Origin of the sequence: Hyalangium sp., assembly GCF_045802625.1 — a bacterium.
Lineage (GTDB): Bacteria > Myxococcota > Myxococcia > Myxococcales > Myxococcaceae > Hyalangium.
On record NZ_JBJMQP010000004.1, the window covers coordinates 1 to 57,671 of the forward strand.

The 57,671-nt window shown below is 68.1% G+C and carries 45 protein-coding genes and 1 pseudogene (1 of these 46 running past the window's edge); 31 read left to right on the forward strand and 15 right to left on the reverse strand.

Annotated features, from left to right (window positions below):
• Positions 1-2,256, reverse strand: a 2,256-nt coding sequence (locus tag ACJ8AT_RS00410; protein WP_407735509.1) for a glycosyltransferase, incomplete at its 3' end; no start/stop codon positions are given.
• Positions 2,257-2,388: 132 nt separating this feature from the next.
• On the opposite strand from ACJ8AT_RS00410, the gene ACJ8AT_RS00415 reads away from it, so the two are divergent.
• From ACJ8AT_RS00415 to ACJ8AT_RS00430, 4 genes are all read left to right on the forward strand, one after another.
• Positions 2,389-3,687 carry a DUF4912 domain-containing protein gene (locus ACJ8AT_RS00415; RefSeq protein ID WP_407735510.1) on the forward strand — a complete coding sequence of 433 codons (1,299 nt, stop codon included), beginning with the start codon at positions 2,389-2,391 and terminating at the stop codon, positions 3,685-3,687.
• Positions 3,688-3,699: 12 nt separating this feature from the next.
• Positions 3,700-5,289 carry a glycoside hydrolase family 57 protein gene (locus tag ACJ8AT_RS00420; RefSeq protein WP_407735511.1) on the forward strand — a complete coding sequence of 530 codons (1,590 nt, stop codon included), beginning with the start codon at positions 3,700-3,702 and terminating at the stop codon, positions 5,287-5,289.
• A 101-nt stretch (positions 5,290-5,390) separates the two neighbouring features.
• On the forward strand, positions 5,391-6,866 hold the full coding sequence (locus ACJ8AT_RS00425; RefSeq protein WP_407735512.1) for a Do family serine endopeptidase: 1,476 nt from the start codon (positions 5,391-5,393) through the stop codon (positions 6,864-6,866).
• 17 nt (positions 6,867-6,883) lie between these two features.
• Complete coding sequence (locus tag ACJ8AT_RS00430) at positions 6,884-7,486, forward strand: SGNH/GDSL hydrolase family protein (RefSeq protein WP_407735513.1); 603 nt, start codon at positions 6,884-6,886, stop codon at positions 7,484-7,486.
• 8 nt (positions 7,487-7,494) lie between these two features.
• On the opposite strand, the gene ACJ8AT_RS00435 is transcribed toward ACJ8AT_RS00430, so the two are convergent.
• Positions 7,495-9,369, reverse strand: coding sequence for a diguanylate cyclase (locus tag ACJ8AT_RS00435; RefSeq protein WP_407735514.1), 1,875 nt, complete (start codon positions 9,367-9,369; stop codon positions 7,495-7,497).
• Between the two features lie 221 nt (positions 9,370-9,590).
• On the opposite strand from ACJ8AT_RS00435, the gene pgeF reads away from it, so the two are divergent.
• From pgeF to ACJ8AT_RS00475, 8 genes are all read left to right on the forward strand, one after another.
• On the forward strand, positions 9,591-10,352 hold the full coding sequence (gene pgeF / locus ACJ8AT_RS00440; RefSeq protein WP_407735515.1) for a peptidoglycan editing factor PgeF: 762 nt from the start codon (positions 9,591-9,593) through the stop codon (positions 10,350-10,352).
• Between the two features lie 59 nt (positions 10,353-10,411).
• On the forward strand, positions 10,412-11,251 hold the full coding sequence (locus tag ACJ8AT_RS00445) for a tetratricopeptide repeat protein (RefSeq protein WP_407735516.1): 840 nt from the start codon (positions 10,412-10,414) through the stop codon (positions 11,249-11,251).
• Positions 11,252-11,272: 21 nt separating this feature from the next.
• Positions 11,273-12,499, forward strand: a complete 1,227-nt coding sequence (locus ACJ8AT_RS00450) for a LysM peptidoglycan-binding domain-containing protein (RefSeq protein ID WP_407735517.1) — start codon at positions 11,273-11,275, stop codon at positions 12,497-12,499.
• 139 nt (positions 12,500-12,638) lie between these two features.
• Complete coding sequence (locus ACJ8AT_RS00455; RefSeq protein ID WP_407735518.1) at positions 12,639-13,760, forward strand: DNA-processing protein DprA; 1,122 nt, start codon at positions 12,639-12,641, stop codon at positions 13,758-13,760.
• Positions 13,761-13,772: 12 nt separating this feature from the next.
• Positions 13,773-16,346, forward strand: a complete 2,574-nt coding sequence (topA, locus tag ACJ8AT_RS00460) for a type I DNA topoisomerase (RefSeq protein WP_407735519.1) — start codon at positions 13,773-13,775, stop codon at positions 16,344-16,346.
• A gap of 167 nt (positions 16,347-16,513) precedes the next feature.
• The gene (locus ACJ8AT_RS00465) at positions 16,514-17,242 is read left to right on the forward strand and encodes a MotA/TolQ/ExbB proton channel family protein (RefSeq protein WP_407735561.1); all 729 of its coding nucleotides are present in this window, start codon (positions 16,514-16,516) and stop codon (positions 17,240-17,242) included.
• A gap of 29 nt (positions 17,243-17,271) precedes the next feature.
• On the forward strand, positions 17,272-17,790 hold the full coding sequence (locus ACJ8AT_RS00470; RefSeq protein WP_407735520.1) for an ExbD/TolR family protein: 519 nt from the start codon (positions 17,272-17,274) through the stop codon (positions 17,788-17,790).
• A 65-nt stretch (positions 17,791-17,855) separates the two neighbouring features.
• Entirely contained in the window at positions 17,856-18,386 is a 531-nt protein-coding gene (locus ACJ8AT_RS00475) for an ExbD/TolR family protein (RefSeq protein ID WP_407735562.1), read from the forward strand.
• A 58-nt stretch (positions 18,387-18,444) separates the two neighbouring features.
• Here the strand turns inward: ACJ8AT_RS00475 and ACJ8AT_RS00480 are convergent, their stop codons facing one another.
• Complete coding sequence (locus ACJ8AT_RS00480) at positions 18,445-18,831, reverse strand: TraR/DksA family transcriptional regulator (protein ID WP_407735521.1); 387 nt, start codon at positions 18,829-18,831, stop codon at positions 18,445-18,447.
• A 267-nt stretch (positions 18,832-19,098) separates the two neighbouring features.
• Between ACJ8AT_RS00480 and trmFO the strand changes: the two genes are divergently transcribed.
• The 5 genes from trmFO (at position 19,099) to ACJ8AT_RS00505 (ending at position 25,585) form a co-directional block, all read left to right on the forward strand.
• Positions 19,099-20,451: a methylenetetrahydrofolate--tRNA-(uracil(54)-C(5))-methyltransferase (FADH(2)-oxidizing) TrmFO gene (gene trmFO, locus ACJ8AT_RS00485; protein ID WP_407735522.1), complete on the forward strand. Its 1,353-nt coding sequence runs from the start codon at positions 19,099-19,101 to the stop codon at positions 20,449-20,451.
• On the forward strand, positions 20,448-22,058 hold the full coding sequence (locus ACJ8AT_RS00490; protein WP_407735523.1) for a gliding motility protein: 1,611 nt from the start codon (positions 20,448-20,450) through the stop codon (positions 22,056-22,058). The genes trmFO and ACJ8AT_RS00490 overlap by 4 nt, the downstream gene beginning before the upstream one ends.
• 172 nt (positions 22,059-22,230) lie before the next feature.
• Complete coding sequence (locus ACJ8AT_RS00495) at positions 22,231-22,752, forward strand: DcrB-related protein (protein WP_407735524.1); 522 nt, start codon at positions 22,231-22,233, stop codon at positions 22,750-22,752.
• A 56-nt stretch (positions 22,753-22,808) separates the two neighbouring features.
• Positions 22,809-23,711: a tyrosine recombinase XerC gene (locus ACJ8AT_RS00500; protein ID WP_407735525.1), complete on the forward strand. Its 903-nt coding sequence runs from the start codon at positions 22,809-22,811 to the stop codon at positions 23,709-23,711.
• A 485-nt stretch (positions 23,712-24,196) separates the two neighbouring features.
• On the forward strand, positions 24,197-25,585 hold the full coding sequence (locus ACJ8AT_RS00505; RefSeq protein WP_407735526.1) for a styrene monooxygenase/indole monooxygenase family protein: 1,389 nt from the start codon (positions 24,197-24,199) through the stop codon (positions 25,583-25,585).
• Between the two features lie 9 nt (positions 25,586-25,594).
• Here the strand turns inward: ACJ8AT_RS00505 and ACJ8AT_RS00510 are convergent, their stop codons facing one another.
• Entirely contained in the window at positions 25,595-26,791 is a 1,197-nt protein-coding gene (locus ACJ8AT_RS00510; protein ID WP_407735527.1) for a cytochrome P450, read from the reverse strand.
• Between the two features lie 94 nt (positions 26,792-26,885).
• Here ACJ8AT_RS00510 and ACJ8AT_RS00515 point away from each other — a divergent pair, with 94 nt between their 5' ends.
• On the forward strand, positions 26,886-27,479 hold the full coding sequence (locus tag ACJ8AT_RS00515; RefSeq protein ID WP_407735528.1) for a hypothetical protein: 594 nt from the start codon (positions 26,886-26,888) through the stop codon (positions 27,477-27,479).
• A gap of 11 nt (positions 27,480-27,490) precedes the next feature.
• On the opposite strand, the gene ACJ8AT_RS00520 is transcribed toward ACJ8AT_RS00515, so the two are convergent.
• The gene (locus ACJ8AT_RS00520) at positions 27,491-28,705 is read right to left on the reverse strand and encodes a cytochrome P450 (protein ID WP_407735529.1); all 1,215 of its coding nucleotides are present in this window, start codon (positions 28,703-28,705) and stop codon (positions 27,491-27,493) included.
• A gap of 80 nt (positions 28,706-28,785) precedes the next feature.
• Between ACJ8AT_RS00520 and ACJ8AT_RS00525 the strand changes: the two genes are divergently transcribed.
• A complete protein-coding gene (locus ACJ8AT_RS00525; RefSeq protein ID WP_407735530.1) occupies positions 28,786-29,523 on the forward strand; it encodes a hypothetical protein in 738 nt (245 codons plus the stop codon).
• 63 nt (positions 29,524-29,586) lie between these two features.
• Here the strand turns inward: ACJ8AT_RS00525 and ACJ8AT_RS00530 are convergent, their stop codons facing one another.
• The 4 genes and pseudogenes from ACJ8AT_RS00530 to ACJ8AT_RS00545 form a co-directional block, all read right to left on the reverse strand.
• Entirely contained in the window at positions 29,587-31,407 is a 1,821-nt protein-coding gene (locus ACJ8AT_RS00530; protein WP_407735531.1) for a tryptophan dimethylallyltransferase family protein, read from the reverse strand.
• Between the two features lie 301 nt (positions 31,408-31,708).
• Complete coding sequence (locus tag ACJ8AT_RS00535; RefSeq protein ID WP_407735532.1) at positions 31,709-32,059, reverse strand: PilZ domain-containing protein; 351 nt, start codon at positions 32,057-32,059, stop codon at positions 31,709-31,711.
• Positions 32,060-32,165: 106 nt separating this feature from the next.
• A pseudogene (locus ACJ8AT_RS00540) lies at positions 32,166-32,264 on the reverse strand (scp-like family protein); the annotation flags it as partial.
• 22 nt (positions 32,265-32,286) lie between these two features.
• A complete protein-coding gene (locus tag ACJ8AT_RS00545) occupies positions 32,287-32,622 on the reverse strand; it encodes a PilZ domain-containing protein (protein WP_407735533.1) in 336 nt (111 codons plus the stop codon).
• A gap of 136 nt (positions 32,623-32,758) precedes the next feature.
• Between ACJ8AT_RS00545 and ACJ8AT_RS00550 the strand changes: the two genes are divergently transcribed.
• The 5 genes from ACJ8AT_RS00550 to ACJ8AT_RS00570 all read left to right on the forward strand — a co-directional run bounded on the left by ACJ8AT_RS00550 (position 32,759) and on the right by ACJ8AT_RS00570 (position 38,031).
• Positions 32,759-33,751 carry a phosphodiester glycosidase family protein gene (locus ACJ8AT_RS00550; protein ID WP_407735534.1) on the forward strand — a complete coding sequence of 331 codons (993 nt, stop codon included), beginning with the start codon at positions 32,759-32,761 and terminating at the stop codon, positions 33,749-33,751.
• A 65-nt stretch (positions 33,752-33,816) separates the two neighbouring features.
• Positions 33,817-34,344, forward strand: coding sequence for an ATP-dependent protease subunit HslV (gene hslV / locus ACJ8AT_RS00555; protein ID WP_407735535.1), 528 nt, complete (start codon positions 33,817-33,819; stop codon positions 34,342-34,344).
• A 12-nt stretch (positions 34,345-34,356) separates the two neighbouring features.
• The gene (gene hslU / locus ACJ8AT_RS00560; RefSeq protein WP_407735536.1) at positions 34,357-35,748 is read left to right on the forward strand and encodes an ATP-dependent protease ATPase subunit HslU; all 1,392 of its coding nucleotides are present in this window, start codon (positions 34,357-34,359) and stop codon (positions 35,746-35,748) included.
• A 104-nt stretch (positions 35,749-35,852) separates the two neighbouring features.
• Entirely contained in the window at positions 35,853-37,079 is a 1,227-nt protein-coding gene (locus ACJ8AT_RS00565) for an acetylornithine transaminase (RefSeq protein ID WP_407735563.1), read from the forward strand.
• 10 nt (positions 37,080-37,089) lie between these two features.
• Positions 37,090-38,031, forward strand: a complete 942-nt coding sequence (locus tag ACJ8AT_RS00570) for a DnaJ domain-containing protein (RefSeq protein WP_407735537.1) — start codon at positions 37,090-37,092, stop codon at positions 38,029-38,031.
• Between the two features lie 112 nt (positions 38,032-38,143).
• Here ACJ8AT_RS00570 and ACJ8AT_RS00575 read toward each other — a convergent pair whose 3' ends face one another.
• The 5 genes from ACJ8AT_RS00575 to ACJ8AT_RS00595 form a co-directional block, all read right to left on the reverse strand.
• Positions 38,144-44,947 carry a myxosortase-dependent M36 family metallopeptidase gene (locus ACJ8AT_RS00575; RefSeq protein WP_407735538.1) on the reverse strand — a complete coding sequence of 2,268 codons (6,804 nt, stop codon included), beginning with the start codon at positions 44,945-44,947 and terminating at the stop codon, positions 38,144-38,146.
• 428 nt (positions 44,948-45,375) lie between these two features.
• A complete protein-coding gene (locus ACJ8AT_RS00580) occupies positions 45,376-46,311 on the reverse strand; it encodes a calcium-binding EGF-like domain-containing protein (RefSeq protein WP_407735539.1) in 936 nt (311 codons plus the stop codon).
• Positions 46,308-47,489: an SDR family oxidoreductase gene (locus ACJ8AT_RS00585; RefSeq protein WP_407735540.1), complete on the reverse strand. Its 1,182-nt coding sequence runs from the start codon at positions 47,487-47,489 to the stop codon at positions 46,308-46,310. Before ACJ8AT_RS00585 ends, ACJ8AT_RS00580 begins: the two co-directional genes overlap by 4 nt.
• A 23-nt stretch (positions 47,490-47,512) precedes the next feature.
• A complete protein-coding gene (gene coaE / locus ACJ8AT_RS00590; RefSeq protein WP_407735541.1) occupies positions 47,513-48,109 on the reverse strand; it encodes a dephospho-CoA kinase in 597 nt (198 codons plus the stop codon).
• A 7-nt stretch (positions 48,110-48,116) separates the two neighbouring features.
• A complete protein-coding gene (locus ACJ8AT_RS00595) occupies positions 48,117-48,599 on the reverse strand; it encodes a hypothetical protein (protein ID WP_407735542.1) in 483 nt (160 codons plus the stop codon).
• Positions 48,600-48,746: 147 nt separating this feature from the next.
• Between ACJ8AT_RS00595 and ACJ8AT_RS00600 the strand changes: the two genes are divergently transcribed.
• The 7 genes from ACJ8AT_RS00600 to ACJ8AT_RS00630 all read left to right on the forward strand — a co-directional run bounded on the left by ACJ8AT_RS00600 (position 48,747) and on the right by ACJ8AT_RS00630 (position 56,771).
• Entirely contained in the window at positions 48,747-49,238 is a 492-nt protein-coding gene (locus ACJ8AT_RS00600) for a multiheme c-type cytochrome (RefSeq protein ID WP_407735543.1), read from the forward strand.
• Between the two features lie 4 nt (positions 49,239-49,242).
• Complete coding sequence (yihA, locus tag ACJ8AT_RS00605; protein ID WP_407735544.1) at positions 49,243-49,863, forward strand: ribosome biogenesis GTP-binding protein YihA/YsxC; 621 nt, start codon at positions 49,243-49,245, stop codon at positions 49,861-49,863.
• A gap of 84 nt (positions 49,864-49,947) precedes the next feature.
• The gene (locus tag ACJ8AT_RS00610; protein WP_407735545.1) at positions 49,948-51,888 is read left to right on the forward strand and encodes a hypothetical protein; all 1,941 of its coding nucleotides are present in this window, start codon (positions 49,948-49,950) and stop codon (positions 51,886-51,888) included.
• 58 nt (positions 51,889-51,946) lie between these two features.
• Entirely contained in the window at positions 51,947-53,608 is a 1,662-nt protein-coding gene (locus ACJ8AT_RS00615) for a DUF6178 family protein (RefSeq protein WP_407735546.1), read from the forward strand.
• Positions 53,609-53,757: 149 nt separating this feature from the next.
• Positions 53,758-55,047, forward strand: coding sequence for an O-antigen ligase family protein (locus ACJ8AT_RS00620; RefSeq protein ID WP_407735547.1), 1,290 nt, complete (start codon positions 53,758-53,760; stop codon positions 55,045-55,047).
• Positions 55,037-56,188: a glycosyltransferase gene (locus ACJ8AT_RS00625; RefSeq protein WP_407735548.1), complete on the forward strand. Its 1,152-nt coding sequence runs from the start codon at positions 55,037-55,039 to the stop codon at positions 56,186-56,188. Before ACJ8AT_RS00620 ends, ACJ8AT_RS00625 begins: the two co-directional genes overlap by 11 nt.
• A 328-nt stretch (positions 56,189-56,516) precedes the next feature.
• Positions 56,517-56,771, forward strand: a complete 255-nt coding sequence (locus tag ACJ8AT_RS00630) for a hypothetical protein (RefSeq protein WP_407735549.1) — start codon at positions 56,517-56,519, stop codon at positions 56,769-56,771.
• Positions 56,772-56,811: 40 nt separating this feature from the next.
• Here the strand turns inward: ACJ8AT_RS00630 and ACJ8AT_RS00635 are convergent, their stop codons facing one another.
• Positions 56,812-57,671 carry the 3' portion of a quinone-dependent dihydroorotate dehydrogenase gene (locus ACJ8AT_RS00635; RefSeq protein ID WP_407735550.1) on the reverse strand. 262 nt of this gene lie beyond the right edge of the window, so the window shows 860 of its 1,122 coding nt (coding positions 263-1,122); the start codon falls outside the window, past its right edge — the gene reads right to left on this strand; the stop codon is at positions 56,812-56,814.

Sequence of the window (57,671 nt, forward strand, 5' to 3'; positions counted from 1 at the left end):
CACGGGAGGCGGGCTCGCCACGGGCGGTATCGCCCCAGAGGGCCGCGGCGGAGGTGTGGGGCGAGGGAGCGGCGGAGGTGTGGGCTCCACCGGCGGTGACGCGCGAAGGATCGGAGGCGCCGCGGGCTCCACCGGAGACGTCCGAACGATCGGCGGAAGCGAGGGCTCCACCGGCGGTGACGAGCGAGGGCTCGAAGGCGCTGCGGGCGCCACCGGCGGTGACGTCCGAACGATGGGAGGAAGCGAGGGCTCCGCCGGCGGTGACGTGCGAAGGATCGGAGGGGGCGTGGGCGCCAGGCTCGGAGGCGGCACACGGGGCTCCGCGGGAGGGCCGGCGCGAGTCAGCGGAGGAAGGCTCGTCGCCCGAGCCTTCTCGGAGGACTCCGGCTCACGGGCGGGTTCCTGAAGCGCTTTGCGAGTGCCCGTCTTGGCCTTGCCGACGGCCATGGGAGGACGGCTGGAGTCGGGCTCTGAACGAGCGGCCCCGGTGCCTTGGCTGGCTCCGAGCACGCTCTTCACCGGGACGATGGGAGTGGGCGTGGGGGGCTCCTCTCCCCGGACGGGAACTGGCGCGCGGGCGGACGCCGCGGGAGGGGCCTCACCCGGCGGAGCCAGGGGAGAGCGCACGATGGGCGTCGGAGTGTGGTCAGACGCCTCGCGCTCGGTGGGCGCCGCGGTGACGATGGAGGTGGGCGGCTCGTCCGGACTGTCGCGCCGGACGCCAGGGGGCGGACGGACGACGGGCGTGGGTTGCTGGAACTCCTCGGAGGCGGGGGACTCGGACTTCGAGTCTCGCAGGGGCCGCCCCATGACGACAGGAGGCTCGTTGGGGCGCGCATCCGGCTCGGTCTTGATGAGCCGGGTGTCCATCCCGTCATCCGTCAGCTCGTGTCCCAGCACCAGCGGCAGATCGTCCTTCGACTTCGTCCTCTTCGCCGAGCCCTTGCCCTTTTCCGCGCCGCCCTTGCGAGACGAGCGTCGGCCGCCGCCCTCGGGAGGCTTGATCTGGGAGATGCGGTTGGTGGGCGTGCCCGTCATCGTCGGCGCGGGCGGCTCGCTCGCGGCCTCGGTGCCGGTGACGCGCTGCTTTCCGAGCAGCTCGTCATAGATGTCCAGCAGCTTGCCGCGGATGAGGCCCGCCTCCAGCGTCTCCTCGGCGAAGGCTCGGGCCTCGCGCCCCATCTCCAGGCGGCGCGGCACATCCCGCGACAGCTCGATGATGTTTTTGGACAGGGCACTGGCATCCCCCGCGGTGTGGAAGAGCACGGCGGAGGAGGGGAGCAGCTCGCGCGTCACTGGCAGATCCGCGGCGAGCACCGGCCGGCCCGCGGCGAAGTACTCGGACATCTTGGCCAGCGGTCCGCCCTGGAGCCGGTTGCGATCCACGTCATCCAGCGGCATCACGCCCACGTCCGCCAGCGCCAGCACCTTGACGAGATCGTCATGGAGCACGGGCGCCTGGAACTCCACGTGCTCCTGGACGCCCAGCTCCTTGGCCATGTCCTCCAGGTGCGGCTGCCAGTCCGGGTGGCGCGCGCCCACCAGGGTGAGCTTCACCTCGGCGCCGTGCTCCACCGCGAGCGCCAGCGCGCGCAGCAGGATGGGCAGCCCCTGCCACCCCGCCTGGCTGCCCAGGTACATCAACCGCATGGGCCGGCCGTCCGGCACCCCGAGCACGTCCGGCGTATACGGCCCCAGGTCCACCGGCGCGCGGATGACGCGGATCTGCTCCGTGCTGGCGCCCAGCGACTGGATGTAGGACCGGGTGGTCTGCGAGCCTGTAATCACCAGATCGGCGTTCATCAGGCAGAACAGCTCCTGGCGCCGGACCTTGGCGAGGAAGCGCTTGTCGCTCTCGGTGTGCGGGTGGGTGTAGCGCAGCTCCTGCGAGGGGAAGGTCTGCGCCTCGTAGATGAGGCGGTAGCCGTAGTCTCCCTTGGTCTCGCACAGCACGTAGCCGCCGAACGGATCGGTGAAGTGGGCCAGCGCGTACTCCTCGCTGTCGAGCTGGCGGCGCACGGCGCGCTCGAAGGTCTGGATCCGCGAGACGAGATCTCCCGAGCCCACGGGGACTCGGAGCAGGCGCGCGCCCTGGTACTTCTCGATGTGGGAATGGTCCGGCGTCTTCGCTGAGAGCACGACCACCGAGAAACGATCAGGCAACGCCTTGAGGTACTCGGTCAGACGGCGTGACGAGCCCGACGGTCCGGGGATGACGTCGAAGCTGCACAGCAGCAGTCTGGGCAGGTCGCTCAAGCGGGCGCAGGATACTCGGTCCTTTTCCAAGGTGTCATCGCCCGTGTCGAGGGAGCCGGGTCTTGCGACGAACAGAAAGATGCACAGCCTCGTTGACCCCTAGGGGGGCGGCGACCTAAAGGCGACCTGTCTATGGACGATCTCAAGAGCGTCACCCTGGCCTACCTGCGCGATCTGGCGCGCACGCACCTGGGCCCTGGACACAGCAAGCTCACCAAGAAGGAGCTCATTGCTGCGCTCGCGGAGTTCGTCCCCGCGCTGAAGAAGCTGGCCCGCCTTGCGGGCATCGAGTTACCGACCCGCGCCAAGCCGACGGCCAAGGCCGTCCCCTCCGCCGCGAAGTCATCCCGGGAGCCCCGGGGCAAGGAGGCCCGAGTGACCGAGAAGAAGGATCCCGAGCGCAAGAAGGAGCCAGCGAAGCCGGAGAAGAAGGCCGCTGCCAAGGCTGCTGCCAAGGGCGAGGATGTCTCTCAGTCACTCAAGCCCGCACAGGTAGTGAACTTCCCGCCGCGTGAGCGCGCCGCCCGCTCCGCCGAGGAGGAATGGGCGCAGGGGGCGGAGGTGGTGGAATCGGTTGAGCTGGAGATCGTATCCCAGCACGCCGCGGAGCCGTTGATGGAGGGCTTCTTCGTGGCTCGCTTGATGGGCGAGCGCGAGCTGCGGCGCCACCACCTCACCGAGGAGCAGGCCTCGCGCGTCGTGGCGACCCCCACGGGCTTCGAGGAGAACCTCGGCGAGCTGCCGCTGGACTACGAGAACGATCTGGCCCTGGCGCTGGCTCGGGATCCCCACACGCTCTTCATCACCTGGGACTTCAGCGCGGCCATCCTGGCGCGCGCCCGGGATGGGCTCGAATCGCCCCGGCCCATGCTGCGCGTGTTCGATGGGGACAGGCTCGTGCGAGAGGTGGAGTTCGTGCCCGAGTCGCGCAGCTTCTACATTCACGGGCTGCCGCCTGGCCGGCCCTACCGCGTGGAGGCGCACTACGTGGGACGCGAGGGGCGCTCGCGGCGGATTGGCCACTCGACTCACCCGCTGACCCTGCCGCGGACCGGGCCTTCGACGGATACGGCCGTGCGCTTCATGCAGATGCCTCCGCCGCCGAAGGTGGAGCCCCTCACGGGCGCGGCTCCGGCCGTGGAGCCTCCCGCCCCCTCGCGCGAGGAGGTCGTCGAAGAGCGCGAGTACATCTCCTGGCGCCGCGTGCCGCTGCCGGGCAGTGACGAGATGGGGACGCTGGCGGAGAGGCGGCGGGAGCGCACCACCCGTCCGGTGCGTGAGAGCGCCGGGCCTCCCGAGCGTCTGGAGCACCTGGAGATCTCCGCCCGGCCGTTCGGCTCCTCGGAGCAGTCCGCCGCGGGAGGGGCCGCCAGGGGAGGGGCCTCCGAGCAGACCCACTGGACGCCGCCTCAGTCGGGGCGGGGACGCTAGGGCTCGTCACCTATGAGTCAGGGTTCTCTGGCGTTGGTGCTCCACGCGCACCTGCCGTTCGTGCGTCACCCGGAGCATGAGGACTTCCTCGAGGAGGATTGGCTCTACGAGGCCATCTCCGAGACGTACCTGCCGCTGCTGCTGGTGTTCGACCGGCTGGCGGAGGAGGGCGTGCCCTTCCGGGTGACGATGTCGCTCACGCCCACGCTCGTCACCATGCTGCGCGACGAGCTGCTGACGGGGCGCTACACCCGCAAGCTGGAGCGGCTGTGCGAGCTGGGCGCGCGAGAGGTGCACCGCACGCGGGATGATCCCACGTTCGGGCCGCTGGCGCGCCTGTACCGTGATCACTTCGAGTTCCTGCGCGTGGCCTGGGAGGGGCGCTACCAGAGGGATCTGGTGAGCGCGTTCCGTCGGCTGCAGGACGCGGGCTACCTGGAGATCATCACCTGCTGCGCCACCCACGGCTTCCTGCCGTTGATGCAGGAGACGCCGGAGGCGGTCCACGCGCAGATCTCGGTGGGGGCCAACCATTACCGGCAGACGTTCGGCCGGGACGCGCCGGGCATCTGGCTGGCCGAGTGTGGCTACTACCCCGGGGTGGAGCGCTTCCTGGCCGCCGAGCGCATCCGCTACACCCTCCTGGACACCCACGGGCTGACGGACGCCACGCCGCGCCCGCTGTTTGGCCCCTTCGCGCCCCTCTACACGGAGGCGGGAGTGGCCGTGTACGGGCGCGATCCCGAGAGCTCGCAGCAGGTGTGGAGCGCGGAGAGCGGCTACCCCGGCGACCCCACCTACCGCGAGTTCTACCGGGACATCGGGTGGGATCTGCCCCTGGACTACGTGCGGCCCTTCGTCCAGCCCACGGGAGACCGCAAGAACACCGGCTACAAGTACTACCGCATCACCGGCAAGACGCAGGACAAGCTCCCGTACGATCCGGCCGCGGCGCGCCAGCGGGCCGCCCTCCACGCCGGCAACTTCATGTTCAACCGCGAGCGGCAGATCGAGTACCTCGCCTCGCGGATGGGAGAGCGCAAGCCGGTGGTGGTGGCGCCCTACGACGCGGAGCTCTTCGGGCACTGGTGGTTCGAGGGCCCCCAGTTCCTGGACTTCCTCATCCGCAAGGTGGCCACCGAGCAGCAGACGTTCCGGCTGGTGACGCCGTCCGATGATCTGCGCGAGTTCCCACGCAACCAGGTGGCCTCTCCGCCGCTGTGCTCGTGGGGCTCGGGCGGCTACGCGAACATGTGGCTGGACGAGTCCAACGACTGGGTCTACCGGCACCTGCACCACTGCGCCCGGCAGATGGTGGCCCTGGCCCGGGACTACCCTGAGACCTCCCCCTTGCAGCGCCGCGCCCTCAATCAGGCGGCGCGCGAGCTGCTGCTCGCCCAGTCCTCGGACTGGGCCTTCATCATGAAGACGGGGACCATGGTGGACTACGCCGTCCGGCGTACGAAGGAGCATGTCCTGCGCTTCCTTCGCCTGAACGAGCAGGTGCGCGGCGGGAATATCGACGAGGCCTGGCTGTCTCAGGTCGAGGCCCGGAACAACATCTTTCCGGAGATCGACTATCGGGTGTACCGCCCGCTCTGACGCAGGCTCGGGAAGAGGAGAGGCGTCACACTGTTCTGTCCCAGCACCCGGGGTGCACTTTTGCTTGCCGGACCCGGATGGCGCTTTAGCTTGGGGTGGATATGAGACTTCCAATTCTTCGTGTTCGCAGCACCGTGATCGCCGCGGTGATCGCGGTGTTCTCGTCGGTAGCGCTGGCTCAGCCAGCCGCCTCGCAGCCTTCTTCCACCGGGAACATGCAGCCCGAGACGCGCGCGGCCCAGTCGCTGCCGTCGCTCGCCCCCCTGGTGGACTCCGTGAAGGCCGCCGTCGTCAACGTGGACGTGACGGCCAAGGTGTCGGGCCGCGGGGAGCGCGGGGAGCGCGGGGAGGAGATGGAGCAGAGCCCGCTGGATCGCTTCTTCGGCCACCCGGGTGGCCGGGAGGGCCGGGAGAGCATTCGCCAGGGCGCGGGCTCCGGCTTCATCATCGATCCCAAGGGTCTGGTACTCACCAACAACCATGTCGTCGAGGACGCGGTGTCCATCACCGTTCATCTCAATGACGGGCGCTCGTTCCCGGCGGAGATCGTCGGGCGCGATCCGCTCACGGACGTGGCCGTCATCCGGCTCCAGGGCAAGGACGTGAAGGAGCTGCCCGTGGTGGGCCTGGGAGACTCGGAGGCGCTGAAGGTGGGCGACTGGCTGCTGGCCATCGGCAACCCGTTCGGTCTGGCCTCCAGCGTGAGCCTGGGCATCCTCTCGGCCAAGGCGCGCGACATCCAGGCTGGCCCCTATGACGACTTCCTGCAGACGGATGCGGCCATCAACCCCGGCAACTCCGGCGGTCCGCTCTTCAACATGAAGGGCGAGGTGATCGGCATCAACACCGCCATCGTGGGCGGGGGCACGGGCATCGGGTTCGCGGTGCCCAGCAACATGATCAAGGCGCTGCTGCCCCAGCTCGAGAAGGAGGGCTCCGTCACCCGTGGCTACCTGGGCATCGGCATCCAGGATCTGACGGCGGATCTCGGCAAGGCGCTCAACCTGCCTGTCACCGAGGGCGCCATCGTCAACGAGGTGAGCTCGGGCGGGCCGTCGGCCAAGGCGGGCATCAAGCTGGATGACGTCATCGTGGCCCTGGACGGGCAGAAGATCAGCACGGCCAGCGCGCTGACCCGCGCGGTGGCGCTCAAGCGGCCGGGGGCGTCCGCCACGCTCACCCTCTACCGCAATGGCAAGAAGGAGGACGTGAAGGTGACGCTCGGCACGCGGCCGGACATCGAGGGCTACAGCAAGCGGGCCCCGCACGAGAACGAGGAGAGCTCCAAGGCGCGCGTGGGCCTGTCGCTCAGCGACTTGGACGCGCGCACCGCTCAGCAGGCGGGGTTCAGCAAGTCCGAGGGCGCGCTGATCACCGACGTGGTGCCGGGCTCTCCCGCGGAGCGCGCGGATCTGGCGCCGGGCATGCTGGTGGTCGAGGCCAACCGCAAGCCGGTGCACAGCGCCCAGGAGCTGGCGTCGGCCATCAAGTCGACGCCCTCGGGCAGTACGCTGCTGCTGCGCGTGACGGCTCCCGGTAACAACAGCCGGTTCCTGCGAGCCCTGAAGATGCCCTGAGGGCTCTGGCGCGGGAGATGGGATTGAGCATCAGCTACGTGGCGCTCGGGGACAGCTCCGCCGTGGGTGTGGGGGCCAGCCGCGGCGGGGGTTACCCCGAGCGCCTCGCCTCCCGCCTGCGGCAGCAGGGCCTCTCGGTGGGGCTGACCAACCTGGGCATGAGCGGCGCGGTCATCCGCGACGTCTCCAGCTCCCAGATCAAGCGAGCCGTGGCCATTCAGCCCACGCTGGTGACGATCGGCATTGGCACCAACGATCTGTGGCGCGGCACCTCGCTGGAGGACTTCCGGGACGAGCTGGATCGCATCGCCCGGCGGTTGAAGCAGACGGGGGCCTCCCTGGTGATCGTCAACGTGCCGGACATGGCGCTGGCGCCGGTGGCCCGGCTGGTCCCCAGTCACCTCTACGAAGGCCGCATCGAGCCCTTCAACGAGGCCATCTCCACCGTGGCTCGCGCGCACGGGATGCATGTGGTGGATCTCTTCTCGGCCAGCCGCGAGTTCATCCCCCAGCGCCCTGACTTCTTCAGCTTCGATGGGTTCCACCCCTCGGAGGCGGGCTACGAGCAGTGGGCGGACCTGATGCTGCCCACGGTGCGGCCCCTGGTGGACCGGCGCTGAGCGCGCCTTCAGGCCTTGGCCACGCCGGGGGGGATGGGGAACGTGCTGCTGTCGGCTGGGCGGGTGGTGTGCGGCCCGCGCTCGCGGCCGGGGTGGATCTCCATGCCCGGCTCGTACGCCGACACCTTGTTGCGGCCGCCGCGCTTGCTGGCGTAGAGCGCCGCGTCCACGCAGTCCACCAGCGTCTCCTGCTCGGAGGCATCCTCCGGGAAGCTGGCCACGCCGATGGAGATGGTGACGTGCCCGGTGGGCTGGGTGGCCACCGCCAGGGAGGCGGTCTCCAGCACGGCGCGCCGCAGCTTCTCGCCCACCTCCAGCGCGCCCTCCCGGGCCGTCTGGGGCAGCAGCACCATGAACTCCTCGCCGCCGTAGCGCGCCAGCGTGTCCACCTTGCGCACGCGGGTCTTCAGCACGTCGCACACCCTGCGCAGGATCTCGTCTCCGGTGCGGTGGCCCTCGGAGTCGTTGAGCCGCTTGAAGTGGTCCACGTCGATCATGAGCACGGACATGGGCGTGCTGTAGCGCTGGGCGCGAGCCAGCTCGGCCTCCATCCGCATGAAGAGGTGGCGGCGGTTGGCCACCCCGGTGAGCGGATCCGTCATGGTGAGCTGCACCGTCTCCGCGTGGAGCCGGGCGTTCTTCACCGCCGTGGCGGCCTGATCCGCCACCGCCATCAACAGCTCCAGCTCCTCGGGCGAGAAGCCGGCCACCTCCGGCCGCTGGAAGTTCATCACCCCCAGCACCACGTCCATGTGCAACATGGGCATGGCCAGCAGCGAGCCGTGATCCGTGCCGCCCACCAGGTTGCGCTTGGCGAAGCCGCTCGAGCGATCCGACACGTCCGGCAGGTACACCGCGCGCCGCAGCTCGGCGGCCCGGCCACAGGCGCCCTCGCCCATGGCGAAGGTGAGCCCCTCGCTGCCGCGGTGGAGCGGCCAGGCGCTGCGGATCTCCAGCAGCCCGTCCGCGTTGGTCAGCATGATGGAGAAGTTGGGGATCTTCAGCCGCTCCACCACCAGCCGGGTGATGCGCTCGAACATCTCCCCCAGCTCCAGCGTGGCGTTGAGCGAGTGCGCCACGTCGAACAGCAGCGACAGCTCCGTGATGCGCTCCTCGAGCTTCTCCTTGAGGGCCAGCTTCTCCTTGGTGAGCGCGAGATCTCGATGCGTGTCGATCTCCTCCACCTTCATCGAGGTCAGGCGCGCCAGCATCTGGTTGAAGGCCGAGCCGAGCCGGGAGAGCTCATCCGTGCCCCGCGTCTCCGCGCGCACCAGCAGATCTCCCTCTTCCGCGCGCCGCATGATGGCCGTGAGCCGGCGCAGCGGGCGGGTGAGGAACAGGTGCAGCGACAGCCACGTGGCCAGCACCAGCATCAGGCCGAACACCAGCGTGGAGACGATCGCCCCGTGAAAGACCGACGAGAGCTGGCGGCTCAGCATCGGCTCGGACATCCGCACCTGGAGCACTCCCAACCGCTGGGCCTGCTCACCGGTGTGGCAGTCGGCGCACTCGGGGCCGCCCAGCGGGCGCACCACCTCCGTGCCCTCCTTGGCCGAGCGAGCCGTCTCCGGTGTGGGAGCCGTCAGCCGAGCGCTGTCCGGGTGGAGCGTCCCTTCCTCCCCCCGCTGACGCGACCAGCGGATCCGCCCGTCCGGGGTCAGCACGCGCAGTTCGGCGACAGAACGTAACAGGCGTGTATCCGAGACGAGCACCTCGGCCACCGCGCTGTGCGGATGTGCGGGATCGGCCTGGGGCAGGGTGAAGGTGGAGGCGATGAACTCGGCCAGGGCGAGCGCCTCTCGGTGCGCCGCATCCTGCACAGCGCGGCGTGTCTCCCGCCAGAAGTAGCCGGCGCCAAGCAGCGCGACGATGAGGCCAGGCAAGGCAATGCTCCACAGGAGCTTCCTGCCGACGGTGTGGGGACCCAGGGCCATGTTCTCGGTGAGGTTGGCGCTGGCTCCAAGTCCAGCGGACCTACAGGGTTGGAATTGTCTGGTGGACGACTCGGGGCTGTCAAACGTTCCCGGAAGAAATTTCCCGCACCAATGAGGACTCCATGGGGAACAGTGCTGTCCCGGAGAGGGTGGGGTACCCTGCACCTGTCATGAGCTCGTTGTTCATCACCTCTGCGCTACTTCCGGTGCCTCATGGCTTCGCCACCCGCGCGGGCGGAGTTTCCGAGGGGCGTTTTGCCTCACTCAACCTGGGCTTCTCCGTGGGAGACGTGCGCGAGCGCGTCGAGGAGAACTACCGCCGGCTCGCCACGGCCGTGGGGGCTCCGCTCGGGGCGCTGCACACGGTGAAGCAGGTGCACGGCGATCGCATGCTGCAGGCTCAGCCGGGCGAGGACTCGCAGACCCTGCGGCCGCAGCAGGGCGACGCGGATGCCCTCTTCACGGAGAAGGCGGGGGACTGGGTGGGCGTGTCCACCGCGGACTGTGTGCCGGTGCTGCTGGTGGATCCCGAGCACCAGCGCGTGGCGGCGGTGCACTCGGGCTGGCGCGGCACGGACGCGGACATCTCCGCCAAGGCGGTGGAGACGCTGGCGGCGCGAGGCTCCCGGCCGGAGCGGCTGCTGGTGGCGGTGGGCCCAGCCATCCAGCAGTGCTGCTACGTCGTCTCCCCGGAGCTGGCGAAGCACTTCGCCACGCGCTTCGGCTCGGACGTGGTGGTGGCCAAGGGGGACGAGTTCCGGCTGGATCTGTCCCGCGCCGTGGTGCTGACGCTCAGGCGCGTGGGCGTCAAGGTCGGCAACATGGACGTACTACAGGACTGTACCTCGTGCGACTCCTCGCGCTTCTTCTCGCACCGGCGTGACTCGGGTCGCACTGGGCGTCACATCAACTTCGTCGTCCATCGCTTCTGAGGCGGGCCGATTTCTTGACCGTGTCGGAAGCCGCTCTCTATCCTCGCAGGCGGATACCCGTGTTGGAGCGTCTTCCCATCATCCGACGGCTGCTCGCCGTCGTGCCGCTGTGCGCGCTCGCCGCGTGCGCCTCTGACTCCGCCTCCAAGGCGGACATGGACGCGCTGCGGGTGGAGCTGCGCGCCATGCGCGAGCAGCAGGCGCGCACCAACGAGCGGCTCGAGCGGCTGGAGCGCACCACCTCCGTGCTCCGGGCCCGGCCCTCCCAGGCGCCCGCCGCTACGGCTCCCCAGGCGCCCGCCTCGGTGCCGGCCTCCCAGGCCTCGCCGCCGGCCTCGAAGCTCGCCGTCCCCGACCTGACGGTGGTGAAGCTCAAGCCGAAGGCCGAGCCCGCGCCCGCGCTGCCCACCCAGGTGCCCGTGGTGGAGCCGGATCCGGATCAGGTGGAGATGTTCGTCAGCGCCTCGCCCGAGTCCTCGGAGTCCTCCGAGCCCGCCAGCGCGCCCGCGCCCGCGAACACGGCGGCGCTCGACGCGGAGTTTGATCAGGCCTTGTCCATGCTGCGCACCGGTAACGTGGAGGGCGGTGTGGCGCGGCTGCAGGCCTTCGCTGATCAGAACCCCCGGCACTCGCGAGCGGACAACGCGCTCTACTTCGCGGGGCTGGGGATGATTGGCCTGAATGACAACGAGGGCGCCTCGCTCGTCTTCCAGCGCCTCATCGAGACCTATCCCGCCGGAGACGCAGTGCTCGACGGCATGCTCCGGCTGGCCGAGTGCCGGCTCAAGTTGAACCAGCGCGAGGATGCCCGCGCGCTCTACACCCGTGTCATCACCCAGTTCCCAGGGACAGCCGCCGCGACCCAAGCGGAGCAGCGGCTTGCGTCCCTCTCGCCGTAGAAGCCGAAAGGAAGTTGCCCGATGCGTTCCCGGATCCTGACAGCATGCTTCGTGGCCGTCTCCCTCGCGCCCGTCTGGTCGGCGCACGCCCAGCAGGCGCAGGAGCAGCAGGAGGAGACGGAGGGAGGCGAGACCGAGGGCGCGGAGGTCTCCGACGAGGCCCAGCCCTCGGGCAAGCAGATGGGGCCCAAGATCGAGGGCGCGCGCGAGACGGCTCCTGGCGAGGTGCACACCGTCGTCAAGGGCGACACGCTGTGGGACTTGTCGCAGCAGTACCTGGGCAGCCCGTGGTACTGGCCCAAGGTCTGGTCCTACAACCCGGAGATCGCCAACCCGCACTGGATCTACCCGGGCAACCAGGTGCGCTTCTTCCCCGCGGGCGAGGAGGTGCCTTCGCGCGTGGAGACGGGCACCGGGCCCGCGCCCACCGAGGCCATGGGAGAGGAGGGCGAGCTCCAGGCCTCCTCGGAGCTGGGGCCCGTCAGCGGCGAGTCGATGGTGTCTGTGTCCGGCAACATTGGCTACAAGGCCAACGCCGCCACGCTGGTGAACACGCGCGGCTTCGTCACCTCGAAGGAGGTGGAGGAGGCGGGGAAGATCGACAGCTCCTTCTCCGAGCGGGAGATGATGGCCTTCCCGGACACGGTGTACCTGCGCTTCAAGCGCAAGATCGACGCGAAGGTGGGGGACCGGTATCTCATCTTCCGCACCAACTCGGAGGTGAAGCACCCGATCTCCGGCCAGAAGGTGGGCTACCTCACGGACCTGGTGGGCACCGTGCGCGTGCTCAGCGTGGGGGACAAGTACGTCACCGCGCAGATCGCCGAGACCTGGGATGGCGTGGAGCGGGGCGATCTGGTGGGGCCCTATGGTGAGCGGCTGACGGATCGCGTCGCCATCAAGCCCAACTCCAAGGCGATGAAGGGCTACATCATCACGGCGATGCTGCCGTTCCTCACCATCACCGGCGAGCACAACTTCATGGTGGTGGACAAGGGCAGCGGCGACGGCGTGCAGGTGGGCAACACCTTCTCGGTCCTCCGCAAGGGCAACCCCATCGACAAGGTCCTGGAAGAGGGCAAGGACGAGAAGATCAAGAGCCTGCCGGATGAAGTCATCGGCACGTGCCTCGTCAGCGAGGTGAAGGAGCGCACCTCCAACTGCCTCCTCATCAACTCCCTGCGCGAGATCATCCCCGGAGATCGGATCGAAATGCGTGTGGGTTCAGCTCCCACCGCGAGCCGTTGATGTCGGTGTAGGACCCGCCTCCTGCGGTACGACAGAGGGATTGGCCGCTTGACCGCTGCCAGTCCGGTGTTTATGTGTCGCGCCCCCTTCCGTCGGGCTCATCCTCTATATAGGTGGGCACCGAATGGGGGGGATGGGTATGGCGGGTACATTTACACACTCTTTGACACCTGAGCAGCGTGCCACGCTGGCACTGTGGGCGGTTCCTGGCCTGGGGCCAAGAACGCTGGACGCCCTGCGTGCGTTCGCCGAGGGCCAGCTTGCTCGCCTGGTGGGTAGCCCGGTGAGGGAGTGGCTGGCAGACGCGCCGCTGCCCGCGCCGCTGCGCCGGCGGCTGGCGCCCGTGGCGGACCTGGCTCCGCTGGCGGAGCGCGTGCTGGAGCGGTGCGAGGCCACGGGCATGGAGCTGGCCTTCGCGGGCGACAGGGCCTTCCCGGAGCGTCTGGCGGGCACCGAGGATGCGCCGCCGCTCCTCTTCTACAAGGGGCAGGTGGGGCCGCCGCGGCGCCGGGTGGCCATGGTGGGCAGCCGCCATCCGGATCAGGGCTTCCTGCCTTTTGCTCGGAGCTTCGCGCGGCAGGTGGCGGAGGGCGGCGTCGGAATTGTCTCGGGCGCGGCCATGGGAGTGGATCGCGCGTGCCACTTTGGCGCGCTGGATGCGGGCGGAGAAACGTGGGCCTTTCTGGGCTCCGCGCTGGACGAGCTGGATCCACCGCAAGCCCGCATGCTCCCTGAGTTTTTGGAGCGGGGCGGGGTGTACTTCAGCGAGCTGCCGCCCGGCGTCCGAGCGAGTCGCTCCACCTTCCCCCGGCGAAACCGACTCATCGCTGGCGCGTCGGATGCTGTGTTGGTGCTCCGGGCGGGTAAGGAATCCGGGGCGCTGTACACGGCGGAGGACGGGCTGGCGCTGGGGCGCCCGGTGCTCGCGATGCCGGGCGACGTGCGCAACGAGGCCGCGACTGGCTGCAACGTGCTACTCCGGGAGGGGAAGGCGCACGCGTGTCTGGATGTGGCAGACGTCTGGGAGTACGTGGGGGCCCGGCCAGCGCTGGCGGTGCCTCCTGGAGCGGGGGAACCGTGGGAGGCGCTCTCGGCGGAAGCCAGGGGGGCCTACCAACTGTTGGATCGAGTCCCTCGCACATTTGATGAGGTGCTGGTGGGTTGCCGGCTCTCGCCCGCGACGCTCACGAGCGCGCTGGTGGAATTGGAACTGTCGGGGCTGGTGATCCAGCACCCGGGCAAGCTTTACGAGAAGGTTTGAGCAGGAGAGGTCATGGCCACGCGGAAGAAGAACGAAGTCGTCGAGACGGAGGCCGAGACGGCGGTCGCCGAGGAGACGGCCCCCAAGAAGGCGGCGAAGCGTCCGGCGGCCAAGAAGGCCCCGGCGAAGAAGGCGGCCGCCAAGAAGGCCACCGCCAAGAAGAAGGCCGCTGCCAAGAAGGGCAAGGGCAAGGGCGCCCTGGCCGAGGTGGAAGCCTCCGCGGTCGAGGGCGAGGAGGAGGAGTCCACTCCGCGCGGCAAGGGGCCGCACTTCCTGGTGGTGGTGGAGTCTCCCGCCAAGGCGAAGACGATCAAGAAGTACCTGGGCTCGGGCTACACGGTGAAGGCGTCCGTGGGCCACATCAAGGATCTGCCCAAGAGCAAGATGGGCGTGGATGTGGAGCACGACTTCCAGCCCGAGTACCACGTCATCAAGGGCAAGGAGAAAGTGCTCGGCGAGCTGAAGAAGGTCGCCAAGAACGTGGACAAGGTGTTCCTGGCCACCGACCCCGACCGCGAGGGTGAGGCCATCGCCTGGCACATCAAGGAAGAGCTGGGCCACAAGGACGCGCAGCGGGTGCTCTTCAACGAGATCACCAAGAAGGCCATCCAGGAGGCCATCGCCCAGCCGCGCGAGCTCAACCAGGACAACTACGACTCGCAGCAGACGCGGCGCATCCTGGATCGGCTCGTGGGCTACCAGATCTCTCCGCTGCTCTGGAAGAAGATCCGCCGGGGCCTGTCCGCCGGCCGCGTGCAGTCCGTGGCGGTGCGGCTGATCTGCGAGCGCGAGGACTCCATCAAGGCCTTCGTCCCGCAGGAGTACTGGACGCTGGACGCGCTGCTCGAGGGTCCCTCCGGCCCGCCGCCCTTCCGGGCCAAGCTGTCCAAGGTGGACGGCAAGAAGGCGGAACTGAAGGATCGCGAGACCACGCAGGGCGTGCTGGCCGAGCTGCAGGGGGCGGACTTCACCGTCTCCAAGGTGGACCGCCGCGAGCGGCGCCGCAACGCGCCCGCTCCGTTCATCACCTCCAAGCTGCAGCAGGAGGCGGCCAACCGGCTGTCCTTCACCGCGAAGAAGACGATGACGCTGGCCCAGCGGCTCTACGAGGGCGTGCCCCTCGGGGAAGAGGGCCAGACGGCGCTCATCACGTACATGCGTACGGACTCCACGCGTCTGTCGGATGACGCGGTGAAGCAGGTGCGCGAGTTCATCGGCGCCAAGTACGGCCAGGAGTCTCTGCCGCCAGAGCCGGTGGTGTACCGGACCAAGAAGAACGCCCAGGACGCGCACGAGGCCATCCGCCCCGTCTCCCTGGAGTACCCGCCCGAGCGCGTGCGCCCCTTCTTCGAGCAGATGGGCGAAGAGGACATGTACCGGCTCTACGAGCTGATCTGGAACCGCTTCGTGGCGTGCCAGATGATGCCGGCGGTGTATGACCAGACGAGCGCGGACATCTCCGCGGGCCGGGCCACGTTCCGGGCCTCGGGCTCCACGCTGAAGTTCCCCGGCTACCTGGCCGTGTACGGCGCCAGCCTGACGCCGGAAGAGGAGTCCGAGAAGGAGAAGGCCAAGGCCGCCGGTGAGGAGGGCGCCGAGGACGCCACCGGCGAGCTGCCCGTGCTCAACGAAGGCGAGAAGGTGCGCCTGCAGAAGCTGGTGGACGAGCAGCACTTCACCCAGCCGCCTCCGCGCTTCTCGGAAGCCACGCTGGTGAAGGAGCTGGAGGAGCAGGGCATCGGCCGGCCCTCCACCTACGCCGCCATTCTCTCCACCATCCAGGACAAGAAGTACGTGGAGAAGCTGGAGGGCCGCTTCCGCCCGACGGACCTGGGGCAGATGACCAACGAGATGTTGGTCAAGCACTTCCCCAAGGAGATGGACGTCGCCTTCACCGCCAACCTCGAGGAGAAGCTGGATCAGATCTCCGAGGGCGGCGCCAGGTGGAAGACGGTGCTCCACGACTTCTACGGGCCCTTCAAGGAGACGCTCGAGAAGGCCGAAGCGGAGATGCGCGACGTCAAGCGCGAGGAGATCAAGACCGACATCGCCTGCGAGAAGTGCGGCAACGTGATGGTGATCAAGTTCGGGAAGATGGGGCACTTCCTCGCCTGCTCGAACTACCCCGAGTGCAAGAACACCAAGGACTTCAAGCGCGACGCCGAGGGCAAGATCGTCATCGTGGAGGAGGAGACCACGGACGAGAAGTGCGAGAACTGCGGCAAGCCCATGGTGATCAAGCGCGGCCGCTTCGGGCGGTTCCTGGCGTGCTCGGGCTACCCGGAGTGCAAGACGTCCAAGCCCATCTCCATCGGCGTGAGCTGCCCGGACTGCAAGCAGGGCTACCTCACCGAGCGCCGCAGCGGCCGCGGGAAGATCTTCTTCGGCTGCAACCGCTACCCGGACTGCAAGTTCGCCGCGTGGGACAGGCCCCTGGCCGAGACGTGCCCCAAGTGCCAGTCGCCCTACCTGCTCCAGAAATTCTCCAAGCGGGATGGGGCCTACGTGGCCTGCCCGAACAAGGAGTGCGACTACCGCCGGGAGGCCCAGCAGCCGGGTGAGCTCACCGCCCCCTCGGCTGCCTGAAAGCCCTCCTGAAAGCCCTAAGGATTCCGGGAGTGTAGCCAGCCCGCGCCTTGACACCCCGAGCGGGCGCCCTCTAAGAAGAGACAGCCCGCTCCCTGCGTGGGAGTCCGCCGCCCGTGCCCCGCACGGGTGTGCTGGCCCAGGGCGTTGAAAGGATTCGCAGCGCGATGAGCCCCATGGTGAGCGAACTGTTGAGCGGGGTGCTGGCCGCCGCACCCGGCAAGCTGGGCCTCGTGGACACCGTCGTGAAGTTCTTCAAGGACGGTGGCCCCTTCATGTTCGTCAATCTGTTCTGGTTCGCCTCCGCGCTCTCGGTGGCCGTCGAGCGGATCTACACGCTCATGTTCCGCTACAACCTCAACGCCCCGCCCTTCATGGAGCAGATCTCCAAGCTGGTGCAGACGGGCAACGTGGACCGGGCGGTGAAGCTGTGCAGCGCGGCGCCCAACGCGCCCCTGGCCAAGGTGATCCGCGCCGGCCTCACCCGCGCCAACCGCGGCGAGATCGAAGTGGCCAAGGCCGTGGAAGAGGCCATGGTGGAGAACACCCCCCACGTCACCACGCGCATCCCCTGGCTGTGGTCGCTCGCCAACATCGCCACCCTGGTGGGGCTGGTGGGCACCATCTTCGGGCTGATCGGCACGTTCCAGGCGCTCGGCAACGTGCCCGCCGAGCAGAAGCAGACGCTGCTGTCCGACGGTATCTCCAAGGCCATGAACAACACCGCGTTCGCGCTGTCGATCGCGGTGATGTGCATCGTGTTCCACCTGATCCTCACCTCGTACGCCAAGAACATGGTGGAGAGCGTGGAGCTCAACGCGCTCAAGCTGGAGAACCTCCTGTCGCGCCGCCACGCCACGGACACCGAGGTGGACGGCGAGTCGCGGGCCGCCTGAGGGCGCCGCGCTGAGCCGGAGGGCCACGCATGGCGTTCTACTTCTCGCGCCGCAAGCTGAAGGTTCGTGAGGAAGAGGAAGTCGGGGAGCTGAACATCGTCCCCTACCTCGACATCCTCATGAACCTGATCCTCTTCATGCTGCTGTCGATCACGGGCCTGGCCTCGTTCGGCATCCTGAACGTGAGCGCGCCCAGCTATGGCGGGCCGTCGGCGGGCGTGCAGCAGGACAACCCGGAGCAGCCCAAGCTCACGCTCAGCGTGCTGATCTCCAAGAAGGGCCTGTTCATCAACAGCGAGAACGCCATCCTCGGCGAGGCCGGCGCGCCCACCATCCCCATCAAGGCGGATGGCACGTATGACTACGAGGCGCTCAACGCCAAGATGCTGGAGATCAAGCAGGCCTTCCCCAACGAGACCAAGGTCATCATCGCGGCGGACTCGGACGTGCAGTACGAGGCGCTGATCGCCACCATGGACGCGTGCCGCGAGACCCAGGGCAAGGAGCACCACCTGCTGTTCCCGGACGTCACCCTGGGGGCGCTGTGAGCACGGCGGCCGAGGTGGAAGCCCCGGCGGTGCTGACGCCCGAGCAGGAGGAGCGCATTCAGCGGATGCGCTTCCGCAAGGCCCTGGCGCGCAAGAAGCGCAAGGAGCGCGAGGCCGCTGGCGAGATCAAGGAGCTGAACATCACCGCGATGATGGACATGATGACCATCCTCCTGGTGTTCCTGCTCAAGTCCTTCGCCTCGTCGTCGGCGGCCATTACCGCGTCCGAGGACGTGCGGCCGCCGGTGTCCTCCACCCACGCCTCGCCCAAGGACACGGTGGCTGTCACCATCACCCCCAAGAACATCATGGTGGGGGACAAGGAAGTGCTGCGCCTGAACAACGGGCAGGTGCCGGCCGACCAGCTCCAGGGGCGGCTCGTGGTGCCGCTGGACGCGGCGCTCAAGAAGGAAGTGGAGAAGCTGAAGTACATCGCCGAGCGCAACCCGGCGGCGCCCTTCAACAGGGAGCTGTCGGTGATCGGGGACAAGAAGGTCCCCTACGACTTGCTCCTCACCGTCCTCTACACCGCGGGCCAGAACGAGCTGGAGAACTACCGCTTCGTGGTGCTCAAGAAGGAAGAGGGCGGGCAGTAGGCGGAGCGCCAGGCGGGCCGGGCGCTCCAGGCCAACCGGTCTGACAGTCAGACCGAGGCTAGATGGTCGGCGCGCTGGCGTGGCCCCCGCGCGTCTCGAGCTCGTGCCGGGTGGCGTCCTCCTCGCAGCGGATGGCGAAGGGCAGGGCCTCCAGGCGCTCGAGCGGAATCTCGTAGCCGCAGTCCACGCAGTCCCCGAAGACGCCCGTGTCCATGCGACGCAGCGCGGCGTCGATCAGCATGATCTCCCGGCGCTGGGCCTCCATCAGGCTGGAGAGCGTGTAGTCGGCGAGCTCGGCCTGGGCATTCTCCTCGTACTCGGGATCGCGCTCCTGGTTCTTGAGGGCCGACAGCTCACGATGGGCGCCTGCATTCGCACTGAGAATCTCCCGGCGCCGACGCTGGAGGATCTCCCGGATCTTCTGCAGCTCGTTGGCTCGACTCATGGCCTGACTGGCTCCATTCCAAAGTGGTACCGCGCTCGCCCGGGTGGTGTGACCGAGCGACGAACGGGTGAAACGTAGGGGTGCCTCCGAGGTAGGGAAACCGGAGCCCGGTTGTGACGGCACTGCTGGGCAGGAGGGCAGGCGGGCAGCCGGGTTCAGGCAGCCAACGGGTCGACTTCCCGGCGCTTTTTCCCTGCTGGGAAGGGGCGGGCAGTCCTGCTAACTGTTTTCGGACGGGCCAGGACATGGCCCCACGGGGAGTACGTGATGGCCGAAGCGAAGCCGCGAGTGACGGTGATTGGGGGCGGGCTGGCGGGCAGTGAGTGCGCCTGGCAGCTCGTTCGGCGGGGGATTCCGGTGACGCTCCGGGAGATGAAGCCGCACAAGCGCTCGCCGGCGCACAAGACGGATCAGCTCGCGGAGCTGGTGTGCTCCAACTCGCTGCGCTCGGACAACCCGGAGAGCGCCATTGGGCTGCTGCACGCGGAGCTGCGCGCGCTGGGCTCGCTGATCCTCGGCAGCGCGGACACGCACCGGGTGCCGGCGGGGGATGCGCTGGCGGTGGACCGGGAGAAGTTCTCGGAGGCCATCACCCAGGCGGTGCATGGGCACCCGCTGGTGGAGGTGGTGCACGGCGAGGTGGAGCAGCTTCCGGAGGGCCTGGTGGTGGTGGCCACGGGGCCGTTGACCTCGGAGGCGCTCACGGGCGAGCTGGAGCGGCACGTGGGGCAGAAGCTCTATTTCTACGACTCGATCGCGCCGATCCTCTCGGGCGACTCGATCGACATGTCGATTGCCTTCCGGCAGAGCCGCTACGGCAAGGGTGATGGGGACGACTACCTGAACCTGCCGATGACGCGGGAGGAGTACTACCGCTTCATCGCCGAGGTGAAGGCGGGCCAGAAGCTGACGCCGCACGCTTTCGAGGAACCTAAATACTTCGAAGGCTGTCTGCCGATTGAGGTGATGGCCGATCGCGGAGACGACACGCTGGCCTTCGGGCCGATGAAGCCGGTGGGGCTGACGGACCCGCGCACGGGCCAGTCCCCGTACGCGGTGGTGCAGCTGCGCATGGAGGATCGGGCGGGCACGTCGTGGAACATGGTGGGCTTCCAGACGCGGCTCACCTGGGGCGAGCAGAAGCGCATCTTCACCGCCTGCATCCCCGGCCTGAAGGAGGCCGAGTTCCTGCGGATGGGGCAGATCCACCGCAACACGTTCATCGACTCGCCGCGGCTGCTGGACAAGGATCTGTCGCTGAAGACGGAGCGGCGGCTGTTCTTCGCGGGGCAGATCACCGGCGTGGAGGGCTACGTGGAGTCCACGGCGTGTGGCGCCCTGGTGGCGCTGGCGCTGAGCGCCCGGCTGGAGGGGCGCGAGTTCATCCCGCCGCCGGCGACCACGGCGCTGGGCTCGCTCTACCGGCACGTGACGGGCGAGGCGCACCCGCCGGACCATCCGCACCAGCCTTCCAACGTCATCTTCGGCCTGTTCCCGCCGCTGGCCGGGCGGGTGAAGAAGCAGGACAAGCGGGCGCGGTACTCGGCGCGGGCCCAGGAGGACTTGGCCTCCTGGCTGCCCGGCGTGGCCGTCCCGCAGTCGGCTCAGAGGAGCGCATGATGCAGCTTCGGCGACTTGTGGTGGTGGGAGCGCTCGCGGCGCTCTCGGTGGTGGGATGCAAGCGCGGGGATTCCTCCGGAGGCGGCGGGAGCGGAGGCAGCGGCGCGGCGACCGTGAGCAGCAAGGCTGGCGTGGGCGGGATGGGGACGCTGCTGGCGCCCGGCGTGGCGGCGGACCTGCGCGTGTCGCCGGATGGCCAGTTCGCCAGCTACCTGCTCGAGGCGAAGAAGCCGCGGCTGGATGGGATTCCTCCGCAGATGCTGCTGGGCGAGCTGCACGTGGTGCCGGTGACGGGCGGCGCGGACCGCAAGGTGGGGCAGGGCGTCACCAACGTGCCGGGCGGGCTGCTGTTCTCGAAGGACTCGCACTACCTGCTCTTCCTCAACGGCTACAACCCGGCGAACCAGTCGGGCGCGCTGCACGTGCTCTCGCTCACCGAGCCCACGGCGGACCCTTTGAAGCTGGGCGAGCAGGTGACGTACATGCTGCCCAGCCCCGACGGGAAGCTGCTGGCCTTCGTGGACAACGGCGTGCTGAAGCTGGGGCCGCTGCCGGGCGGGCCCTTCAAGGACGTGGCGGGCGAGGTGTCCACGGCCGAGTTCACCCCGGACGGCAAGACGCTGTTCTTCCGGCGCCGGCTGGTGGCCGCGGGCGGGCTGGCCGCGGCGTCGCTGGCCAAGCCCGAGGCCCCGCGCAAGCTGGGGGACTACGTGGGCGACTACGAGGTGTCCTCGGATGGCATGCACGTGGCCTGGCAGGTGCGCAGCGAGGCCGAGCGCGGCATGTACGATCTCTTCATCGCCAACGTGGCGGACCTCAAGCCGCGCAAGGTCTCCACGGGGACGAAGACGTTCAGCTTCTCCAAGGATGGCAAGTGGCTGGCGCGCACGGAGAATGGCAAGCCCGAGCTGCTCGGGGATCTCTTCGTGGGCCCGGCCGACGGCAGCGCGGGGCGCAAGGTGGGCGAGCGGGTGGAGGAGTTCTCCTTCTCGCCGGACTCGCAGGCCCTGGGCTTCCTGGAGAAGTACGATCAGTCCGCGCGAGCGGGCCTGATGGCCGTGGTGACGCTGCCGGACGGAGCCACCCAGCGCGTGGGCGACCGGGTCCCCAACTTCACCTGGGGCGCGGACAGCAAGTACGTGGCGTTCCTCTCGCGCTTCCTCAAGCCCGTGTACTCGGTGGACCTGATGCTCTACCCGGTGGGCGGCGAGAAGGCCGAGAAGATCCAGGCGGGCGTGTTCGGCTACGGCTTCACCCCGGGCAACAACGAGGTCTTCTTCCGCACCAACTGCGTGCGCGAGGGCCGGGCCTGTGACTTCAAGGCGCTCGATCTGATGCAGGCCCACGCCGAGCCGGTCACCTGGCTCCAGGGCGTCTTCAGCTACAAGCTCTCCAGCGACGGCAAGCGCTTCCTCGTCACCTACGCCCGGACGGACTCGGACACCTACGACGTGGGCGTGTACGACGTGAAGAGCAAGGCGCGGAAGACGCTGGATCAGCGGGTACAAATTCCGGCCTATTTCGCCGGGACGGGGGACTCCCACGCGGTGTACCTGGTGACCCAGGGGGCCAAACCCGGAGTGTACGCCGCCCCCGCGACGCCTTGAGCCCCTCTGAAAGATTCCAGCAAAACCCTCTTATTTCGTGGGAATGAGGGTTCTTGTCCTGCAAGGTGATCTCGTAGGCAACTTTAGACTACATGGTGAGATAATGTGTATGTAAGCCCGCCACGGTGAGTGTGGTGAGCACAGCGAACCCGTCGAAACCGAGGTCTCCCCCATGAACGCGCGCACGATGCAGTACGGCAACCTGCAGATGTCCCTGCCGGATGGCTGGTCGGATGCGACGCAGATCGTGGCGGCCGGTCCGGTGGAGGATGGGTTCCGCAGCAGCCTGGCGTACACCTCCGAGCAGCTGCGCCCCCGCGAGACGCCCCCCCAGTTCGCGGCGCGGATGCTGGCGTCCATCAAGAACTCGACCGAGCAGTTCGAGCTGGTGGGTGAGCGCACCGCCACCTTCGGCACGCTGGCCGGTTTCCTGCGCGAGTACACGCACGTGGTCCGGGGCGTGAAGCTGGCCCAGCTGCAGTTCTACGTGGTGCGCCCGGGCGTGGTGCACATGTTCACCTTCACCCAGAAGGCCGAGCGCATGCAGGCCAGCCGCCCGGTGGCCGAGAAGCTGTTCGCCTCGGCGAACCTGGGCATGCCGGTGGCCCCCGCCGCGGCTTCCAACGTCCTGCCGATGCGCGCTCAGAACTCGAAGTACATCGAGCCGCGCCTGATGCGCCTCATCGCCGCCTGAGCCCGGACGTCGCGAGGAAGCTTGCGGGTGGCGCGGGTCCGTCTACGCTGCGGTCCATGGAGTCGCTGTCACCGCTGCTGGAGCAGTTCCGGGCCCACCTCGTGGACGGGAAGGGCGCGTCGCCGCACACGGTGCGGAACTACCTGATCGATCTCGTCGACTTCGAGAAGTACCTCGTGGAGCGGATGAAGCTCACGCTGCTGGCGGGCACGCATGCGGCCATCCGCGGCTACCTGGGCACGTTGGCGGTGGATCACGCCCCGTCGAGCCGGGGGCGGCGGCTGGCGAGCATCAAGTCCTTCTACAAGTACCTGGTGCGCCAGAAGCTGCTGTCGGCCAGCCCCGCCAAGCTGGTGAAGAGCCCCAAGCTGCCCAAGAGCCTGCCGAAGGTGCTCCCGGTGGACGAGGTGTTCGCCATCCTGGACATGCCTTCGCTGAAGACGGTGCTGGGCCTGCGAGACAAGGCCATCCTGGAGATCCTCTACGGCGGCGGCCTGCGCATCAGCGAGCTGTGCGGGCTGAACCTGCTGGACGTGGACCGCGGCGGGCGCATCGTCCGAGTCATGGGCAAGGGGAGCAAGGAGCGCCTCTGCCCGGTGAACGCCCAGTCCATCCGCGCGCTCGAGGCGTACCTGGCGCGGCGGGGCGAGCTGCTGGCCACGCCTCGGCCGGGCCAGGATCCGGACGCGCTCTTCCTCAACTACAAGGGAGGGCGGCTCACCCCGCGCAGCATCGCGCGCCACCTGGACACCTACGTGGTGAAGCTCGCCCTGGCTCGGAAGGTCAGCCCCCACGCCCTGCGCCACTCGTTCGCCACGCACCTGCTAGGAGGCGGCGCGGACATCCGCAGCATCCAGGAGCTGCTGGGGCACGCCAGCCTCTCCACGACCCAGCGCTACACGCACGTCACCGTGGAGCAGCTCCAGCAGATCTACGATCAGGCGCACCCCAGGGCGTGATCCACCCCATCGCTTGCTTGCTTCTGAGCGCAGGTGGCGGGTCAATTCCACCCTAGATCCGGGGGCTGGCGAGGGTGGATCGACCCTTCACAGCAGCGAATCCAGGGGCACCCATGTGGGTCATCGAAGACACCCGTGGTCTGGAATGACCTCATTGGGTGAGGTGAGAGCGACACCGAAAAAGTCGCTGATCCGCCTTCCACTTGAACAAGCGTAAAACATGACTTAATAGTTTAGCCGTGGAGCTAGGTGTTCCCGGTGCTCAAGATCGGTCAAAGAGCCGAGGCGTTTTTCCCTTCTGAGGCTCCGTGCGGAACGGATAAGTTCAGTTCAGGTAAAAAGTACGGATAGTGGAGCTCCCTGCCTCTTCAGTTCGGGGCAGGGGCATGGTGGTTGCAAAACCGAGCATGCACGCGCCGGCCCGCGCGACTTTGGCATCCGCCACTCTGCACCTTCGATCTCACGTAAAACTCTAGGAGGGCACCATGCGCAGCATCGCCATCATTGGCTCCGGACAGGCAGGACTCCTCGCTGCGCATGGTTTGTTGAAAGGCGGTAACCGGGTCACCCTCTATTCGGACCGGTCCCCCGAGCAGTGGCTGAACGAGAGCAAGCCCACGGGGACGGCGACGCGCTTTGACATGGCGCTGCAGTTCGAGCACGAGCTGGGCCTCGGCTCCTGGGAGAACGACGCGCCCTGGGGAGATGGCGCCCACATCACGCTGTGCCCCGCGCCGGGCAACCGCATGCTCACCGTCTCCGGGCGGCTCAAGCGGCCCTTCCTGGCCATCGATCTGCGGCTGCAGAGCCATTCGTGGATGCACGAGCTGGTCAAGCGCGGAGGCCGGCTCGAGATTGAGAACGTCTCGTTGGCGCGCCTGGAGCAGATCGCCGCGGAGCATGATCTGACGGTCATCGCCACGGGCCGCGGGGACATGTGCCGCTTGTTCGAGCGCGACGCGGCTCGCAGCGTGTATGACAAGCCGAAGCGTCACCTGGCCATGGTGTGCATCAAGGGGCCTGCCATGGGCTTTGACGGCATCCCCCTGCTGCCGGTGAAGCACAACGTCATTGCCGGCGTGGGCGAGGGCTTCTGGGTGCCCTACTACCACAAGGATGCGGGGGCCAGCTGGAACCTGGTCTTCGAGGCGATTCCGGGCGGGCCGATGGACCGCTTCGAGGGCATCACCACCGGCGATCAGCTGCTGGAGATCGTCAAGGGCGTGGTCCGCGACTTCATGCCGTGGGACTACGAGTGGATGAAGAACTCCGAGCTGTCGGATCGCCTCGGCTGGCAGGTGGGCAAGTTCTCGCCCACGGTGCGCAAGCCCGTGGGCCGGCTGGAGTCGGGCCGGTTGGTGGCGTGCCTGGGCGACACGGCCATGTCCCTGGATCCCATTGGCGGCCAGGGTGCCAACAACGGCAACAAGATGGTGCGCAACTTCGTGGAGTGCGTCGCCGCGCACGGGGAGCAGCCCTTCGACGCCGAGTGGATGACGAACACCTTCGAGCGCTTCTATGCCCGCCACGGGTACTCGACCTACACGGCCAACAACATGTTGCTGGAGGGGCCCACCAGCGCGGTGAAGGATCTGCTCTTCGCCCAGTACGGCAGCGATGGGCGCTTCGACAACTACAGCGGCCCGCAGCTGCTGGCCAATGCCTTCGTCGAGAACAGCAATGATCCGGCGCAGCTGCTGCCCATGTTCCAGGACCGCCGGAAGATGCACCAGTTCATCGAGAAGGTGACGGGGCGCTCGTGGATCCGCGCCGTCGCCAGCGGTGCCATGGGCGTGGCGAAGGCGGAGTTCCGTCAGTGGCGCGGCCTGGAGCCTCGCCACCCGGTGGTCCCCGCCTTCCGCGTCGCGGCCTGAGCTCCAGGCTCACGTCCGGTGAAGCACCACCGGCAAGCGGGTGGGCCCGCGGGCAATCATGGAGGCGTTCCACTCGATGGGACCCTCTCCCGGCGTGAGCCTGCGGCAGTGCGCGAGCAGCTCCTCCAGGCCCACGCGCACCTGCAGCCGGGCCAGGGCCGCGCCCAGGCAGAAGTGAGCGCCATGGCCGAAGGCCAGGTTCTGCTGCCCTGAGCGGTTCATGTCGAAGCGCTCTCCGTCCGGGCAGTACGCCTCGTCCCTGCAGGCGGAGGCCAGCACCGCGAAGATGACCTCGCCCGGAGGCAGGCGGACACCCGCCAGCTCCACCTCGGCGGTGGTCAGCCGCACGGCGCCGTGCAGGGGCGGCTCGTAGCGCAGCATCTCCTCCACGAAACGAGGGATGAGGGAGCGGTCCGCTTGCAGCCGCTCCATGTGCTCCGGACGCTCCATCAGCATCCGCGCGCTGTGCCCCAGCACGTGCACCGTCGTCTCCAGCCCCCCCACCAACAGCATGAAGAAGAAGGCCATCAGCTCCCGGTGCGTGAGGGCCTCCCCGTCGACCCGGACGCGGAGCAGCTCGCTCATCAGATCCTGGCCGGGGTTCGCACGGCGCTGCGCCAGCACGGACTCCAGGTGCTGCTCCATCTCGGCGATGTTGGCCCGCACCTCGGCATGCCGGGCCGTATCCTCCGGCGAGATGGAGCCAATGCTGACGATATCGTCCGACCAGTCCTTGAAGCGCGAGTGCAGCGAGGCATCCAGCCCGAGCAGCTCGCCGATGGTTCGCGCCGGCAGAAGCTGGGCGAACACCTCGACGAAGTTCACCGAGCGCTCCACGGGCAGCGCGGTGACGAGCTCCCGGGCAAAGGCCCGGATGCGCTCTTCCAGCCGGGAGATGACTCCAGGCGTGAAGGCCCGGCTCACCAGATTCCGCAGCCGGCCGTGCTCTGGCGGATCCATGACGAACATGGACTCCGAGAACGGGTTGTGACGCCCCAGCCAGGCCGGCTGTGTGGACTTTCGGATGGCCCCCGAGGAGAAGAGCTTCGGGTTCTTGAGGACGTACATCACGTCCTCGTAGCGAGTGATCGCCCAGCGGCCTCCAGGGTCGATCTGGCAGACCGGTGCACGGCGCCGCAACTCGGCATAGAAGGGAAAAGGGTTCGCACGGACCTCGGGTGCCAGCAGATTCAGCCGAGCTTGCATGAGGGAGTATCTCGTCCTGTGGGGAGCTAGGAATACATGCTAACCGAGTCTCTGGCTGGGTCAGACGGCCAGGTTCATCGTGAGGAGCAGGGGAATGTGGAATAAGAATGACTTAAAAGAGTTCCAGGTTCTTGGAGCCAATCTTCACAGCATCATGCAGGGGTTCGGCACCTTCACGCTGATTGCGAGCAAGATGCTGCTGGACGAGGGCATTGGTACGCCGGACGCCAACTTGATGGTCCAGTTCAAGCGGACCGCGTGGTACCCGCTCGATCGCTTCCTGCGTGCCTTCGATCGCATCCACGCGGAGTTCGGCGACTTCACGCTGCGGCAGGTGGGCCTGCACATCCCCAAGAACTCGGTGTTTCCGCCCAACGTCGTCGACGTCCACAGCGCGTTCGGGACGTTGGATGCGGGCTACCACATCAACCACGGCTTCCACGACAAGCCGATGTTCGACGTGAAGACCGGGGCCATGACGGAGGGAATCGGTCACTACCGGTACACCTCCACGGGGCCCACCAGCCTCACGTGCGAGGCGGACAACCCGTACCCCTGCGCCTTCGATCAGGGGTTGGTGACCGCGACCGCGCAGCTCTTCAAGCCCACGGCGACCGCGACGCACGACAAGGTGAGCTGCCGGTCTCGTGGCGGCAATAGCTGCACCTATCACGTGTCCTGGAAGTAGCTCCCAGCGGGTTAGAAGGTCAGCCGGAGCGACGACAGGTTGCGCCACAGCGGAGGCAGGGGCAGCCAGTCCGGCACCTGGGAGCTCAGCTTCAGGCCTGGCATGCGGCGCAACAGCGTGCTGTAGCAGACCTGGGCCTCCATGCGGGCCAGCGGCGCTCCCAGGCAGTAGGAGATCCCATAGCCAAAGGACAGTTGCCTGCCGAACCGCCGGGTGATGTCGAAGCGATCTGGCTCGGGGAAGATCGCTGGGTCCCGGTTCCCCGCGGACAGCGCCACGTAGACCGTCTGGTGTGCCTGGATGGTGGCGCCGCCGAGGGGGACATCCTGGAGCGCGAGTCGGCTGAGCGTCGCCGCGGGGGTGTCGAAGCGCAGGATCTCTTCGATGGCGGAGGGGTACAGCTCCGGCTCGTGCTTCAACCGCTCCAGCTGGTCGCGGTGCTGGAGCAGCAGGAGCAGCCCGTTGCTCAGCATGCTCGCCGTCGTCTCGTGGCCCGCCGACAGCAGCAGGATGCAGTTGGCGATGATCTCGTCTTCGCTGTGGATGGCCCCCTCGAGCTGCGCGTCGAGCAGGATGCTGATCAGGTCCTCCTGCCGCTGCTGCCGGCGGGCGTCCACGAAGTGCTTCAGGTACTCGCCCATCTCCAGCACGGTTCGTTGGACTTGCATCAGCCCCTCGAAGTCGAGGGCGCGGAAGAGCAGGTTGATGTTGCGAGACCACCGCTGCAGCTTCGCGATGTCGTCAATCGGAGTGCCCAGCATCTCGGCGATCATGCCCGCGGAGAACGAGTGGGCGACGTCGTGCACGAAGTCCATCTCCCCGCGGGCCTGGACGGGATCGAGCAGCCTGTCCGCCAGGGCCTGCGCCTTCGGCCGGAGCTGCTCCACGGTGCGCTGGGAGAAGTACTTCTTGAGCAGGTGCTGGAAGCGCTGGTGGTCCTCCCGGCGCGTGTGCCCCATCCAGAGGGTGACGGAGTCCTTCAAGGGGCGCAGCTGCTCGCGCTGCTCCTCCGGCATCCTGGCGATTCGCCCCGTGGTGCTCGCGGAGGTGAAGCGCGGATCCTTCAGCACCAGGGAGATGTCCTCGAAGCGTGTCAGGAGCCACCCGTTGAGCTGCGGACTCCAGTAGACGGGGGCCTCGCGCCTCAGCTGGTGCAGCAGCGGGTGGGGATCAATGCAGAGCTCGGGAGAGAGCAGATCGCAGGAGAATGAGGCCGTCGCGCTCATGGCGTGAGCGCCACTCTAGTTGACTTTTGCGGATAGGGCGGATTTCCTTTCTCCCGGGTTTTTCACGGAAGAGGAAGTCCATGAAGCGGGTCCTGGAGTTCATCGAACAGAAGAAGCGCGAGCAGGATGCCTCCCGCTTCCTGGCGTTCATTCGGGACCAGAGCATTCATCCGGGCTCGCGCTTCAGCTTCGTGCCCTGCATGGCTCCGTTCGTGATGGGCTTCGCGGACCTCAACAAGTACGTGCTGCGCGACGAGGCGTCCCAGGATCCCCTTCAGAAAGTGATCAACACCCACACCCAGGAGGATGATCACCACTTCGGCATGTTCCTGAGGGATCTCAAGACGCTGGGGCTGGATACCTCGCTGAACCTCTCGGGCGCGCTCAAGCTGCTGTGGAGCGAGGAGAGCCGGAGGTCGCGCCAGATCCTCTATGGCCTGACCGCCCTGATCGCCTCGGCGAGCCCCGTCATGCGGATGGCCATCGTGGAGGCCATCGAGGCGGCGGGGAACGTAGGCTTCAAGCGGTACAACCAGACCGCGGCGGAGTTCCATCAGCTCACGGGGCTGCGGCTCTACTACTTCGGCGAGGCGCACCTCGACCTCGAGAGCGGTCACGCGATGGGGACCGAGAACGTCGAACAGAAGCTCTCGGAGATTGTGCTGACGCCCGAGCAGGTGGAGCAGGCCTGCGCCCTGGTCGCGAGGGTGTTCGAGCTCATCATCGACATGGGCGAGGGGTTCATGGAGTACATGCGGATCCACGGCCTCATCAACCCCCGGGTGTGGGCTTCATCAGGGGCTGCGATCGGCTCGTAGCCGGGGCAGGAGAGCGGTGAGCGAACGGAGCCGGCCGCGAGAGGCCGCCGGCTCGACGCGGGCTCAGGCGCTGAGCTGGAAGATCTCGGCGTTGAGCACGTCGGGCACGTGGACGCGGTGAGAGACGGACTTGCGCGGCTCCTCGGTGCCATAGGCCTCGGTGGCCAGATAGAACGTCGTGCGCACCCGGCCGCCCTCGCGGCGCATGGAGGCCCACTGGATCAGCCCCACGCCGGCCTCGAGGGGACGGTTGGCCAGCGCCCATACGCACCGGTCGAGCACCGCGTGGCTCTTCGGAGACAGCACCGCGCGGATGCGGCGCAGCGCATCGCGATCATTGTCGGCGTAGCAGCGGATGGGGCAGTGCAGCGTGGCGCTGTACGGACGGGCGTCGTCGTCCGAGGTGAAGGCCCAGCACGTCAGCGTGGCGCGCGGCGCCGAGAAGCGATCATTGTCTCCCTGAATCGCCTCGCAGAAGGCCCGCGCCTCGCCCTCCGAGTACTCCCGGGCGTGAGACAGCGCGTACTCGATGTCCTGCGGGGTGGCGTCCCGGTGGGACACGTAGATCTTCACGCGGGAGACGTCCTGGCCGCCCATGTCCAGCGAGAAGTAGAGGACCTGATCCTGCACGCCCCGGCGCATGACGACCTGGGTGAGGAACCGCCAGGCGTTGGCGAAGCCGAGCCGGTGCAGCGCCTCCTCGACGATGGCGTTGGCGTGCTCGGGGCCCTGCGCCTGCGGGTTGAGGTAGACCTTCACCTCGGCGCGGCCGTCCGGCTTGAGGCAGAAGGCGTGCCAGAGCGAGAAGCGCGCCTGCGGATTGCGCGGCTCGAAGAGCTCCTTCACCCGGTTGAAGTGATCCAGCGAGAGGCCGAACTTCTGGTTCAGGCGCTCGTTGAGGGCGATCCCGTCATCCCAGCTCGACTGCAGGGTGGTGGGGGTATTCTGCGCCTCGATCAGGAAGCGGATCTCCGGGCGGCTGCCCTCCAGCGCGATGGAGAGCTCGAAGGGGGTGTGATCGTCCGAGATGTCCGACTTCCAGGGCGACGCCTCCCCGACGCGGCGAGAGCCCCAGGACTGCGTCATGAAGGTGAAGTAGCACTGGACCTTCTGGGTGTCCACGGAGGTGAAGCCCGCCGCCTTGCAGAGCGCCTCGATGCGCGAGGTGCCGAACTCCTGGAACGTCATCGCGGAGATCATGCCCGCCATGGCCACCGGCTCGCTGGCCTTCTCCTGGTCCGCGAACCAGCGCATGACGTACTCGAGCAGGTGATCAGCCACCTCGTTGGTCAGCGAGAACACCGTGTCGATGTCGGCCAGGGCCTGCTGCTCCATCTCCGGCATCAGGTCCAGCTCAGCGGCGAAGCTCCAGAGATCCATCTCGAGCTGCGTGCGCAGGGCCTGCGGGCAGACCAGGTGCTTGCGGGTGCAGGCCTCGAACTCGCGGGCGATCTGATCCAGGGCCATCACGCTCACGTGGCCCACGGCCTTGAGCGCGATCAGCAGGATCTGCCGCCGCATGGGCGAGGCGGAGCGGGCCAGGGCGATGAAGTCGTAGAGCACCTCGCGCACCGGGCCGCAGTCCTCACCCCACAGCAGCTGCAGCATGGAGTTGAAGTCCGAGATGGAGTGCAGATCCAGCAGCTGCAGATCCTTGAGGAACGGGGCCCAGTAGGGGCTCTCGGTGTGCGGCTGCTGCGCGGGGGCGTCGGGATCCAGGAGGCTGGCGGCCAGCTCGGTGGAGCCGCTCACCAGCGGCGCCACACACGGGAGGAAACGCAGGCGATCCTGCGGAGAAAAGCTCGCGTCCAATAAGAAGGTCACGAACGGAGAGACAGCAAACGTCTGCTGTTGCTCCGCCAGATGCTGCATGACCCTCTTCATGGTGCTCCCTCCTCGGAAACCCTACTGGCGCTAAAGGCCCGCGCCCCTGTTTCGCTCCCCGCCATTCTCTGGTTCCCGTGACTTCTCGAGAGACCACGGGCTCGGACTAACAGATTCAATGAGTACCGCATTTTTCTGTCAGCGTCAAACACCAAGAATTCAAGAACCCTGGGGAACCATTGATTTTCCTTGGGATAATTGGGAAATCCGGCAAGTCCGGTTTCCATTGAAAATGGATCCTTCGCTTCCAACTGGATATTGGAAGTGAGGGTAACCCTTGGATCTTGGCTCGCGGGAGGGGTTACTTGGTGGTGGGAGGCGTGGAGCCTCCCCCGGGCGGTTCCGATTTCTCGCTGGAGAGCCGGCTGAGGGAAGGCTCGTCGGCCATCTGCGAGTCGAAGACGGTGGCCACCATGAAGCCGGAGCTGCTGGACTCGCTGCGGACAACGACCAGCTTGGCCTTGGGCATGTTGAGCTGAGGGATGCTCACCTCGAGCGTCTCGCCCGGTTCGACCGATATCCCCATCTGAAGGAGGCAGCCGCTGGCCGAGGCGTTGATGATGTCGGCGGACAGCTCCTGGTCGCGGTAGTGGACCTTGATGGGCAGACGCAAGGGGTAGCGTTGATGCCTGCGCCGCTCTGGCTGAGACACGATGTGCTCTCCTGACGCGTCCGCAAAAGGGAAGGGACGGCGGGTACGTCAGCCGGAATGTATCGTGATCGGCGAGGAAGCGTCACCGCGATCCTGGATGTGCGGCTCAATAGGGCTCCTGCCCAACGACGTTGCCCGGAGGCGCGTGGTCGCAAACCCACAGCTTCCACGTCGGAAACTGCTTGCCGAACGGCGAGTTCTTCGTACTAGAGCGCGTCCGGTGGGCGTCAGTGCAGCAGCGAAGGATCGGACGGCCCTTGCCGATCCTTCGAGAGCTGACGAATCGCCGCATCGTCGGTCAGCAAGGCCTCGAAGGACATCGCCACCATGTAGCCGGTGGGAACGGCCTGGCAGCGCACGACGATCAGCCGGCTGCGCGGGATGGTCAGCTCGGGGATGCTGGCCTCGAGCACATCGCCTGGCGACAGCGGGTCCGTCATGCGCAGCAGGCAGCCTCCCGCCGAGGCGTTGATGACCTCGGCCTTCAACTCCTTGCCTCCGCAGTGAAGCGTGACGGGCAGGTGCAGGAGGTACCGCGGGTATCTCCGCCGGTCTTGGGACATGGGTGCGGTGTTCTCCGGGGCTGCAGGGGGCTCGCGCCGGGAAGGAAGTGTAACGTGCTCGCCTGCGATCGTCATGACGCCGTGAATCGGTATGGCATGTGAAGGAAGCACTGAGTCCAGCATTCGAGGACAGAGCATGAAACCCTGGCTGGGCGCACCGCTCTTGGCTCTCTCCGCGCTGGTGATCGCGGTGGGCCTCGGTGTGCTGCTCCGGTGGCGAGTGCGTGCGTGGCTTCGGTTCTCCGCGGGCCTCGCGCTGGTGCTGCTGGGAGTCATCGGGTGCGGGGTGGGGGGATACTGGTTCTGGTTCACGCACCGTCGCCAGCCCGAGCCCGTGCGCGAGGAGTGGTTCGCGGGCGTGCGGTACGAGCGGTGGGTGTTCCAGCAGCCGCGCCCCGTCGTGGCGCATGTGGTGAGGGTGGATCTGCAGGAGCCCGGCATCGACTTCCTGGTGACGCCCGGGCAGCCCTCGGCCGCGGGGGAGGTGTTCGCTGATACGACGAGCGGGTTCGCGGCGCGGCACGGGGTTCAGCTCGCGATCAACGCGAACTACTTCTATCCGTTTCGCAGCAACCACCCGCTCGATTACGAGCCCCACCTGGGGGACCCGGTGCACATCGTCGGCAGGGCGGCCTCCCGGGGGAGCGTCTACGGCAACCCGGCCAAGGACCTGGTCACGCTGTACCTGTCACGGGATCACCGCGTCAGCTTCGATCAGCCCTCGGGCGAGGTGTGGCAGGCGGTCTCGGGCCTGGGCTACGTCGTTCGAGACGGGGCGCCGGTGGCGTTCTCGGAGGATGGATTCAACAAGGTGCCGTACCCGCGCATGCTGGCCGGCGTTGATGCCACGGGCCGCTACCTGCTGTTGCTCCTGGTGGATGGAAAACAGCCCGCCTACAGCGAGGGCCTCACGCTGGAGGAGGCGACGAACCTCCTGGTGAAGCAGGGCGCCCAGACGGGGATTCAGCTTGATGGCGGGGGCTCGGCCACGCTCGTGAGGCAGGATGCCCCGGGGCATCTCCTCGTGGTCAACACTCCGACGAACTTCCGCATCGCCGGGTGGGAGCGGGTGGTGGCCACCCACCTGGGCATCTATGCGCGGCCCCTGCCTCGGGAGACCCGAAGGTGAGGGGCCGGACAGGCGGGCGGTCTTCCTTGGAAACCCGCTCTCCGCCTTGTTAAACCCCTCAGACCATGTTCCACGGCACCACCATTCTCTGTGTGCGGCGCGAGGGGAAGGTCGTCATCGCGGGCGACGGACAGGTCAGCCTCGACAAGACGATCATGAAGAACACCGCGAAGAAGGTGCGCCGCATCGGCGACGGCCAGGTCGTCGCTGGCTTCGCTGGCAGCACCGCCGACGCCTTCACCCTCTTCGAGCGCTTCGAGGCCAAGCTCAAGGAGCACCAGAAGAACCTGGCTCGCGCCTGCGTGGAGCTCGGGAAGGACTGGCGCACCGACCGCTTCCTGCGCCGCCTGGAGGCCCTGCTCATCGTCGCGGATCGAGAGAAGACCTTCATCCTCTCGGGCTCGGGGGATGTGATCGAGCCGGACCATGGCATCGCCGCCGTGGGCAGCGGGGGCCACTACGCGCTCGCCGCCGCGCGGGCCTTGATGACCCATACCCACCTGTCCGCTCGCGACGTCGCCACGCACGCCATGGCGATTGCCGCGGACATCTGCGTCTACACCAATTCGCACGTCACCTTCGAAGAGCTCTAGGAGCCCCCGCCCGTGGCCGAATCCCGAAAGATGCCCGCCTTCACTCCCCGCGAGGTGGTCAGCGAGCTGGACCGCTACATCGTCGGGCAGAACGCCGCCAAGCGTGCCGTGGCCATCGCCCTGCGCAACCGCTGGCGCCGCCAGCGCGTCTCGGACGAGCTGCGCGAGGAGATCCACCCCAAGAACATCATCATGATCGGCCCCACCGGCGTGGGGAAGACGGAGATCGCCCGCCGGCTGGCGAAGCTCGCCCAGGCGCCCTTCGTCAAGGTGGAGGCCTCCAAGTTCACCGAGGTCGGCTACGTGGGCCGCGACGTCGAGTCCATGGTGCGCGATCTCGTCGAGGCCGCCATCGCCCTGGTGCGCGAGGAGGAGACGGAGAAGGTGAAGCCTCGGGCCCTGGAGCTGGCCGAGGATCGGCTCATGGAGCTGCTCGCCGGCAGCGCGCCCAGGACTGCCTCCGCGCCGCCGTTCGGTTTTCAGCCGTCCTCGCCGCAGCCCGCCTCCCGGCTGGGAGACAGTGAGCGCGAGAAGCTCCGCGCCCAGCTCCGCGCGGGCACGCTCGATGACCAGCACGTCGAGGTGGAGACGTCCGACAGCAACCCCATGTTCCTGCGCAACTTCACGGGCCATGGGATGGAGGAGGTCGGCGTCAACCTGCAGGACCTCTTCAAGAACATGCCGGGCATGAACCGCACCAAGCGCCGCAAGGTGCGCGTGCCCGAGGCCCTCCAGCTCCTTCAGCAGGAGGAGGCCTCCAAGCTGGTGGACAACGATCGGGTGAACCGCGACGCGCTGGTCCGCGCCGAGTCCAGCGGCATCATCTTCATCGACGAGATCGACAAGATCGCCAGCCGCGAGGGTGGCAAGGGCCAAGGCCCGGACGTGTCTCGCGAGGGCGTCCAGCGCGACATCCTCCCCATCGTCGAGGGCTCCACCGTCAACACCAAGTACGGGCAGGTGAAGACGGACCACATGCTCTTCATCGCCGCGGGCGCCTTCCACGTCTCCAAGCCCAGCGATCTCATCCCCGAGCTCCAGGGCCGCTTCCCCATCCGCGTGGAGCTGGAGCCCCTGAGCGGCCAGGATCTGGTGCGCATCCTCAAGGAGCCCAAGAACTCGCTCATCCGCCAGTACACCGCGCTGCTGGCTACTGAGGGCGTGCAGCTCACCTTCACCGACGACTCGCTGGACGAGATCGCCCGCATCGCCCAGGTGGCCAACGATCGCACCCAGAACATCGGAGCCCGGCGGCTCCACACCGTCCTCGAGCGCCTGCTGGATGAGGTGTCCTTCACCGCCAGCGAGATGGGGCCCAAGACCCTGGGCATTGACGCCGCCTACGTCCGCGAGCGCCTGGGCGCCCTCGTTCAGGACGAGGATCTCTCTCGCTACATCTTGTAGCCTTCACCCCCGGGCTGCCTCGTTGGAGGCGGCCTCCGCGGCCTCGCGCCGCCCCACGAGAGGAACCTGCCGTGCCGACGCCTCCCACCACGCCCACGAGCTCCATCAAGGCCGAGTCCACTCCCGCAGCGCCTCGCACCCAGAACGAGGTGTGGATCGAGAAGGCCAAGGCCCACCTGCTGCAGAACTACAAGCAGCAGCCCATCGTCCTGGTGCGCGGCAAGGGCGTGCGCGTGTGGGACGCCGATGGCCGCGAGTATCTGGATCTGCTCGGTGGCATCGCCACGTGCGCGCTCGGCCACTGCCACCCGGAGGTCGTCGCCGCCGTGAAGGCTCAGGTGGACACGCTCTGGCATGTCTCCAACGTCTTCTACTCGGAGCCGTCCATCGAGCTGGCCGACCAGCTCGCCACGCTGTCCGGGCTGCCGCGCGCCTTCTTCTGCAACTCGGGCGCGGAGGCCAACGAGGCCCTCATCAAGCTGGCGCGCAAGGTGATGAAGGATCGCGGCACCCCCGAGCGCTTCGAGCTCATCTCCTTCCACAACTCGTTCCACGGCCGCACCCTGGCCACCGTCACCGCCACCGGCCAGCCCAAGTACCACAAGGGCTTCGAGCCGCTGCCCGCCGGTTTCGTCCACGTCCCCTACGGAGACCTGGAGGCCGTGCGCAAGGCCGTGGGCCCCAGCACCGCCGCCATCCTCGTGGAGCCCATCCAGGGCGAGGGTGGGGTGCGCACCGCGCCCCAGGGCTTCCTCAAGGCCCTGCGCGAGCTGTGCAATGAGCGCGGCCTGCTGCTGATGGTGGACGAGGTGCAGACGGGCCTCGGCCGCACCGGCAAGCCCTTCGCCTTCCAGCACGAGGGGATCCTCCCGGACGCCATCAGCGTGGCCAAGGCGCTCGGCAACGGCCTGCCCATTGGCGCCATGCTCTGCTCCGAGGAGGCCGGCAAGAGCCTCCCCACCGGCACGCACGGCTCCACCTTCGGCGGCAACCTGGTGGCCGCCACCGCCGCCAACGTGGTGCTCCGCTACATCCGCGATCCGCAGGTGCTGCGAGATGTCCAGGAGAAGGGCGAGTACTTCCTCGTCCGGGGCCGCGAGCTGCAGTCCCGGCTGCCCACGATCGTCAAGGACGTGCGCGGCCGCGGCCTGCTCATGGGCATCGAGCTGAACCAGGAGGCCGCGCCGGTCATCGCCCGCTGCCGCGAGCAGGGCCTGCTGGTGAATGCCGCTGGCGAGAAGACCGTGCGCTTCGCCCCGCCATACATCGTCACCCGCGAGGAGCTGGACGAGGGCCTGCGCATCCTAGAGCGCGTGCTCACCCCTGCCTGAAAGTGTCGCCATGCCTGAGTTGGTGGATCTCGATCCCGCTCGTCAGAAAGAGATCATCGATCTGGAGAAGGCCCAGGAGGGCAAGGACCACTTCGCCCTCCTGGGGCTGAAGCCCGGCGCCCCCGTCGAGGACGTGAAGCAGGCGTTCATCGAGGCGGCGCTGCGCTACCACCCCGATCGCTACTCGGGGATGAACCTGGGCAGCTTCCGGGCGCGCATCGAGCGCATCTTCCGCCGCATCTCGGAGGCGCACTCCGTCCTCTCCAATCCGGAGAAGCGCGAGGCCTACCTTCGCGCCAACCCTCGGCTGCGAGGCGGAGCCGCCTCGGTGGCCGCGCCGGTGCCCTCGGAGCCGGACGTGCCCATGGTGGGCGATGAGGAGCGCCGCGCCGAGCGTCAGGAGCGGCTCTCCCGCCACCCCTACCTGGCGCGCACCCACCGGCTCTCCGAGCTGATGACTCGCAGCAAGGCCGCCATCGCGCGCGGAGACTTCGAGAAGGCCTTCGCCGATCTGAACCAGCTCGCCAGCCTGGATCCGAAGAACCGCGAGGCCGCGGGGATGCTGGCCGATGTCCGCAAGAAGCATGACGAGCAGCGCTCCAAGGTGGAGCTGCAGCGAGGGTTCGAGCTGGAGAAGCAGCATGATCTCCCCAAGGCCCTGGAGTGCTACCGGAAGGCGTCCTCGCTGGATCCGCAGGGCTCCGAGGCGGCCTTCCGCGCCGCCAAGACGGCCAAGGCGCTCGGCTTGGAGTGGAACGAGGTGCGCGTCCACGCCCAGCGCGCCGTGGATGTGGCGCCGGACAACGTGGCCTACCGGATCCTGCTCGCCCAGGTGCTGCTCGAGGGCAAGGCCGGCAACCTGGCCAAGCGCCACCTCGAGGCCGTGCTCAAGCTGGATCCGAAGAACGCCGAGGCCACCGCGCTGCTGCGCAAGTCGCGCTGGCCCTTCTGAGGTGTCCCGGGCGGTGGTTCCGCGCCTGGCTCCCTCACGGCTGGAGTTCCCTGAAAAAGAAGAGGGGCGGCCCGGAGGCCGCCCCTCAGTCAGCTAAGCGCTGCCGCCCAGACTAGCGGAGCGCGAGGCGCCGACGGGACAGCGCCACGCCCGCCAGGAGCGCCAGCAGCATCGCGCCGCCGCCGCTGTTGCCGGTGGTGGTGCAGCCGCCGCCGCTGTTGCCCGTGTCCTTGGCCGGAGTCACCTCCACGTTCACCGTCTGCGAGGCAGTGGCGCCGTGGGTGTCGGTGACCGTGACCTTGAAGGCCAGCGTGACGTTGGACGTCGTGCTCGGCGCCTGGAAGGTGACGGTCGGCTCCGTAGCGGAGGAGAGCGACACCTCGGGGCCGTCCGTCTGCTCCCACTTGTAGGTCAGCTTCTCGCCGTCCGGATCCGTGGAGCCGAGCGCGTCGAGGGTGACCGTCTCGCCCGAGACGCCGCCAGCGACATGGCGGGCCTGGGCCGCGGGGGCCTTGTTGACGTTGAGCACCTTGACGCTGACGGTGACAGGCTCGGACGTGGCACCGTCCGTGTCCGTCACCACCAGGGTGAACGCCACCTGCGTGTCCTCGCGGACCTCCGGCGTGGTGAACTGGAGCTGGGCCGTGTCCTGGCCAGTCAGCTGCACCGCCGGGCCACCGGTCTGCACCCAGTGGTAGTTGATCGCGTCACCATCCGGATCCGAGCTCTGGGTCGCATCCAGGGTGACGGAGGTGTTCTCCGGCTGCTCCAGGGCGTTCGGGCCATGGCCCACCGGGTGGCGGTTGACCTTCTGCACGGTGATGTCCACCGTGTCCGTGGCCGTCTTGCCGTTGGCGGTGACGGTGAGCTGGAAGCGCAGCACCGTGGTGTCCTTCACGCTCGGGGCCTCGAAGGACGGAGTGGCCGAGGTGGCACCCACGAGGGTGACGTTCGGGCCGCTCAGCTGGCTCCAGGCGTAGGTGACCGCATCGCCGTCCGGATCGCTGCCAAAGCCCTGCAGCGTGACGGTCTCGCGAGCACCCACCGTACGGTCCGCACCCGCGTTGGCCACGGGAGCGTGGTCAATGTTGGCGCGCACCGTGACATCCACCGTGTCGGTGGCGGTCAGGCCGTTGGCGGTGACGGTGAGGGTGAAGTGCAGCACCGTGTCCGTCGTCACGGCCGGAGCCGTGAAGGACGCGTTGGCGGTGTTGGCGCCCGTCAGGGTGACGGCGGGCGTGCCCACCTGGGTCCAGGCGTAGGAGACCGCATCGCCGTCCACGTCGCTGCCGAAGCCGGAGAGGGTCACGGAAGCACCCACGGCCACGGACAGGTCCGCGCCCGCGTTGGCCACGGGAGCATGGTCCGCGCGCACCGTGACAGCCACCGTGTCGGTGGCGGTCAGGCCGTTGGCGGTGACGGTGAGCAGGAAGTGCAGCACCGCGTCCGTCTTCACATCCGGAGAGGTGAAGGTCGCGTTGGCGGTGTTGGCGCCGCTCAGGGTGACGGCGGGGCCGTCCACCTGGGTCCAGGCGTAGGTGATCGTGTCGCCATCCACGTCGCTGGCCGAGCCGAACAGGGTGACGCTCTTACGGCCATCCACCATCAGATCCGGGCCCGCGTTGACGGTGGGCGCGTGATCGATGTTGGCGCGCACGGTGACGTCCACCGTGTCAGTGGCGGTCTTGCCCTTGGCGGTGACGGTGAGGGTGAAGTGCAGCACCGTGTTCGCCGTCACGGCCGGAGCCGTGAAGGTCGGGTTGGCGGTGTTGGCACCCGTCAGGGTGACGGCGGGCGTACCCACCTGGGTCCAGGCGTAGGTGATCGCATCGCCATCGACGTCGCTGCCGAAGCCAGAGAGGGCCACAGTGGCACCGATAGCCACCGTCTGGTCCGCACCCGCGTTGGCCACAGGATCGTGGTCCACGGGAGCGCGCACGGTGACATCCACCGTGTCGGTGGTGGTCTTGCCGTTGGCGGTGACGGTGAGGGTGAAGTGCAGCACCGTGTCCGTCGTCACGGCCGGAGCCGTGAAGGACGCGTTGGCGGTGTTGGCGCCCGTCAGGGTGACGGCGGGCGTGCCCACCTGAGTCCAGGCGTAGGTGATCGCATCGCCATCGACGTCACTGCCGAAGCCGGAGAGAACCACAGTGGCACCGATAGCCACCGTCTGGTCCGCACCCGCGTTGGCCACGGGGGCGTGGTCCGCGCGCACCGTGACAGCCACCGTGTCCGAGGCGCTCAGGCCATCGGCGGTGACGGTGAGCTGGAAGTGCAGCACCGCATCCGCCGCCACGTCCGGAGAGACGAAGGTCGGGTTGGCGGTGTCGGCGCCGCTCAGGACGACCACGGGGCCGTCCACCTGGGTCCAGGCGTAGGTGATCGCGTCGTTCTCCGGGTCGCTGGCCGAGCCGTACAGGGTCACGGTCTTGCGCCCATCCACGAACAGATCCACACCCGCGTTGACGCTGGGGCCCTGGTCCGGGCGCACGGTGATGTCCACCGTGTCCGAGGCGCTGGCGCCCGTGGACGGAGTGACGGTGAGCTGGAAGTGCAGCACCGTCGCCGTCTTCACGTCCGGAGAGGTGAAGCGCGCCGTGTCGGTGTTGGCACCCACCAGGGTGACCGTCACGGGGTCACCCGCAACCTGGGTCCACGCGTAGGAGAGCGGGTCACCGTCCGGATCGCTGCCCGTGCCCGGCAGGGCGACGAGCGTGCGTCCATTCACCGTCTGATCCGCGCCCGCGTTGGCCGTGGGCAGCCGGTCCACGTTGGCCACCTTCAGGGACACCGTGGCCGGGGTGCTGTCCTGGTAGCCGTCATTGACCACGAGCGCGAACGTGAACGTCGTGTCCACGGACACCTCGGGCGTGGCGAAGGACGGCTTGGAGGCGGTGGTGCTGCTCAGCGTCACCGCCGGGCCGCCCACCTGCGTCCACGCGTAGGTGAGGGGCTCGCCGTCCGCGTCGTTCGAGCCGCTGCCGTCCAGAGTCGCCGTGCTGCGCTCCGGCACCGTCGCGGGCGCGGTGGCGACCGCCACCGGCGCGTGGTTGGTGTTCGGGACGATGATGATCGCCGTCTTCGGCTGGCTGTTCTCCACCCCGTCGTTCACGACGAGCTGGAACACGAAGCTGCTGTCGTACGGCACGTCCACCGTGAACGTCGGCGTGGGCGAGTGGATGTCAGACAGCACCACGGGGTCGCCCGCGGTCTGCGTCCACGTGTAGGTGAGCGGCTGCCCATCCGGATCGTAGCTCGCGGTGCCGTTGAGGGTGACGACCGTGTGGTTGCCGGCCGCGTCGTACTCGGGAACCGTGCGCGGCGACTGGCCCACGTCCGCGACCGGGCGGCGGTTGCAGACCGTGCCATCGCTGGTCTCGGGCACCAGGTTGCTGAACGGCGCCGGGGTGACGTTGGTGAACTGCACATCGTCCAGGTCGAAGCCATACGCGCCCGCGGAGCTGTCCGAGGCGATGCGGAAGCGCAGGCGGATGGGCAGACCATCCAGCAGCGTGCCGAAGTTGACGGTCTTCGCGCTCCAGCCGGGGAAGGCCGCGTTCTGGCCCACGAAGGCGGGACGATCCGACAGCGGGTTGTCACCCACCGCGAGGTAGTCGGTGTAGCCCGGGTTGATCCCCAGATCGTTGAACAAGTCGTACCAGGTGATGTCGTCGAGGCTGAGCTCCACCACGACGCCGTCGAACCAGGGCGCCGCCATGCCCGCGCCGCCCACGGCACTCTCGAGGGAGTGGCGGTACTTGAATGCCATGGTGGTGTTGCCCGACGGGTTCACCTGCATCCACGGGGTGGTGTAGACCACGTCCGAGATCGTGCCCAGATCCGGCACGTGGATGAAGCGGTTGGTCGTCCCGTTCGTGTTCAGCTCGGTCGCCGGCGTCCAGCCGGCCGTGCTGCCAATGAGCCCGGAGGTCCAGCTGGTCATCTGGGCATCGAACCGGTCGATGTTGGAGACACTCAGCGCCTCGTCATAGTGGACGCGGACGTCGTAGATCGCCGTCTTGGCCGAGTTGGGCAGCGTGGGCTCGTTGAACGTGATGGTCATGCCCGTGCCCGGCGTGGCGCCGGTGACCGCGAGCAGCTTGACCTGCACCGTGGCGGTGGCGGTGCCACCATTGGGGATGGCCGGGAAGGACAGGGTGTTGCCGTTGGGGAACTGCACCGTCGCGGTCAGGCCGCTGGCGGACACGGTGCCGGTGAAGGCCGACAGGTTACCCAGGCCGTTGTTGCGCACCTTCACGGTGAGCAGGCCCGTCTCGCCCACGTCCAGCACGCCGTCCTGGTCGCAGCCCACCACGCTGTCATCCAGCCGGATGCTGACGACCTCCAGGTTGTTGGCGTTGACGAAGCTCTCCACCACGCCCACGTGATCCACGGAGTCGCGGTTCGGGGCCTTGGCGCCAAAGCCCGCGCCGCGCTTGGCGAAGGCGTTGACGAAGCGGGTGTAGTCAGCCGGATCGCTGGCGGCCGCCGCGGCCAGCACCGCGTCACGCGCCTCCAGCAGGGTCGGCGCGTTCGGGGTCGCCTTGTAGGCGGCCAGCAGGTAGCTCTTCATGCGGTTCTGAGCTTCCTGGAACGGGTAGGCGTTGAGCAGGGAGGCGTAGCACTCCCACAACATGGTGGACCACACCTCGCCGCCGTTGTGGACCTCGGAGTTGCCCGTGCCGGTCTGGCCGAAGCTGATCGGAGCCGTGGCGGGCAGCGGGTTGCCGTTGGCGAAGTGCTTGAAGGTCAGCGGATCCCTCGTCAGGTCCGTCGAGTACGGGACGCGGCGGATACCGTAGTAGTAGCCGTTGTTGCCGCCGCCGCTCTCCACGTAGCCGGCCAGCGCGTAGACGCCCTGGAACAGGTTGTTGCCCGGCTTGGTGCGATCCTCGTCCTTCACCACCATCAGCATGGCGTGGAAGTCCGCCCAGCCCTCGCCCATGGACCGGCCCTGGTTGTTCGTCAGGCCGTTGGAGTTACCGATGAGGCGGTTGCTGATGTAGTGGCCCCACTCGTGCGCCACGATGGTGTTGTCGATGGTGCCGTCGCGGTCCAGGTCCGCGGTCTTCTTCATGTTCGCCGTGATGGTGGTGCCGTTGTTCTTCACCTCCGCCTTCCACGCGTTGCCCAGCTCCTGGGTGATGGACAGCGTGGGCACGGTGATGGTCGCGTCCGTGCCACCCAGGCCCGGCGCGGGCTGGTTGGCCGCGTTGTTGGCGATGATCACCGCGGCGGCGCCCGCGTCCTGCGCGTTCTTCGCCTTGACGACGAAGGTGCAGGTGCCGCGGTCGATGAGCGCGATCTTCCCGGTGAACGTCCCCGGCGCGAACGCGGCGCAGCCGTCCGTGATGCCCGAGGTGTTGAGGATCGACACGGGCCCGGTGACGTCGAACACCGTGGCGCCGAACGAGGCGCTCCCCGCTTCCTTGTTGCCCGCCTGGCTGGCCGGCGACAGCACCGTCAGCGCCGGCACGCCGTCGAAGACGTACATCTGCATGCGCGGCCGCGAACCGTCGGCCGGGGTGGACATGTTGGCGTTGTTGCGGCCGCTGTAGTCCTGGGCCTCGGCCTTGATGCTGTCGTTATCCAGACCGCCTCGGCCGTAGTTGTTCGCCTGGGCGTTGCCGGAGATCTCGTCGAAGCCGAAGTCGTAGTACCAGTCGTGCAGGAAGTTGTTCAGGTAGAACAGGTGGACGATCGCCGCCTTGCGCTGGTTGAGGCTGGTGCTCGGCGACTTGGTCACGTCATACGTGTAGTCGAACGCTCCCGGCGCGGTGTTGCCCGGGCGCAGGTCCGACTCCGGCTGGTAGCCGTCCGGGGCTCCCAGGTCCGCGTACGCGTCCACGTTGTTGCCCGTGGTCTTCGTGGCGTTGGGCGGCAGCCACGGATCATTGCGGCTGAACGGGACGTTCTGCAGGGTGAGCAGGTTGGCCGGGAGGAACGGTGCCTGGTAGTGGTCCGGCACGCCCGTGGGGTGGGGGCTGGCATCCGTACCCTGCGGACCGTCGAAGGGGATGTACGAGGCGGTGTCGGCCCACACGCGGTAGCTGTACGAGTCCTCCGCGGTCAGGTTGTTGCGGAACAGCAGCGAGCCGTCCGTGGCGGACACGACGAAGGAGTAGTAGTCCGAGTCCTTGGTGCTCTTGGTGCCGACGGCGAGCTCCACGTAGTACGCGGGCTGCAGGCCGCCAGGCAGGGTGAAGTAGACCTTCTTGGCGCGGGCCGGAGCGGCCATCGTGTGGGGCAGCACGGCGCTGACGCCCGGAGCGAAGTCGAACTGGGTGTAGTCGCCCTGGGTGCCGGTGGCCGCCAGCGAGCGGCCGCTGATGGCGGTGTCCGTCAGATCCTTGAAGGCGCGAGCGATGGCGTCCGCGGGGCTCAGCTGGAAGTCCGTGCTCACGGTGCTCAGGCGCGCGGCCACCGCCTCATGCGGCGTCAGGTAGCCGGTGATGGCCACCAGGTTGTTCTCGCGGTCCATGACCACGTTGACGCCGCTGCGGAATACCTCCACGCCGCCGACCTTCTGGCCAAAGCGGGCGATCACCGGCCCGAACTGCGTCTGGTGGACCGACTGCAGGCTGGCGCTGGAGACGTCATCGGTGGTCAGCCGGTAGATGTCCGCGAACTTCTGCAGGTGCGTGCGCGCGGCCTGCTCCGGGCGCTGAGTGGCCAGGGCGTTGGTGCGCTCCGTGTCGTGCCGGTCGTTCCACAGGACCGTGGGCAGACCAAGCCGCTCTTCGACTTGATCGACTCGAACGCCGCGAGACTGGAGCGACGCCTCGTCAGCAGCCAGGCTCTTGGCTTCGTGGTTCACGAGGAACGCGTCGAAATTGACGTGATCCTTCGCCCAGGCGCTGGTGCCGGCGAGAGGCACCAACAACAGACTGGTCAACAGTTTGTCCTTCAAGCGCATGCGTCTTCCTTCTTCTGGGGAACTGCTCGTAAAGGGACAGCGGACAGCAACAGCACTCGGAGGCTCACCGCGGCGCGGAGAGGGCTCCTAGGGGTTCCAGGCTGAGTGGTGACAGCCCGGGAGGGCGGACGACGGGCGCTCCACGGAGGGGAGGCGCGGTCGATACACGAGGAGGGCAGCGGGGCGGCGCGGCAGAGGCCTCAAGGGCCGGCTGTCAACGGTTTCCGGCAAACGCTGTGCTCCCGACATCGAAGCCCGAGGGGTCTGTTGACTACCCTGAGTTCGAAGGCGGGCGCATGCTAACCAGGAGACTGTGGGATGAAAAGGCCCCCCATCACTTTCGAGTGAAGCCGTCAAGCCATAAAAGAAAGCCAGCTTCGCTTAGCGGGTAATTCAAGTGGAGGGGAGGCCCGGAGCGCCCGAGCGCCTCAGTTCACGAGGAGGTTGAAGGCGTAGCCGCCTGGGCCGCTGAGGCTCTGGGGTGGATCCAGGACGATGAAGAACGTGTCGTTGGCCGGCGCGAAGAAGCTGACGCTGGGGCTCTGCGCGGTGACGAGCGGCTGGTGGAGGTTGGAGCTGGCGAAGACGGCCACCGGAGGCACGGTCTGGTTGGGATCGAAGTTGAGGCGGTAGGTGTGCCCCGCGCTGCCGGAGAAGCTGAACCAGTCCTCGTCCCCGGGGTACTCGAAGCGGCCGGAGAAGCTGCTCGGGGTGGAGGTGGTGATGGAATCCGGGGAGATATGGGTGGTGTCGTCGGGGGAGTCGCCGTGGTCCTCCGTCCCCAGGGAGTTGAACGCGAGCGTGTAGCTGCCGGTGGCCACGGAGGGATCCACGGGCGAGTGGCTGACGCGGGCGAAGTGGGAAGAGGTGACGCGCGCCTTGAAGTAGAGCGTCACGTGGCCGGGGGCCTCGGCGGAGGTGAGCCACGCGCCGCCCTGGTCGAACACGTCCAGGCGGGGCATCAGCGCGCCGTCTGCCTTCACGGTGAGCGAGTAGACGTTGCGAGCCGTGGCGTTGAACTGGAAGAAGTCGTAGTCGCCGATGGGCTCGATCGTCTGCTGAACCTGCGGCCCGCCGCTGGAGAGCGGGTGGGCGCGGGCCTGGCAGTCGTCGGGCTCGGAGAGATCTCCGGCGTGCTCGGCGCAGTTGCTGGGGCCCACGGCCTCGCAGGCGCCGCTGGGGCGCGCGATGAAGCCCGTGTCGCACAGGCAGCGCGCCTCGCCGGCCTCTTCAATGCAGACGCCGCGGTTGGCTTCGGTGCAGGGGTTGGGATCGCACGAGGAGGTGTCGGTGGTGTTCACGACACAGGCGGTGGCGTGCAGCGCCGCCACCAGGAGGAGGGCAGAGGAGAGGGGGCGAGTCATGGCTGGCGGGAAGGGCGGGGGGCAGGCGAGTCCTCGTCCGCGCCGGAAGGCGGAGCGTGATCGAGGGGATCCTCCACCTCGAGGCTCTCGCGGCGCTTGCGGTACTGCTCTCGCACGTAGGCGACGAGCTGATCCAGGTACGAGGCCAGGGGCGGGCAGCGGATGCCGGTGCCGTCCAGCAGCTCCAGCGTGTTGTGGCAGTTGTAGATGGCCAGGTGGTTCACGTAGCTGATGGCGGCGCGCTGGGGCCGGGCGAGCTTCTCCAGCACCGGCAGGCGCAACATGACATCCGCCGCTCGCGCCGAGAGGTTGAAGCGCGGCAGCTTCCGGTTGGCCTTCTCCGCGATGAGCTCGTACACGCGGCGGGCGCTCATGGGGTTGGGGTCCACCAGGTGGAAGGTACGGCCCACGCCGCGCGGATCGTGGGACAGGTGCCACACGGCGGACACCACGAAGTCCACCGGCACCACGTTGAGGGGCGCCACTCCGTTACCGGGCAGGGGCAGCGGCACCACCATGGGTGAGGTCACCAGGAGGATGCCCAGGTAGTAGGGGCCCTCGAAGCGATCAATCTCCCCAGTGCGCGAGTCCCCCACCACCGAGCACGGCCGGTAGATGGTGACGGGCATGTTGGCCGAGGCGCGCTGGACGATCTTCTCGGCCTGGAACTTCGTCTCTTCGTAGGGGTTGCGGAACGTCTGGCCGCGATCCAGCTCGTCCTCGGCGATGACGCCCAGCCGGTCGCCCGACACGTAGCACGAGGAGAAGTAGTTGAAGCGCCGCAGGTGCTCGCAGTCGCGCGCCAGCTCCAGCATGTTGCGCGTGCCGTCCACGTTCACCCGCCACGCCGTCTCCTTGGGCGCGCTCAGGGTGGAGATGGCCGCCAGGTGGAAGATGTCCGTCACCTTCTCGCACAGGCGCTGGTACTCCTCGCCGGACAGGCCCAGGTGCATGTCCACCACGTCCCCGGTGAGCAGCTCCAGTTTGGCGCCCTCCACGCGGGCCGCGTGCTGCTGCGCCTCCTTGAGCATCTTCGGCTGCACCAGGGCGAAGATGTGGCCCTGGGGATCCTCGCGGGCGATGTGCTCCACCAGCCGCTTGCCGATGAACCCCGGGTAGCCGGTGACGAAGTACGTCCCGGGGCCGGAGCCCTCTGCCTTCTTCCGTGTCTTGCTCATCGGCGGCGCAGCATACTCGGCGCTCAGCCGCGTGCGAGCATGGCCCGCCACACCTGCTCCACCTGGGCTCGCGTGGAAGCCAGCTCTCCCGAGTTGTCCACGATCCAGGTGGCGTGCTGGCGCTTCTCGTCCAGCGGCAGTTGCGCAGCCAGCCGAGCCTCCGCCGCCGCCTCGTCCAGCCCATCCCGGGTCATCAGCCGCGCCTTCTGCAGCGCGCGGGGCGTCCAGACCAGCACCACCCCGTCCATGCCGGCCTGCAGCCCGTTCTCAATCAGCAGCGGCACGTCATAGACGGCGCGCTCCACGCCCTGGGCCTCCAGCGCCTGGAGCTTCTCGAGGAACGCCTTTCCCACGAGGGGATGGATGATGGCGTTGAGGGCGGCGCGCTCGGTGGCATCGCCGAAGACGCGCGCTCCCAGCTTCGCCCGATCGAGGCGGCCATCCGCAGTGAGCACGTTCGGGAAGCGGGCCGCCACCGCCGCCAGCCCCGGAGTGCCGGGCTCCACCACCTCGCGGGCGATGACGTCCGCGTCCAGCACGGGCGCGCCCAGCTCCCGGAGGATCCGGCTCACGGTGCTCTTGCCGGAGGCGATCCCGCCGGTCAGCCCGTAGATGCGCAAGGCGGGCCTACTTGGTGCCCTTGCCCGGCGCGGTGGTGACGGGGGTGAAGATGAAGGAGTGCACCGTCTTGCCGTCCTCCTTGAAGAAGATGGCCAGGCCCAGCTTGTTGTACTGGTAGTAGGTGCGGAAGTCGTCCGTCACCTTCTTCACGAAGCACGGGGAGGCGGGGGCCGGGCCGTTGGGGCAGGCCGGGCCGTAGCTGCCCTCGATGGTCTCCTTGTCGATCACCGGCCCGGGGAAGACGTCGATGCGCTCGACGATCTTGGTCGTCTTGTCCACCTTGAACTGGGCCTCGGTGGTGCCCTTGATGGCCTCCTTGCCCAGGTAGGCGATGATCTCCTTGTTGTCATTGGTGACCACGCGGGAGGGCTCGCCGAACTTCTGGGTGACCTCATCCCGCTTGGAGACTCCGGGCTCGATGCCCTGCCAGGGCTTGGCCATGGCGGGCACGGCGGCGATGAGCACGGCGACGACAGCAAGGGTACGCATCACGGGTTCTCCTGAGCTGTTCGAGCTGACTGCCTCACTAACCAATCCCCCAGGCAGGGCTCAAGGTACAGCATATAGAACGCTGCGCTTCTACAGGCATTCAAGATGCCTTGCCCCCTTGGGGGTGCTCTGCTAGGTCCGGCCCTGATGCGCACATCCGGCTTCTGGATCCTGCCCCTGCTCCTGCTCGTGTCCGTCGCGGCCGGGGCGGCTGACTTCGTCGGCCCGGAGAGCTGCAAGGGGTGCCACCCCGCGGCCTACTCGGCCTGGCAGCTGTCCAAGCACGCCCGCGCCACCGACTCGCTCGCCGAGACCCAGAAGAAGGATGCGCGGTGCCTGTCCTGCCACGCCCCGGACCAGTCCCAGGGGGGGAGCAACATCTCCTGCGAGACGTGCCACGGGGGCGGCCAGTACTACGCGCCCGCCTATGTCATGAAGGACCCGGAGCTGTCCCGGCTGGTGGGGCTGGTGGACCCGTCCGAGAAGCTGTGCCGCACCTGCCACGACGCCTCCTCTCCCTCCCTGCGCCCGTTCAACTTCGTGGAGTCGCTCAAGGCCATCGACCACTGGTCCGCCGAGCGCGCGAAGAAGTCCGCTCGCGCCGAGACGACCCCTACGCCCGCCCCGGCGAAGAAGTAAGCGCGTGATCAAGCTCATCGACGCCCAGTTCGTCGTCACGGCCGTAGAGCTCAAGGGCCTGCCCACCGACCATGCCGCCGAGGTGGCCTTCGTGGGCCGCTCCAACGTGGGCAAGTCCTCCATGATCAACGCCCTCACCGGGCGCAAGAAGCTGGTGCGTGTCTCCAACACACCGGGGCGCACACGCACGCTCAACTTCTTCGACGTGGAGCTGGAGCGCGACGGGGTGCGCCACCGGGTGCGGCTGGCGGACCTGCCGGGCTACGGCTTCGCCAAGGCCAGCAAGACCGAGCGCGCCCAGTGGGAGAAGATGATCACCTCCTACCTCGAGAACCGGCACCGGCTGGAGATCGTGGTGAGCATCATCGACGCGGAGGTGGGGCCTACGCCCGAGGATCTCCTCACGCTCGACTACTTGCAGAGCAAGAGCCGGCGCATCCTCGTGGTGGCCACGAAGATCGATCGGCTGCCCAAGGCCCGCCGCAAGCCCCGCTTGCAGGCACTCGCGCAGCAGCTCTCCCTGCCACGCGAGGCAGTCATTCAGTTCTCCTCCACCGATAAGATCGGCGTGGACGAGGTGTGGGAGGCGCTGCTCGGGGTCGTTGGCAGTGCAACCAGGGTTTGAGTTGACCCTCTGACCCCTTCCACTGTTTCCTGGCTTTAATGAGGGTTGATTCGCCCCGGGGCTCCGGGTGCGGGAGGCATCGGTATGCGTCAGTACTTCATCTTCGTGGCCTTCGCCGCGGCCGTGATCAGCGGCTGCAAGTGCGCCGATCCGCCGGACGTGAAGCCCCCGTATGACGTGGGTGAGACCAGCACGGATGGCGGCGGCCGGGATGGGGGTGGGGGCGGCGGTGGCGGTGGCGGTGGCAAAGATGGCGGCCTTCCCTACGATCCCGATGCGGGGACCACGCTGCCCGGGCGCCCGGACGCGGGCTTCAACCTCGATGGTGGCACCACGGACCTGTCTGGCGACAACGTGCAGCTCGACAGCGAGGGCAACATCGTGCTCGGCGGTGGCTCGACGGAGCTGGCCTTCGCGTGGATCGCCAACAACGATCAGAACACGGTGTCCAAGTTCGACACGCGCACGGGCAAGGAGGTGGCGCGCTACCACGCGGTCATCCCCATCGACGGGCGCACCAAGCCGGACGGCACCATCGGCTTCCCCAACGGCCTGCGCGGCAATGACGGCAACAACCCGAGCCGCACCGCGGTGGATCTCTTCGGAGATGTGTGGGTGGCCAACCGTGCCGCGAACACGCAGGGCTCGGTGACCAAGATCGCCAACGACAAGCGGGACTGCATCGACCGCAACCACAATGGCGTGATCGACACGAGCCAGGACAAGAACGGCGACGGCGCCATCAGCCTCAACCCGGCGGACGGGGAGATGATCATCCCGAGCTCGACGGGCTGGGATGATCCGGCCCAGTACGACGAGTGCATCCTCTTCAGCACGCCAGTGGGGCCGCCGGGTAACGGGACGATCAAGGCGCGCGCCATGGCCATCTCGGCGGGCATCGAGGGCAGCTCCGGTGACGTGTGGGTGGGCGTCCACAACGAGAACTCGATCATCAAGCTGGATCCCGCCACCGGGCAGCAGGTGCCGGTGAACGGCGCCGGGTCGCTGAAGATCACCCTGCAGTGGGGCCCGTACGGCGCGGCCATCGACAGCCAGCAGCGCCTGTGGGTGGTGTCCTCCGCGCTGAGCCCGGCACGCCTGGCGCTGATCGACACGGCCACGGGCGCGCTCGTGCTGGGCAACATCACGCCGCCGTTCAGCCCCTCGGGCAACTACGGCATCGGCGTGGACGGCAAGGACCGGGTGTGGCTGGCGGGCTGGAGCGCCGGCGCGAAGGCCTTCCGGTACGCCCACCCGCGAGGCGTGGGCACCACGGTGGGCCAGTGGGACCAGTTCGACTTCTCCACCGCCGTGAGCCAGATCAACACGAAGATCGGCCGCCCGCGCGGCATCGCCGCGGATGACCAGGGCTACGTGTGGATGAGCTCGGACCTGAACTCTCTCAGCCAGAACGCCTCGCAGCTCATCGCCTTCAACGGTGAAGACGGCACCATCAAGAAGTTCAACACCCCGGACGCGGGCGTGGTGGACTTCATCGACGCGACGAACAGCCTGACGAACCAGGCCATCGGCGTGGGGCTCGACACGGACGGCAACCCGTGGGTGAACAACCGCTCCGGCAACGCCATGCGCATCAGCCGCGACACCGGCGACATCCTCCGCACCAAGCAGCAGGGCTCGGGCCTCTATACGTACTCGGACTTCACCGGCTACCAGCTGCGCAACTTCACCGCGCCGCTGGGCTCCTTCCGGAAGATCTTCACCGCGCCCGAGTGCGGCCTGGACACCGTCTGGCGCTACCTGGTGTGGGACGCGACCGTCCCGCCCAAGACGTCCATCCAGGCCTTCGTCACGGTGGCCAACGATCAGAGCGAGCTGAGCAACACGACGCTGCGCAAGGGGCCGTTCACCACCTCGCCGGCGGACCTGCGCGCCGCGGGCGTGCCCAAGGGCCGCTACCTCAAGGTCGAGTTCGTCCTCCGGTCCGATGATCGACAGAGCCAGCAATCGCCCAAGCTCAAGTCGTTCAACGTCAACTACGAGTGCGACGTCGTCTTCCAGTAGCGAGCGCTCCCGCCGCGATCCCCTCCCCGCTCGGGAGGGGCTGTGGTAGGCACGCGCCGTGCCTGAGAACAGCAAGGGAAATGGCAAGGACGCGCAGCTGGCTCGCCAGCAGCTGCGCCGGCAGCTCTCCCAGCTTCCGCCTCGGAAGCGGATGGACGCCCTGATCGAGTCCTCCGACGCACGCGCCGTGGTGCGCTCGCTGTCCGCGGAGGAGCTCTACTCGACGATCCAGGAGGTGGGGCTGGTGGACTCCACCGAGCTTGTCCAGCTCGCCTCGCCCACCCAGTTCCGCGCCTTCGTGGACCTGGGCGCCTGGAAGCGGGATCGGATCGATTCGCACTCGGTGCTGACGTGGCTGCGCGCCGCTCGCGGGGACGAGCCCGAGGAGTTCCTCCGCAAGCTGCACGGCATGGATCTCGAGGTGCTCGAGGTTCTGCTGCGCGAGTTCACCGCGATGCACGATCTGGAGGAGAACCCGGACGTCAACCCGGAAGGGGTGACGCTGGAGACGCCCGAGGGCCGCTACCTGATCGAGCTCAAGGTGGAGGGCGTGGAGCAGGCCGCGCTCCGAGCGATCCTCAATGATCTGATCGCCGAGAACCCCTTCGAGGCGGTGCGGCTGATGGAGGCCACGCGCTGGGAGGTCCCCAGCGAGCTGGAGGAGACGGCCTACCGCTTCCGCACCTCCCGGTTGCAGGATCTAGGCTTCCCCACGCTCGAGAACGCGATGCGGATCTTCAGCCGCGTGGACACCGGGCCCGCGCCGGCTCGGAGCGCGCAGACGGCGCTCGCGACTGCTCAGGGGCACGTGGACTACCTGGACGCGGCCCTTCGCGGGCTGTCCGACGTGGAGCGCGAGAACCTCGAGGACGAGCTGCGCGGAGTGGCCAACGCCGCCCTGGTGGCCGAGCTGGCGGACCCCGGAGATCTGGAGGCCGTGCGCCGCGTGGGAGAGATGGTGCGCGACTACCTGTCGCTGGGGTTGGAGCACCTCACGGGCAGCGAGCCGGCGCGAGCCGCGGAGGTGGTGCGGGAGACCCGGCTGGAGCGCGTCTTCCAGGTGGGCTTCTCGCTGACCCTGGCGCTGAAGTACCGGGCGGATCGGCTGGTGAAGGCGCCGATGGCCCGGCTGGACGACACGTTGTTGGTGTTCCCGGAGGAGGCCGCCGCCATCGAGGCCCTGCGCCTCAAGCGCCCCCGCCGCGCGATGCGGGTGCCGGGGGCGGAGCCGATGCCGTTCCGCTCGTTGAGGGAGATCGCCGCCAGCGAGGCGCTGCTGGAGCGAGCCGCGAGGCAACTGGAGATGTTCCGGGGGCTGCTGGGCGGCACGGAGGCGGCGGCGCGCGAGCTGCTGGCCCGCTTCGGTGTGGCGCTGTCGGTGCTCGGAGTGGAGCGGCTCTTCACCGCCGCCGTGGCCATGGCGGTGCTCGAGGGCCGGGTGGATCCGCGGCCTGTGCCCCTGGGGCGCACCGTGGAGCTGTGTGAGCGGCTCTTCGAGTGCCCCGCCCAGGCCCCACGCCTGCGCCCCAGCGCCGCCGAGCGCGCCCGTGCCGCGCTGGAGCCTGCGGTGGCCTCCGAGTCCCGGCCCGAGCTGCGTCGGCTGGTGGACATCACCCTGGAGCGGATGCTCGGGGAGCTGGCCGCGCCCTATCTCCAGGAGGGCAGGTTGGATCCCACCCTGTCTGTGGTCCTTCCAATGGAGGGCACTCCGACGCCGTAATTCTTTCAGCCGTGCTTGCTTGCAGTGCCCGGTTTCCATCGCAAGGGTCTGGATCCACGGGCCTTTGCGGCGCTCCTTGACTGGCATGGCGAGTGCTACGCCCTGGGAGGCACGCGTTCGTTGGACGCCGTGGTCTCCAGGAGGAAGGTATGGGTGTAGGGGAGCAGGGGCAGCAGCGAGACATCCTGGCGTTCTACGCACTGACGGCCTTCGCGGCGGTGATGTACGCCGTCCCAGGCGAGTGGCTCCCGATCTTCGCTCCGCTGCGGCTCGCGCTGGTGACCTCGGGGCTGGCCGCGGGGTTGATGGCGATGCGGCGGCTGGGGCGGGCCGAGCCGCTCTACCTGGATGGAGCGCGCGGCCTGTCGCTGCTGGCCTTCTCGGGGCTGGCGATGGCATCGGTGGCCTGGTCGGTGAACCCGGACGTGACGCGGGCCACGGGCATCGAGCTGCTCAAGCTCACCGCCATCTACCTGACGATCATCAACGTGATCACCACGCCGAAGCGGATGGCGGTGATGGCCGGAGCCATGGTGCTCGCCTCGATCGTGACGTCCATCGGGGTCATCAACTGGTACCGCGAGGGCGTGGACATGGTGGAGGGCTTCCGCTCTCGCTGGGTGGGCGTCTACGCGGACCCGAACCACATGGCCATGGACGTGGGCGTGGCGGTGCCGCTGGCGGTGGCCTTCCTGGCGCGCAAGGAGTCGAAGTGGGTGATGCGCGTGGCGGCCGCGGTGGCGGCGGTGCTGGCGGTGGTGGCCATCGTGCTGAGCCACTCGCGCGGCGGCTTCATTGGCCTGTCGGTGGCGATGACGGTGTGGGCCATCCGCGAGAAGCGCCGCCTGCAATCGATTGCCGTGGCCGCGGTGCTGGCGCTGGGGCTGGTGCTGTTCGCGCCGCAGAGCTTCTGGGAGCGCAACGAGACGGTGGCCACCTTCCATGAGGACGCCTCGGCCATGGGCCGCGTCTACGCGTGGCAGGTGGCCTCGCGCATCAGCCTGGACAAGCCGCTGCTGGGCATTGGCGCGGGGGCCTTCCGCTTCGCGTGGCCTTTCTACGCGCCGCCCGAGGCCAAGCGGGCCTACGTGGCGCACAACATCTTCCTGGACGTGATTGGCGAGACGGGCTTCATCGGCCTGCTGTTCTTCCTGGTGTTCGCCGGAGGCGCCACGGGCGGCGCCTTCGCGGGCTCGAAGGACAGCCAATCGGGGTGGCTGGGGCGAGCCCTGGCCGCGGCCATGGCGGGTTACCTCGTGTGCGATCTCTTCTCGGGCTACATCCTGTCCGCGCACCTCTACGTGCTGTTCGGCCTGGCGGCGAGCGCGGAGCGGATTGCCGAGGCTCGGGCTCGCAGCGCGGCGGGGTTGACGGTGCAGAGGGTGCCGGCGAGCCGGGGCTCGGCGGCGGCGTGGGAGGGGTCTGGGCATGCGGCGTGAGGCGGAGGCGGTGGGCGCGGAGCCCATCCGCCTGGTGCAGTTCACCCGGTCGTTCTTCATTGGAGGCACGGAGGTCCAGGTGTTGGAGCTGCTGCGCGGGTTGCCGCCCAGCTACCAGCTCCAGGTGTCGGTGCTTCAGGAGGCGGGGCCGCTGGTGGGCGAGCTCCGGAAGCTGGGGTTCACTCCGGAGGAGTTTCCGCTCCACGGCTCGCTGGCGCGGCCCAACACGCTCTGGCAGGTGGTGCGGCTGGCGCGCTGGCTGGAGCAGCACCGGGTCGAGCTGGTGCATGTGCACGACTTCTACGCGACGATGCTCGCGGTGCCCGCGGCGAAGCTGGCCGGGGCCAAGGTCATCGTCAGCCGGTTGGATCTGGCGCACTGGCATGGCCGGGCGCGGCGCGCGGTGCTGGCCCAGCTCACCCGCATGGCCGATCACGTGGTGGCCAACGCGGGGGCCATCCGCCGGATGCTGGTGGAAGAGGAGGGCCTCCCCGAGTCTCGCGTGAGCGTGATCCACAACGGCCTGGATCTGCCGCGCTTCGACGCGCGGATCCGCCAGGGGCTCCAGGGGCCGGTGCCGGACACGGGCGGCGCGCCGGTGGTGGTGCACGTGGCCAACATGAACCACGTGGTGAAGCGGCAGGAGGATCTGTTGCAGGCGCTGGCGCTGCTGAGGCGCGACGGCCGGAAGCTCCACGCTCTCCTGGTGGGAGATGGGCCTCGCCGGCCGGAGCTGGAGCGCAAGGCGGCGGAGCTGGGCGTGGCGGAGCAGGCCCACTTCCTGGGCCACCGCGCGGACGTCCCGGCGCTCTACGCGCGGGCGAACCTGGGCGTGCTCTGCTCCACGGCCGAGGGCATGTCCAACGCGGTGATGGAGGGCATGGCCGCGGGGCTGCCCATGGTGGTGACGGCGGTGGGCGGCAATACGGATCTCATCGTGGACGGGGTGCGTGGGCGGGTGGTGCAGCCTCAGCGCCCCGAAGAGCTGGCCCAGGCCTTCCGCTGGCTGCTCGAGCACCCGGAGAAGGCCAAGGATCTGGGCGCCGCCGCTCGAGGCTTCGTGCGCCGGGAGCTCTCCTTGGAGCGTATGGTGCAGCGCCATGACGCGCTGTATCAGAGCGTCGCGAGGCCCACGCAATAGGAGCGGCGGCGGTACGTAGAAGCAGAGAGCTGGGATTTTTGCGAAGAATTTCTTGATAAAGTTGGTTGGCGTGAATAACCTGCTATTCCGTAAGTCGCTGGTGGCAGGGAACTTGAGGAGAGCGTCCCAGCGATAAAGGATTAACTCAGGGACCGGCACCTTTAGGAGCCGAGGCCCGGGCGCTCGCCGGTCAAACTCCAAGGGGCCGGCGGGCGCTCTATTTTTTGGGAGAGGTGGCAGACTCGGGCGCGTGTTCTGTCCGCACCCGGCCCCCCTCCCTCGGCACGAAGCGAAGCGCGAATCCCTGGACCCCGAGAAGAGCGGGGGCGTGGAGCAGCAGGAGCGCCTCGAGGACTTCGTGGGCGGCGGGCGCATCCGCTGTCCGAAGTGTGGCTGGAGGCCGCGCAAGGTGGACCGCTGGTCCTGCCGCTGCGGCTGCACGTGGAACACCTTCGATACGGGCGGACGCTGCCCCGACTGTGACAGGCAGTGGCGCCACACCCAGTGCCTGCGCTGCCACGAGTGGAGCCCTCACGAGGACTGGTACACCGCGAAGCCGCCCGGGCCGGGGACTCCTCGGTAGGATGGGGCGATGACTTCCATGCCCATGGGTGGCACCTGAGTCAGGCTCGCGCGGGAGTGCCGGTCTCGGCCGGGGCGCGCGGTGGGGGAGCGCGGTGGTCTGCGCCCACGGCCTCGCGGACGGAGCGGAAGCCGTCGCGAGCGAGCAGGGCGCCCAGCTCCTGGACGACCCGGCGCACCATGCCGGGGCCCTCGTAGATGAAGCCGGTATAGGCCTGGACCACGGAGGCGCCCGCGCGCAGCTTCTCGTAGACGTCCTGGGCGGTGAACACGCCTCCCACGCCGATGATGGGCAGGGCGCCTGCGCTGCGCTGCCACGCGCGGCGGATGACGGCGTTGGCGGGCTCTCGTACGGGAGCGCCGGACAAGCCGCCGGCCTCCTGGGCCAGCGGGTGCTCGAAGGGGCGGGCCACCGTGGTGTTGGTGGCGATGAGCCCCGAGAGGCCACAGGCGCGGGCCACATCCACCACCTCGTCCACGGCCTCGGGCGTGAGATCCGGGGCGATCTTCAGGAACAGCGGCTTGCCGGGCGCCACACGCTCCAGTCGCTCCTTCACCGCGCGCAGCAAGGCCGTGAGCTGCTCGGGCTCCTGCAGCTTGCGCAGGCCGGGAGTGTTGGGAGAGCTGGCGTTGACGACGACGTAGTCCCCGAGTGGCGCGAGCGCATCCACGCACGCCACATAGTCGTCCACGGCCCGCTCCAGCGGCGTTTCCTTGTTCTTGCCCAGGTTCACGCCCAGCGGCGCGGGGTGCCATTCCCGTGAGCGCAGGTGCTCGGCGGCCACGGTGGCGCCGTGGTTGTTGAAGCCCATGCGGTTGATGAGGGCGCGGTGCTCGGGGAGGCGGAAGAGGCGAGGGGCCGGATTGCCCGGCTGGGGGCGAGGGGTGACGGTGCCGATCT

What these genes read in the sequence shown, in the direction of transcription:
- pgeF (WP_407735515.1), top strand. Translation starts at nt 9,591, where the DNA reads ATGAGCTCGTTGTTCATCACCTCTGCGCTACTTCCGGTGCCTCATGGC.
- ACJ8AT_RS00520 (WP_407735529.1), bottom strand. Translation starts at nt 28,705, where the DNA reads ATGAGCGCGACGGCCTCATTCTCCTGCGATCTGCTCTCTCCCGAGCTC.
- ACJ8AT_RS00515 (WP_407735528.1), top strand. Translation starts at nt 26,886, where the DNA reads ATGTGGAATAAGAATGACTTAAAAGAGTTCCAGGTTCTTGGAGCCAAT.
- ACJ8AT_RS00570 (WP_407735537.1), top strand. Translation starts at nt 37,090, where the DNA reads ATGCCTGAGTTGGTGGATCTCGATCCCGCTCGTCAGAAAGAGATCATC.
- ACJ8AT_RS00465 (WP_407735561.1), top strand. Translation starts at nt 16,514, where the DNA reads ATGAGCCCCATGGTGAGCGAACTGTTGAGCGGGGTGCTGGCCGCCGCA.
- ACJ8AT_RS00525 (WP_407735530.1), top strand. Translation starts at nt 28,786, where the DNA reads ATGAAGCGGGTCCTGGAGTTCATCGAACAGAAGAAGCGCGAGCAGGAT.
- ACJ8AT_RS00625 (WP_407735548.1), top strand. Translation starts at nt 55,037, where the DNA reads ATGCGGCGTGAGGCGGAGGCGGTGGGCGCGGAGCCCATCCGCCTGGTG.
- ACJ8AT_RS00420 (WP_407735511.1), top strand. Translation starts at nt 3,700, where the DNA reads ATGAGTCAGGGTTCTCTGGCGTTGGTGCTCCACGCGCACCTGCCGTTC.
- ACJ8AT_RS00610 (WP_407735545.1), top strand. Translation starts at nt 49,948, where the DNA reads ATGCGTCAGTACTTCATCTTCGTGGCCTTCGCCGCGGCCGTGATCAGC.
- ACJ8AT_RS00500 (WP_407735525.1), top strand. Translation starts at nt 22,809, where the DNA reads ATGGAGTCGCTGTCACCGCTGCTGGAGCAGTTCCGGGCCCACCTCGTG.
- ACJ8AT_RS00575 (WP_407735538.1), bottom strand. Translation starts at nt 44,947, where the DNA reads ATGCGCTTGAAGGACAAACTGTTGACCAGTCTGTTGTTGGTGCCTCTC.
- ACJ8AT_RS00550 (WP_407735534.1), top strand. Translation starts at nt 32,759, where the DNA reads ATGAAACCCTGGCTGGGCGCACCGCTCTTGGCTCTCTCCGCGCTGGTG.
- ACJ8AT_RS00480 (WP_407735521.1), bottom strand. Translation starts at nt 18,831, where the DNA reads ATGAGTCGAGCCAACGAGCTGCAGAAGATCCGGGAGATCCTCCAGCGT.
- ACJ8AT_RS00415 (WP_407735510.1), top strand. Translation starts at nt 2,389, where the DNA reads ATGGACGATCTCAAGAGCGTCACCCTGGCCTACCTGCGCGATCTGGCG.
- ACJ8AT_RS00505 (WP_407735526.1), top strand. Translation starts at nt 24,197, where the DNA reads ATGCGCAGCATCGCCATCATTGGCTCCGGACAGGCAGGACTCCTCGCT.
- ACJ8AT_RS00530 (WP_407735531.1), bottom strand. Translation starts at nt 31,407, where the DNA reads ATGAAGAGGGTCATGCAGCATCTGGCGGAGCAACAGCAGACGTTTGCT.
- ACJ8AT_RS00510 (WP_407735527.1), bottom strand. Translation starts at nt 26,791, where the DNA reads ATGCAAGCTCGGCTGAATCTGCTGGCACCCGAGGTCCGTGCGAACCCT.
- ACJ8AT_RS00450 (WP_407735517.1), top strand. Translation starts at nt 11,273, where the DNA reads ATGCGTTCCCGGATCCTGACAGCATGCTTCGTGGCCGTCTCCCTCGCG.
- ACJ8AT_RS00425 (WP_407735512.1), top strand. Translation starts at nt 5,391, where the DNA reads ATGAGACTTCCAATTCTTCGTGTTCGCAGCACCGTGATCGCCGCGGTG.
- topA (WP_407735519.1), top strand. Translation starts at nt 13,773, where the DNA reads ATGGCCACGCGGAAGAAGAACGAAGTCGTCGAGACGGAGGCCGAGACG.
- ACJ8AT_RS00495 (WP_407735524.1), top strand. Translation starts at nt 22,231, where the DNA reads ATGAACGCGCGCACGATGCAGTACGGCAACCTGCAGATGTCCCTGCCG.
- ACJ8AT_RS00490 (WP_407735523.1), top strand. Translation starts at nt 20,448, where the DNA reads ATGATGCAGCTTCGGCGACTTGTGGTGGTGGGAGCGCTCGCGGCGCTC.
- ACJ8AT_RS00470 (WP_407735520.1), top strand. Translation starts at nt 17,272, where the DNA reads ATGGCGTTCTACTTCTCGCGCCGCAAGCTGAAGGTTCGTGAGGAAGAG.
- ACJ8AT_RS00455 (WP_407735518.1), top strand. Translation starts at nt 12,639, where the DNA reads ATGGCGGGTACATTTACACACTCTTTGACACCTGAGCAGCGTGCCACG.
- trmFO (WP_407735522.1), top strand. Translation starts at nt 19,099, where the DNA reads ATGGCCGAAGCGAAGCCGCGAGTGACGGTGATTGGGGGCGGGCTGGCG.
- ACJ8AT_RS00585 (WP_407735540.1), bottom strand. Translation starts at nt 47,489, where the DNA reads ATGAGCAAGACACGGAAGAAGGCAGAGGGCTCCGGCCCCGGGACGTAC.
- ACJ8AT_RS00580 (WP_407735539.1), bottom strand. Translation starts at nt 46,311, where the DNA reads ATGACTCGCCCCCTCTCCTCTGCCCTCCTCCTGGTGGCGGCGCTGCAC.
- hslV (WP_407735535.1), top strand. Translation starts at nt 33,817, where the DNA reads ATGTTCCACGGCACCACCATTCTCTGTGTGCGGCGCGAGGGGAAGGTC.
- ACJ8AT_RS00595 (WP_407735542.1), bottom strand. Translation starts at nt 48,599, where the DNA reads ATGCGTACCCTTGCTGTCGTCGCCGTGCTCATCGCCGCCGTGCCCGCC.
- ACJ8AT_RS00475 (WP_407735562.1), top strand. Translation starts at nt 17,856, where the DNA reads ATGCGCTTCCGCAAGGCCCTGGCGCGCAAGAAGCGCAAGGAGCGCGAG.
- ACJ8AT_RS00620 (WP_407735547.1), top strand. Translation starts at nt 53,758, where the DNA reads ATGGGTGTAGGGGAGCAGGGGCAGCAGCGAGACATCCTGGCGTTCTAC.
- ACJ8AT_RS00600 (WP_407735543.1), top strand. Translation starts at nt 48,747, where the DNA reads ATGCGCACATCCGGCTTCTGGATCCTGCCCCTGCTCCTGCTCGTGTCC.
- ACJ8AT_RS00545 (WP_407735533.1), bottom strand. Translation starts at nt 32,622, where the DNA reads ATGTCCCAAGACCGGCGGAGATACCCGCGGTACCTCCTGCACCTGCCC.
- ACJ8AT_RS00430 (WP_407735513.1), top strand. Translation starts at nt 6,884, where the DNA reads ATGGGATTGAGCATCAGCTACGTGGCGCTCGGGGACAGCTCCGCCGTG.